The sequence below is a fragment of the Pseudomonas sp. TWR3-1-1 genome (assembly GCF_049896545.1).
Taxonomy (GTDB): Bacteria; Pseudomonadota; Gammaproteobacteria; order Pseudomonadales; family Pseudomonadaceae; genus Aquipseudomonas; species Aquipseudomonas weihenstephanensis.
Genome location: NZ_JAFCUO010000002.1, coordinates 590,731 through 648,401 on the forward strand (window position 1 = coordinate 590,731; position 57,671 = coordinate 648,401).

Genomic DNA, 57,671 nt, shown 5'->3' on the forward strand with positions numbered 1-57,671 from the left:
GCTCGACAAGGTCCGTGAAGAGTTATCCACCGTTCAGCGCGAAGCGGGGCAAGGTGCGTTGCTACGCGATGGCATGACGGTGGTTATTGCGGGGCGCCCAAATGCAGGCAAGTCGAGCCTGCTCAACGCATTGGCCGGACGTGAAGCGGCTATCGTGACTGAAATCGCAGGCACCACTCGCGACGTGTTGCGCGAACATATCCACATTGATGGCATGCCATTGCATGTGGTCGACACGGCAGGCTTGCGTGATACCGACGATCATGTCGAAAAAATTGGCGTGCAACGGGCGCTCAAGGCCATTGGTGAAGCTGACCGTGTGCTGTTGGTGGTGGATGCCACGGCACCGGAAGCACAAGACCCGTTTGCTCTGTGGCCAGAATTTCTGGAGCAGCGTCCTGACCCTGCGAAAGTGACCTTGATCCGTAACAAGGCCGACTTGAGCGGCGAAAATATAGCGCTGGAGGTCAGCGCAGATGGCCATGTCACGATCAGCCTGAGCGCCCGCTCCACCGCAGGCCTGGACTTGCTGCGTGAGCACCTAAAAGCCTGCATGGGCTATGAACAGACCTCTGAGAGCAGCTTCAGCGCACGGCGTCGCCATCTGGAGGCCTTGAGTCATGCCAGTGCAGCGCTTGAACACGGTCGCGCGCAATTGACCCTCGCGGGCGCAGGAGAGTTGTTGGCTGAAGATTTACGCCAGGCACAGCATTCACTGGGCGAAATTACCGGGGCCTTCAGTTCCGATGATTTGCTGGGGCGGATTTTCTCCAGCTTCTGTATCGGTAAGTAACGACGTACTGTAGCCGCTGAGAGGCGTAGCGAGGCTGCGAAAAGGACCGAAGGGCTTCAGATTGCCGGTGCTGCTTCGCACAACCCATCGCAGCCTTGTACCGTGTCAGCGGCTACAGAGATCAATCATCTTGCTACCGTGACCCACATTCCTACTGAGTGACTCCTCCCATACGCCATTGATGCCGCCGCGAAGCTTGCGGCCAGTGCTTGATTACCCTGCAACAGGGGCAGATCCGTGCATCTCTGGAGTAAATTTCCATCATCAGCCCGATGTTTTTTGACCTTAATCTGCATCTTCACCGACGGCATGCGGGCCTGCCATTCATCGCCTTGATTCCTTCCTGATCGACTAAACGCTTGATGAATCCTTCATTCAGGCGGCTTTCGCCTGCCTGTGTATTAGCCCATGCACTCTTTTTCTGTGGAATAAGCCCTGTGCATAACTTGCCTTCAGGTCAGTGGGTAAGTAGGCCTGAAAACTGAAGATAACCACCCCTGTGGATAAGCACCTGTTTTACCCACAGGCTTAAAGCACTTATTCACGGCCCTCATTGGCAGATGACCACAGACTTTTGAATCTCTGTACAGTACGTGGAATATGGCCTGTAGCAATCTATCCACAGAAATGTGCCTCAGTAGAAATAAACATAAAAACAAAGCTTTATAAATTTCTTCTCTATTTATTTATCTATCTTGCCCTTATCCACAGCTGGTTAAATTTTGTGCAAAGGGTTCTTTAAGAAGGGCGAAGTCCCTATACTTCGCGGTCTATCTAAAAAACCCCTAGTAACAGGCACGAGGTGCGTGGTGAATTTCCCTTCCCGTTTTGCAGTGATCGTCATCGGTGGCGGTCACGCCGGAACCGAGGCTGCACTTGCTTCAGCACGTATGGGCGTAAAAACCCTGCTGTTGACCCACAACGTGGAAACCCTCGGGCAAATGAGCTGCAATCCTGCGATTGGCGGGATTGGTAAAAGCCATCTGGTTAAAGAAATCGACGCCCTTGGCGGCGCGATGGCGATAGCCACCGATAAAGGCGGTATTCAGTTCCGTGTACTCAATGGCCGTAAAGGCCCCGCCGTACGCGCAACCCGTGCACAGGCTGACCGCATCCTCTACAAGGCGGCTGTACGCGAAATTCTGGAAAACCAGCCCAACCTGTGGATATTTCAACAAGCCGCTGATGACCTGATCGTCGAACAGGATCAAGTGCGAGGCGTAGTGACCCAAATGGGCCTGCGTTTCATGGCCGATGCCGTGGTTTTGACCACAGGCACGTTCCTCGGTGGACTTATCCACATCGGTATGCAGAACTATTCGGGCGGCCGGGCCGGTGATCCACCTTCGATCGCCTTGGCCCAGCGCCTGCGTGAGCTACCGCTGCGAGTTGGTCGCTTGAAAACCGGCACGCCCCCGCGTATCGACGGTCGCTCGGTGGATTTCTCGGTGATGACCGAGCAACCTGGCGATACCCCGATTCCCGTCATGTCGTTCATGGGCAACAAAGAACAGCACCCGGCGCAAGTCAGTTGCTGGATCACCCATACCAACGCACGCACCCACGAAATCATTGCCTCCAACCTGGACCGCTCGCCGATGTATTCGGGCGTGATTGAAGGGATTGGCCCACGCTACTGCCCATCGATTGAAGACAAGATTCATCGCTTTGCAGACAAAGAAAGCCATCAGGTCTTTATCGAACCGGAAGGCCTGACCACGCATGAGCTGTACCCGAACGGGATTTCAACTTCGCTGCCGTTCGACGTGCAAATCCAGATCGTGCAATCGATTCGCGGTATGGAAAACGCCCATATCGTGCGTCCTGGTTATGCCATCGAGTACGACTACTTCGATCCGCGAGATCTGAAGTACAGCCTCGAAACCAAAGTCATTGGCGGTTTGTTCTTTGCTGGGCAAATCAATGGCACCACCGGTTACGAAGAAGCGGGTGCCCAAGGTTTGCTGGCCGGCGCCAATGCGGCTTTGCTTTCACAAGGCAAAGAGAGCTGGTGCCCGCGTCGCGATGAAGCCTACATCGGGGTGTTGGTCGACGATTTGATTACCCTGGGTACTCAAGAACCGTATCGGATGTTCACCTCCCGCGCCGAATACCGGCTGATCCTTCGCGAAGACAACGCCGATATGCGTCTGACCGAAAAAGGTCGTGAACTGGGATTGGTCGATGACGCGCGTTGGGCGGCCTTCTGCACCAAGCGCGAAAGTATTGCGCTGGAAGAACAACGATTGAAAAGCACATGGGTGCGACCGGGTACGGAACAAGGCGATGCAATTGCTGCCAAATTCGGTACGCCATTGACCCATGAGTACAATTTGCTGAATTTGTTGACCCGCCCCGAAATCGACTACGCCGGTCTGGTTGAAGTGACCGGGCAAGGCGCTGAAGACCCGTTGGTCGCCGAGCAGGTTGAAATCAAGACCAAATATGCGGGTTATATCGATCGTCAGCAGGATGAAATTGCCCGTTTGCGGGCAAGCGAAAATACCAAACTGCCTGTGGATATCGATTACACGGTCATTTCCGGGCTGTCGAAAGAGATCCAGAGCAAGCTGGGCGCAACTCGCCCCGAGACCTTGGGCCAGGCATCGCGGATCCCCGGCGTCACGCCGGCGGCCATTTCCCTGTTGATGATTCATCTGAAAAAACGCGGCGCTGGCCGCACGTTGGAGCAAAACGCTTGAGTTCGCTGGTCACTGCACAACACGCCGAAGAGTTATCCACAGGTGCACGTCAACTGGGCGTCGAATTGACCGACATCCAGCACCAGCAATTGCTGGCTTATCTGGCCCTGTTGATTAAATGGAACAAGGCTTACAACCTCACGGCTGTGCGTAACCCGGACGAAATGGTGTCGCGTCATTTGCTCGACAGTCTCAGCGTCATGCCATTTATCGAAAACGGCCGCTGGCTGGATGTCGGCAGTGGTGGCGGCATGCCCGGCATCCCTCTGGCGATCCTGTTTCCCGAGTCGCAAGTGACCTGTCTGGACAGTAACGGTAAAAAAACCCGTTTTCTGACCCAGGTTAAACTCGAACTCAAACTGGACAACTTGCAAGTTATCCACAGCCGCGTTGAGGAATATCAACCGGCGTTGCCGTTCAACGGAATTGTGTCCAGAGCCTTCAGCAGCATGGAGAACTTCTCCAACTGGACGCGCCACTTGGGCGACAGCCAAACGCGCTGGTTGGCAATGAAGGGCGTTCATCCTGCTGATGAGCTGGTAGCATTGCCGACTGATTTTCGTCTCGATAGCGAACACGCCTTGACCGTTCCGGGTTGCCAAGGCCAACGCCATCTGCTGATACTGCGCCGCACGGCATGATTGGGAACGCACGCAAGAATGGCTAAGGTATTCGCAATAGCGAACCAAAAGGGTGGTGTGGGTAAGACCACCACCTGTATCAACCTCGCAGCATCGCTGGTCGCCACCAAGCGTCGGGTGCTGCTGATCGACCTCGATCCACAAGGCAACGCCACCATGGGTAGCGGTGTGGATAAACACGCGCTCGAGAACTCGGTGTACGACCTGTTGATCGGAGAATGCGACCTGGCTCAGGCCATGCACTACTCCGAACACGGTGGTTATCAGTTGCTGCCGGCTAACCGTGATCTCACGGCAGCGGAAGTCGTGCTGCTTGAAATGCAGATGAAAGAAAGCCGCCTGCGTACTGCGCTGGCGCCGGTTCGCGAGAGCTACGATTACATCCTGATCGATTGCCCGCCCTCACTGTCGATGCTGACTTTGAACGCGCTGGTTGCCGCCGATGGCGTCATCATTCCCATGCAGTGCGAATACTTTGCACTGGAAGGGTTGAGTGACCTTGTGGATAACATCAAACGCATTGCCGAGCTGCTAAACCCGAACCTGAAGATCGAAGGCCTGTTGCGGACCATGTACGATCCGCGCTTGAGCCTGATGAATGACGTTTCGGCGCAGCTCAAGGAGCACTTTGGCGGGCAGCTTTACGACACGGTGATTCCACGCAACATCCGTTTGGCCGAAGCGCCAAGTTATGGCATGCCGGCGCTGGCGTATGACAAAAATTCCCGTGGCGCGATTGCTTACCTGGCCCTCGCGGGCGAGTTGGTTCGTCGTCAACGTCGCAGCTCCCGCACCGTTCAGCCAACTTAAGGAAATCCCATGGCCGTCAAGAAACGAGGTCTCGGACGCGGACTGGATGCACTCCTGAGTGGCCCTACGGTCAGCTCACTGGAGGAGCAAGCGGTCAAGGTTGATCAAAGCGAACTGCAACATTTGCCCCTGGACCTGATCCAGCGTGGCAAATACCAGCCGCGCCGCGATATGGACCCGCAAGCCCTTGAAGAGCTTGCTAACTCCATCAAGTCCCAAGGGGTGATGCAGCCCATCGTGGTACGCCCGATTGCCGGCGAGCGCTTTGAAATCATCGCCGGTGAACGCCGTTGGCGCGCGAGCCAGCAAGCTGGCAAAGACACCATCCCGGCGATGGTGCGCGATGTGCCTGACGAAACCGCTATCGCAATGGCGCTGATCGAAAACATTCAGCGTGAAGACCTCAATCCGATTGAAGAAGCCATTGCCTTGCAGCGTTTGCAGCAAGAGTTCCAACTGACCCAACAGCAAGTGGCTGACGCCGTGGGCAAGTCCCGGGTGTCTGTGGCTAACCTGTTGCGATTGATTTCGTTGCCGGAAGTGATCAAAACCATGCTCTCCCACGGCGACCTGGAAATGGGTCACGCGCGAGCTTTGCTGGGTTTGCCGGAAAACCAGCAGGTTGAAGGGGCGCGACACGTTGTCGCACGAGGGCTGACCGTGCGTCAGACCGAAGCCCTGGTTCGCCAGTGGTTGAGTGGCAAACAAGACCCCGTAGAACCGGTTAAACCAGATCCGGATATCACGCGTCTCGAACAAAGACTGGCTGAACGGCTAGGCTCTGCGGTGCAAATCCGCCACGGAAAGAAGGGAAAAGGCCAATTAGTAATTGGTTACAATTCTCTGGATGAGCTTCAGGGTGTGCTTGCACACATCCGCTGAAACAATTCCTCGTGTAGCGCGCAGTCGGAAATCACTACCTGACAGTTGAATAGGGAATTAAGCGCCCCTATACTCTGCGCGCATTTTGTCGGCACAAATTATGCCAAGTTCTTACTTTTGGCAGCCGACCTTTGAGGAGCAGATGTGATGGAAACACGCACGCCAAACCGCTTGCCGTTCCATCGCTTGGCGGTTTTTCCGGTTTTACTGGCTCAATTTGTCGTTTTATTGCTGGCTGCTCTGGGGCTCTGGCAATGGCATGGAGTCGTCGCCGGTTATTCAGGACTTTGCGGAGGCCTGATTGCTTTGCTACCCAATGTGTACTTTGCTCACAGGGCTTTCCGGTTTTCCGGCGCTCGAGCAGCGCAAGCCATCGTCCGGTCGTTTTACGCTGGCGAGGCAGGCAAATTAATTTTGACGGCAGTGCTGTTCGCGCTGACGTTTGCAGGTGTGAAGCCATTGGCGCCATTAGCAGTATTTGGCGTCTTCGTGCTGACCCAACTGGTCAGCTGGTTCGCTCCCCTGCTAATGAGAACAACACTTTCGAGACCTTAGGGCGTTTGAGGCAACCATGGCAGAAACAACCGCTTCGGGCTATATCCAGCACCACTTACAGAACCTGACCTTCGGGCAGCTACCTGATGGCGGCTGGGGCTTTGCTCACACCGTTGCAGAAGCTAAAGAAATGGGCTTTTGGGCATTCCACGTCGATACACTCGGCTGGTCGCTGTTTGTCGGCCTGATCTTTATCCTCGTTTTCCGCATGGCGGCCAAGAAGGCAACTTCGGGTCAACCAGGCGCATTGCAGAACTTCGTTGAAGTGCTGGTGGAATTCGTTGATGGCAGCGTCAAAGACAGTTTCCACGGCCGCAGCGCAGTTATTGCTCCGCTGGCGCTGACGATTTTCGTCTGGGTGTTCCTGATGAACGCCATCGACTTGATCCCGGTTGACTGGATTCCTCAGTTGGCCATTCTGATCACTGGCGATGAACACTTCCCGTTCCGTGCCGTACCGACGACTGATCCTAACGCTACCCTGGGCATGGCCCTGTCGGTATTTGCGCTGATCATCTTCTACAGCATCAAAATCAAGGGCATCGGCGGCTTCATCGGCGAACTGACCCTGCACCCGTTTGGCAGCAAGAACATCTTCGTTCAAGCGCTGCTGATTCCGGTTAACTTCCTGCTCGAATTCGTGACGTTGATTGCCAAGCCTATCTCGCTGGCACTGCGTCTGTTCGGCAACATGTACGCTGGCGAACTGGTATTTATCCTGATCGCCGTAATGTTCGGCAGCGGCCTGCTTTGGCTTAGCGGTCTGGGCGTGGTGCTGCAATGGGCGTGGGCTGTATTCCACATCCTGATCATCACCTTGCAAGCGTTCATCTTCATGATGTTGACCATCGTTTACTTGTCGATGGCGCACGAAGAGAACCACTAAGGCCCGCCTCGGCGAGTCTGGTGCCCCTCCTGCTTCGGTGGGAGGGCGTCGCAAAATGATTTTGTTTTACCGCTTTAATCTAAAAACCTAAACCATACGACGTAAAAGTCGGGAGGAAAGATGGAAACTGTAGTTGGTCTAACCGCTATCGCTGTTGCACTGTTGATCGGCCTGGGCGCACTGGGTACCGCAATTGGTTTCGGCCTGTTGGGCGGCAAGTTCCTGGAAGGCGCAGCGCGTCAACCAGAAATGGTTCCAATGCTGCAAGTTAAAATGTTCATCGTTGCCGGTCTGCTCGACGCCGTAACCATGATCGGTGTTGGTATCGCACTGTTCTTCACCTTCGCTAATCCCTTCGTTGGTCAACTCGCTGGCTAATCACTCGAATTGTCGAGTTGATTAGAGTGATGGACAACGAACGAGCGAGGTGTTGGCGTGAACATTAATGCAACCCTGATTGGCCAGTCCGTTGCGTTCTTCATTTTTGTACTGTTTTGCATGAAGTTCGTGTGGCCTCCGGTCATCGCGGCATTGCAAGAACGTCAGAAGAAGATTGCGGCTGGACTGGACGCTGCTAACCGAGCAGCTCGCGACCTGGAGTTGGCCCAAGATAAAGCGGGTCAACAACTGCGCGAAGCTAAGGCTCAAGCAGCTGAAATCATTGAGCAAGCCAAGAAACGCGGTACTCAGATCGTAGACGAAGCCCGTGAACAGGCTCGCGTTGAAGCTGACCGTGTGAAGGCTCAGGCTCAGGCCGAGATCGAACAGGAACTGAACAGCGTCAAAGACGCCCTGCGTACCCAATTGGGTGGCTTGGCTGTTGAAGGCGCAGAGAAGATCCTGGGTGCCACAATCGATCAAAACGCGCACGCGGAGCTGGTTAATAAACTGGCTGCTGAAATTTAAGCGAGGGCGATCATGGCAGAATTGACCACGTTGGCCCGACCTTACGCTAAGGCAGCCTTCGAGCACGCCCAGGCCCACCAGCAACTGGCCTCTTGGTCAGCCATGCTCGGCCTGGCTGCAGCAGTGTCGCAAGACGACACTATGCAGCGCGTGCTCAAGGCCCCGCGACTGACGAGCGCAGAAAAGGCCGCCACATTTATTGATGTGTGCGGCGACAAGTTCACTGTAGAAGCACAGAACTTCATCCATGTCGTTGCCGAAAACGACCGTCTCCCGCTATTGCCGGAGATCGCCGCTCTGTTTGACCTGTACAAGGCCGAACAAGAGAAATCGGTAGACGTTGAAGTGACCAGTGCTTTTGCATTGAACCAAGAACAGCAAGACAAACTCGCCAAGGTTCTCAGTGCACGACTCAACCGGGAAGTGCGCCTGCAAGTTGCGGAGGATGCCAGCCTTATAGGTGGTGTCATCATCCGCGCCGGCGACCTGGTTATCGATGGCTCGGTTCGCGGGAAACTCGCAAGCCTTGCCGAAGCATTGAAATCTTGAGTTTGAAGGGGCAGCAGAGCAATGCAGCAACTCAATCCTTCCGAAATAAGTGAAATTATCAAGGGCCGCATCGAAAAACTCGATGTGACCTCTCAAGCCCGCAACGAAGGCACTGTCGTCAGCGTATCTGACGGCATTGTGCGGATTCACGGTCTGGCCGACGTAATGTACGGCGAAATGATCGAGTTTCCGGGCAGCGTCTTCGGTATGGCGCTTAACCTTGAGCAAGACTCTGTAGGTGCCGTAGTTTTGGGCGCTTACACGACTCTGGCTGAAGGCATGAGCGCCAAGTGCACCGGCCGTATCCTGGAAGTTCCTGTTGGTAAGGAACTGCTGGGTCGCGTTGTCGACGCACTGGGTAACCCAGTTGACGGCAAAGGTCCGCTGAACAACACCGAGACTGATGCAGTCGAGAAAGTTGCTCCAGGCGTGATCTGGCGTAAGTCGGTAGACCAGCCTGTACAGACTGGCTACAAGGCTGTCGATGCCATGATCCCTGTCGGCCGTGGCCAGCGTGAGCTGATCATCGGTGACCGTCAGATCGGTAAAACCGCTCTGGCGATCGACGCGATCATCAACCAGAAAGACAGCGGCATTTTCTGTGTATACGTAGCGATCGGTCAGAAGCAATCGACCATCGCCAACGTGGTTCGCAAGCTGGAAGAAAACGGCGCGCTGGCTAACACCATCGTCGTAGCTGCCAGTGCATCCGAATCCGCAGCGCTGCAGTTCCTGGCACCGTACTCCGGTTGCACCATGGGCGAATACTTCCGCGACCGCGGTGAAGACGCGCTGATCGTTTATGACGATCTGTCCAAGCAAGCAGTGGCTTACCGCCAGATTTCCCTGCTGCTGCGCCGTCCACCAGGCCGTGAAGCTTACCCAGGCGACGTGTTCTATCTCCACTCCCGTCTGTTGGAGCGCGCATCCCGCGTTTCCGAAGAGTACGTAGAGAAGTTCACCAACGGCGCAGTGACCGGCAAAACCGGTTCCCTGACCGCACTGCCGATCATCGAAACCCAGGCTGGCGACGTTTCTGCGTTCGTTCCGACCAACGTGATTTCCATCACTGACGGTCAGATCTTCCTGGAATCGGCCATGTTCAACTCCGGGATCCGTCCTGCTGTGAACGCCGGTGTTTCGGTATCCCGTGTGGGTGGTGCCGCTCAGACCAAGATCATCAAGAAGCTGTCCGGTGGTATCCGTACCGCTCTGGCTCAGTACCGTGAACTGGCGGCATTCGCCCAGTTCGCTTCTGACCTGGACGAAGCGACCCGCAAGCAACTTGAGCATGGTCAGCGCGTTACCGAGCTGATGAAGCAGAAGCAATACGCACCAATGTCGATCGCTGACATGGCGCTGTCGCTGTATGCCGCTGAGCGTGGGTTCCTGACTGACGTCGAAATCACCAAGGTCGGTAGCTTTGAACAAGCGCTGATTGCTTACTTCAACCGCGATCACGCCGAATTGATGGCGAAGATCAACGTTAAAGGTGACTTCAATGACGACATCGATGCTGGCATCAAAGCCGGTATCGAGAAGTTCAAGGCCACCCAAACCTGGTAAGCCGCAGCGGGAGCCGCAAGGCTCCCGCTTGCTAACCTGATAGGTGTTACATGGCAGGCGCAAAAGAGATTCGCAGTAAGATTGCGAGCATCAAAAGCACGCAAAAAATTACCAGCGCCATGGAAAAAGTGGCGGTTAGCAAAATGCGCAAGGCACAAATGCGCATGGCTGCTAGCCGTCCTTATGCGGAGCGCATCCGCCAGGTTATTGGGCATTTGGCCAACGCCAACCCGGAATACCGCCACCCATTCATGATCGACCGTGCTGTCAAGCGTGTGGGTTATGTGGTTGTGAGCAGTGACCGTGGTTTGTGCGGTGGTTTGAATACCAACCTGTTCAAGGCTTTGGTCAAGGACATGGCGGTAAACCGCGAAAACGGCGTCGAGATTGATCTGTGCGTGGTCGGCAGCAAAGGTGCGGCTTTTTTCCGTAACTTTGGCGGTAACGTCGTTGCTGCAATCAGCCATCTGGGTGAAGAACCGTCGATCAATGACTTGATCGGCAGCGTTAAGGTGATGCTGGATGCTTACCTGGAAGGCCGTATTGATCGCCTTTCTGTGGTATCCAACAAGTTCATCAACACCATGACGCAACAGCCTACTGTGGAACAACTGATTCCACTGGTGGCGACCCCGGATCAAGGACTCAAGCACCACTGGGACTATCTCTACGAACCAGATGCCAAAGAGCTGCTTGACGGCTTGATGGTGCGTTACGTGGAGTCGCAGGTGTACCAGGCGGTGGTCGAGAACAGTGCAGCTGAACAAGCTGCGCGGATGATCGCAATGAAGAACGCCACTGATAACGCCGGTGATTTGATCAGCGATTTGCAGCTGATCTACAACAAGGCGCGTCAGGCTGCGATCACCCAAGAGATCTCGGAAATCGTCGGCGGCGCTGCCGCGGTTTAACGGTTCAAATATTCAGAGGATCCAGCTATGAGTAGCGGACGTATCGTTCAAATCATCGGCGCCGTGATCGACGTGGAATTCCCACGCGAAAACGTACCGAGCATCTACAACGCGCTGAAAGTACAAAGCGCGGCCGGAACCACTCTGGAAGTTCAGCAGCAGCTGGGCGACGGCGTGGTTCGTACCATTGCGATGGGTTCCACCGAGGGCTTGAAGCGCGGTCTGGAAGTCACCGACACTGGCGCAGCCATCTCCGTTCCAGTCGGTAAAGCGACTCTGGGCCGGATCATGGACGTTCTGGGCAACCCGATCGACGAAGCTGGCCCGATTGACACCGAAGAGCGTTGGGGCATTCACCGTCCTGCACCGTCCTTCGCTGAGCAAGCTGGCGGCAACGACCTGCTGGAAACAGGCATCAAGGTTATCGACCTGATCTGCCCGTTTGCAAAAGGCGGTAAGGTGGGTCTGTTCGGTGGTGCCGGTGTAGGCAAAACCGTAAACATGATGGAACTGATCCGTAACATCGCCATGGAACACAGCGGTTACTCTGTGTTTGCTGGTGTGGGCGAGCGTACCCGTGAGGGTAACGACTTCTACCACGAGATGAAGGATTCCAGCGTACTGGACAAAGTGGCACTGGTTTACGGTCAGATGAACGAGCCGCCGGGTAACCGTCTGCGCGTAGCACTGACTGGCCTGACCATGGCCGAGAAGTTCCGTGACGAAGGTAACGACGTACTGTTGTTCGTTGACAACATCTACCGTTACACCTTGGCCGGTACTGAAGTATCCGCACTGCTGGGCCGTATGCCTTCGGCAGTAGGTTACCAGCCGACTCTGGCTGAAGAGATGGGTACTCTGCAAGAGCGCATCACTTCGACCAAAAACGGTTCGATCACTTCGATCCAAGCGGTATACGTACCTGCGGATGACTTGACTGACCCGTCGCCTGCGACCACGTTTGCCCACTTGGACGCCACTGTCGTTCTGTCCCGTGACATCGCTTCCCTGGGTATCTACCCAGCGGTAGATCCACTGGATTCGACTTCGCGCCAGCTGGACCCGAACGTAATCGGCCAGGAACACTACGACACCGCTCGCGGCGTTCAGTACGTGTTGCAGCGTTACAAAGAACTGAAGGACATCATTGCGATCCTGGGTATGGACGAGCTGTCGGAAACCGACAAGCAGTTGGTATCCCGCGCTCGTAAGATCCAGCGTTTCTTGTCTCAGCCGTTCTTCGTGGCTGAAGTCTTCACTGGCGCTTCGGGTAAATACGTTTCCCTGAAAGACACCATTGCTGGCTTCAAAGGCATCCTCAACGGTGACTACGACCACCTGCCAGAACAAGCGTTCTACATGGTCGGCGGCATCGAAGAAGCGATCGAGAAAGCCAAGAAACTGTAATCCCAGCGCCCGGTAACGGGCGCTAATTTAGGTTGAGGCAATCAGATGGCTATGACAGTCCATTGCGATATCGTCAGCGCGGAAGGAGAAATCTTTTCCGGTCTGGTTGAGATGGTGATTGCGAACGGCAGCCTGGGGGATCTTGGGATCGCTCTGGGTCACGCTCCGCTGATCACTGAACTCAAGCCAGGTCCGATCCGCCTGATCAAACAGGGTGGGGATGCCGAGGTGTTTTACATCTCCGGCGGTTACCTCGAGGTTCAGCCGAACATGGTTAAGGTACTTGCCGATACCGTGCAACGTGCTGCCGACCTGGATGAAGCCTCCGCTCAGGAAGCCGTTAAGGCTGCCGAGAAGGCCCTGAACGAAAAAGGCGCAGATTTCGATTACGGATCTGCTGCTGCACGACTGGCCGAGGCCGCAGCTCAGCTGCGCACCGTCCAGCAAATCCGCAAGAAGTTCGGCGGCTAAGGCTCCTGCTTCATTGTGTGATTGATTAAAAAGGGTAGCCTCGGCTACCCTTTTTCTTTTTCCGCGAAATACTTTTTGGTCGCAGCCGCTGACCACCCAGGATTGGTAGCCAGTCATGTCTCTCGATATCGTCATTCTCGCCGCAGGTCAGGGCACCCGCATGCGTTCGGCCTTGCCCAAGGTATTGCACCCGGTGGCCGGCAATTCCATGTTGGGCCATGTTATCCACAGCGCCCGCCAACTCAAGCCAACCGGTATTCACGTAGTGATCGGCCATGGGGCTGAACTAGTCCGCGAACGTCTGGCCGCAGAAGACTTGAATTTTGTGCTGCAAGACAAGCAGTTGGGCACCGGCCACGCCGTGGCTCAGGCACTGCCGTTTATAACGGCACAAAACGTGCTGATCCTGTACGGCGATGTCCCGTTGATCGAAGTTGAGACTCTGCAACGCCTGCTCAAGCAAGTCGGCCCCGAGCAACTGGGCCTGCTGACCGTCAACCTGGCAGACCCGACCGGTTATGGCCGTATCGTGCGTGATGCGAGCGGCAAGGTCAGTGCCATCGTTGAGCACAAGGACGCGAGCGAAGCTGAACGCACAATCTCGGAAGGCAATACCGGGATTCTTGCGTTGCCGGCCCATCGCTTAGCGGACTGGATGAGCCGCCTGTCGAACAACAATGCACAGGGCGAGTATTACCTGACCGATGTGATCGCGATGGCGGTGAACGATGGTTTGGTCGTGGCCACCGAACATGCGCTGGACCCGATGGAAGTACAGGGCGCCAACGACCGTAAGCAACTCAGTGAACTGGAACGTCACTATCAGTTGCGTGAAGGCCGCCGTCTGATGGCATTGGGTGTCACCTTGCGCGACCCGGCGCGCTTTGATGTGCGCGGCGAAGTCAGCGTCGGGCGTGATGTGCTGATCGACATTAACGTGATCCTCGAAGGTCGCGTAGTGATTGAAGACGACGTGGTGATTGGTCCTAATTGCGTGATCAAGGACAGCACCTTGCGCAAAGGTGTGGTGGTCAAAGCTAATAGTCATCTGGACGGTGCCATCATGGGCGAGGGCAGCGATGCAGGCCCATTCGCCCGATTACGACCAGGTAGCGTGCTTGATGCCCGTGCCCATGTGGGTAACTTTGTTGAGCTGAAAAATGCCCACCTCGGTGAAGACGCCAAGTGTGGCCATCTGACGTACCTGGGCGATGCTGAAGTGGGTGCGCGCACCAATATCGGCGCCGGGACCATTACCTGCAACTACGATGGCGCCAATAAGTGGAAGACAGTGTTGGGCGCAGATGTATTCATTGGTTCCAACAACTCACTGGTTGCACCTGTGGATATCTCTGACGGCGCTACCACGGCTGCCGGTTCGACCATTAATCAGCACGTGCCCGCTGAACAGCTTGCCGTTGGTCGTGCACGCCAGCGCAATATCGAAGGCTGGAAGCGCCCCGTTAAGCTACCCAAGGCTTGAGAGGGTGTTATCCACACGCTAAAAAAGCATTTTGTGGGTAAGTTTGATTGTTACATATTTGTTAAAAATCAATCTGTTAGCTAAAGCCCTTATCCATGCCTTGTGGATAAGGGCTTTTTAATAACCCGCAAACAGGGCTTACACCCCTGCAAATCCTTGTCATGAAAAGTTATGCACAACCGCGCGTATGGAGTTTTTTGTTGACGAAAATTTTGAGATCGGGTTTCATTGCTTTCGTTATCTTTCGAAACGAAACTTAGGTCGTTATGTCCAAGCGCAATACGCCTCAACGCAGACACAACATTCTTGCCCTGCTTACTGAGCAAGGTGAAGTCAGTGTGGATGAACTGGCCAAACGTTTCGAAACTTCAGAGGTTACGATTCGCAAGGACTTGGCAGCACTCGAAAGTAATGGCCTGCTGCTGCGTCGTTATGGCGGCGCTATTACCTTGCCCCAAGAGTTGGTGATAGACCCCACTCAACCGGTGTCTGCTTATAAGCAAGCGATCGCTCGTGCTGCTGTGGCACTGATCAAAGAACACGCACGCATCATCATCGACAGTGGCAGTACCACCGCGGCGATGATTCCTCAGTTAGGCCAGCAACCTGGCCTGGTGGTCATGACCAACTCGTTGCATGTCGCCAATGCCCTCACTGAACTTGAGCACGAGCCGGTGTTGTTGATGACGGGTGGCACCTGGGATCCGCATTCCGAATCTTTTCAGGGCCAAGTGGCGGAGCAAGTGCTGCGCTCTTACGATTTCGACCAACTGTTTATCGGCGCTGACGGGATCGACCTGCAACGCGGCACCACCACCTTCAATGAGTTGCTGGGGCTGAGCCGGGTTATGGCTGAAGTCGCGCGTGAAGTCATTGTCATGGTCGAGTCCGACAAAATCGGCCGCAAAATACCCAATCTGGAACTGCCCTGGAGCAGCGTCCATACCCTTATTACTGATGATCGCTTGCCCAAAGACGCTCGCGAACAGATTCAGGCCCGAGGCATAACCTTGTTATGCGCGGCACTTAGTTAGGAGAACGTTATGTGTGGAATTGTTGGCGCAGTCGCTGAACGAAATATCACGGCCATTCTGCTCGAAGGCCTGAAGCGTCTTGAATACCGTGGCTATGACAGCGCCGGTGTGGCTGTTTTTACAAACAACGGCACACTGGAGCGCATGCGCCGAAATGGCAAAGTCGCTGAGTTGGAACAAGCCCTGGCCGGTGAACCGCTGGTCGGACGCCTGGGTGTTGCCCACACGCGTTGGGCCACGCACGGTGCACCTTGCGAGCGCAATGCGCACCCGCACTTCTCGGGTTCGGACCTGGCTGTGGTGCATAACGGCATCATCGAAAACCATGAAGCCCTGCGCGAACAACTTAAAGGCTTGGGCTATGTGTTCACCTCGGACACCGACACTGAAGTCATTGCTCACCTGCTTAACCACAAGCTCAAAGACAACAACGATTTGACGGCCGCGCTCAAAGCCACCGTCAAAGAATTGCACGGTGCCTACGGTTTGGCTGTGATCAGCGCCAAGCAACCGGATCGTCTGGTAGCAGCGCGTAGCGGTAGCCCTTTGGTGATTGGCCTGGGTCTGGGCGAAAACTTCCTTGCTTCCGACCAATTGGCTCTGCGCCAAGTGACGGATCGCTTCATGTACCTGGAAGAAGGCGACATTGCTGAAATCCATCGTGACAGCGTGCAAATCTGGGATGTGACCGGCCAAAGCGTTCAGCGTGAAGCGGTGCAATACAGCGATGGTGCTGAAGCAGCCGACAAAGGCGAGTACCGTCACTACATGCTCAAAGAAATTCACGAGCAACCGGCTGTTGTGCAACGCACTCTGGAAAATCGTTTGGGGCAGGACCATGTGCTGGTTCAGGCTTTCGGCCCACAAGCGGCTGAACTGTTCGCCAAGGTGCGCAATGTTCAGATCGTTGCCTGCGGAACGAGCTACCACGCGGGGATGGTTGCGCGTTATTGGCTGGAATCGTTGGCCGGCATTCCGTGTCAGGTCGAAGTTGCCAGCGAGTTCCGTTATCGCAAAGTGGTGGTTCAGCCCGATACCTTGTTTGTTTCGATCTCGCAGTCCGGTGAAACGGCTGACACCCTGGCGGCATTGCGCAACGCCAAAGAGCTGGGTTTCCTTGGCAGCCTGGCTATTTGTAACGTCGGCATCAGTTCGCTGGTACGTGAGTCTGATCTGACCTTGCTTACCCAGGCAGGGCGTGAAATTGGTGTGGCATCCACCAAAGCCTTCACCACTCAATTAGTCGGTTTGTTGCTGCTGACCCTGTCATTAGGTCAGGTGCGTGGCACCCTGGAAGCGGGTGTCGAAGCCCAGTTGGTTGAAGAATTGCGTCGTCTGCCAGCTCGTTTGGGCGAAGCGCTGGCAATGGACACCACGGTTGAAAAAGTCGCGCAATTGTTCGCTGATAAACACCACACCTTGTTCCTCGGCCGTGGTGCTCAGTTCCCGGTAGCGATGGAAGGAGCGCTTAAGCTCAAAGAAATTTCGTACATCCATGCCGAAGCCTACCCGGCGGGTGAGTTGAAGCACGGTCCATTGGCGCTGGTAGACAGCGACATGCCGGTGGTCACGGTGGCCCCCAACAACGAGCTGCTGGAAAAACTGAAATCCAACCTGCAAGAAGTGCGCGCCCGTGGCGGAGAACTGATTGTGTTTGCAGATGAGCAAGCGGGCATGACCAATGGCGAAGGCACGCATGTGATCAACATGCCGCACATCCACGATGTATTGGCGCCCATCCTTTACACGCTGCCGCTGCAATTGTTGTCGTACTACGTGGCCGTATTGAAAGGCACCGACGTCGACCAACCGCGTAACCTGGCGAAGTCCGTGACAGTGGAATAAACATCACCGGATTGATAAAACGTTAACCTTTCGACCCGCCCATGCGGGTCGAATCGTTACTGGCCTGCGGGCAACGGCCATAAGGAAAAGGCATGTTTCATAGCAACGCATTAAAACAATTGGATATGCAGGACCTTTCCATCGTTTTGCTGCTGATTGAAAACAGGAGTGCAAAGCGGGTTTCGGAAATATTGAATGTGAGTCAGTCGAGTATCAGCTACAGCTTGAAGAAGCTGCGGCATTGCTTTGACGACACATTGTTTGAAATCACAGAAGGGGCGATGCAGCCAACAGCGCGCGTATTGGCGATGAAGCCGTACTTGCAAAGCATGGTGCAGTGCATCAATCAATGTGCGAAAGAAGGCGTTGCTCAGGCGCCCTCCGTGCGTCAGTGGAATATCACGGCGCCCGAGTATTTTGAAATCTTGATGTTGCCTGCGTTGTTGCAGCACATCCGTGAAGCCGGTCGCAATTGGTCATTGAGTGTGAGCCGCTTGGGTCAGGATCTGCCCATCAGTCAGTTGTTAGCCGGTGACACCGATGTCTGCTTCGGTTTCGGTCCTGGTTATCATCAGTTGCACCCTCTCTTGAGTTACCAAAGCCTGGGGGACGATTCTTTTGTGTGCCTGTCCAGCGTGCACAAGCACCAGGCCAAAACCACCTTGGACCTCAACGAATTCTGCGAGACACCTCAGGTATTTCCGACGCCGTGGTTGTCTGAAAAAAACATGGTGGATGACTGGCTGAGTAAACAGGGCCGCAGTCGCACAATCATGACGCGAGCCAATTCCTATCACGCCGGGGTCAATATTTTGCTTTCGGTGCCTGCGTTGATCGCCGTGCCCACGCACGTATTAAGCACGTTGAAAGTGCCGGACCAGATAAAAGTCTTAAAGCCACCGCCAGGTTTTCCGACCTTCACCCTGGACATGATCTGGTGCAAAGACAGAAACACCCAAAACGATTTCCATCAGTTGGAAGCGCTGGTGCAAAAAATCAAAAGGTGAATTTTGTTTTTTGAGACGGCTGAAGTACGCGCTACTGTAGGGTGAAGATGAACCTTACAGAGGAGCATCCCGATGCCAAATCCATTTAACTGGTAAAAGACCCGATTGAACGCCGTTGCTGGCGTGGCGTGAAGAAGGTCTATTTTGGCTATGCAAAGTCCTTCTTATCGCGCAAGGTGGCGTGCGGCCATGAATCGAAAAGGGAACATTCAATTCAGTACTGGGCCAATGTTACGTTCCTTTCATGGGGCTTTTACATGCTTAAGTTTTTTTCAAAACCCGCTCGCGCCAGTGCTTTTCTGCTCTCTTGCCTGGCGTCTTCCATTGCCTGTGCAGCCGACACCACATACCCGGATGCCGCTGCCAGTGACCCCGCCAAGATGGGATGGATGGTTGGTTCTCCGCCGCCGCCTGATCGAATTATTCGTTTTGCCGATGGCAGTTATTTCAAGTTTCCGGCCATGCGCTGGAGTGTTTCAAACTTCCGTCAATTGATGCCCACGACCAATGTGTCGCGTGGCTTGGGCGCCCCGGTGCCGCTGAATCGTGCATTACGTAAGGACATCGACGCGCTGACGTTTATCCCGACCGGTGCCAGTAAGCCCATGACGTGGGAGCAATCGCTGGCGGCCAATTACACGGATGGCATTGTGGTCTTGCATCGCGGCAAGGTGGTGTACGAACGCTATTTTGGTGTGTTGAATCCACAAAAGCAGCACGCAGCGATGTCGGTCACCAAGTCAGTGGTAGGCACGATGGGAGCGATGTTAGTGGCGGATGGCACGCTGGATGCCAATAAAAAAATCGTCGATTACATCCCCGAGTTAGCCAAGTCAGCGTTTGCCAATGCCACCTTGCGCCAAGTGCTCGACATGACCACCGGGCTCAAATTCAGCGAGGACTATGCAGATCCCAACGCTGAAGTCTGGCAACACGCAATGGCCGGTAATCCGCTGCCAAAACCTGCGGACTACACCGGACCGCAAACGTACATGGAGTACCTGCAAACCGTGCAGCCGTCAGGTGAGCACGGTAAAGCGTTCGCCTACAAAACCGTGAACAGCGATGTATTGGGCTGGGTGATTGCCCGTGTGACCGGGCGTAATGTTGCGCAGTTGTTGTCAGAAAGAATCTGGCAGCGTGTGGGCGCCGAACAAGATGCCTACTTCACCGTCGACTCCATCGGCACTCCGTTTGCGGGCGGTGGTTTGAATGCAGGGCTGCGGGATTTGGCGCGCTTTGGCGAGATGATTCGCAATGACGGCAAGTACTTGGGCCAGCAAATCGTCCCTAAAGCTGTGGTGGATGATATTCGAGCAGGCGGTGACAAACAGGCGTTTGCCCAAGCCGGTTATGACCAGCTCAAAGGCGGCAGTTACCGCAACATGTGGTGGGTGACGCATAACCCGGACGGAGCCTTTATGGCCCGCGGTGTATACGGTCAACGGATTTACATCGATCCGAAAGCTGAAATGGTGATCGTGCGGTTCGCCTCCAATCCGATTGCCAGCAACTCGGCCAATGATCCTGTGACCATTCCGGCCTTCGAAGCACTGGCCAAACAGTTGATCACTCACCCGCAGTAATCGTGCCTCGGCGCGATCTTTTCCAAAAATGAAGATTGCGCCGGGTCGACGAAAGTTTCACCACTTCTGTTATATCGCAACTACATATCTCAGAAGTGAGAGTGTCAATGCATGTCGATTTAGAGGTCGAGGAGGGTGGCCTTGAATCTCTTCCTCGTTTTCAACGCGCGAGTGCTCAGGCTTCTCAGCTGCATCGGTTGGGGGCTGGACTGGCGGGTTTAAGCCTCGTCGCCTGAGTCGGTGTGGCCTTGCGGTACAACTTAAAAAAGGTTTCATCCGCTCTAGCCCATACCTTCTAGCCCGTGAGGCTGACAGTTTGCGTTAATCGACTACCCTTATTTTTTGACGTCTGAAATGAGGGAGGATGACTGATGCTCGCGCAACTGCCACCAGCTTTACAGAATCTTAAAATTCCACTTCGCCTGAAGCTCTGGGATGGACATGAACTGGATCTGGGGCCAACCCCCAGCGTGACCATTGTGGTCAAGGATCCGAAGATCGTTTCTGAGTTCATGCATCCCAGTCTCGACTTGTTGGGCAGTGCGTTCGTCGAAGGTCGACTGGAACTGGCTGAAGGGTCAATCAGCGAAGTCGTACGCGTGTGCGATGAACTCAGCCAAGCGTTGCTCGACGAGGATGATGACAGCACACCCGCGCGCAACTACCACGACAAGGCAACGGACGCAGCGTCCATTTCCTACCATTACGACCTGTCTAACGCCTTCTATCAGTTATGGCTGGACCGCGAGATGGTCTATTCCTGCGGGTATTTTGAGACCGGTGAAGAGAGCCTGGATGAAGCTCAGCAAGCCAAGTTTCGCCACTTGTGCCGAAAACTTCGGCTCAAGCCAGGTGAGTACCTGCTGGATGTCGGCTGTGGCTGGGGCGGGTTGGCACGTTTTGCAGCACGCGAATTCGGGGTCAAGGTGTTTGGTATCACCCTGAGCAAAGAGCAACTCGCGTTGGCTCAAGAACGGGTCAAGGCAGAAGGTCTGCAAGACAAGGTCGATCTGCAACTGCTCGACTACCGTGACCTGCCACAAGATGGCCGCTTCGACAAAATTGTCAGCGTGGGGATGTTTGAGCACGTCGGCCACGCCAACCTGCGAGAGTACTGCCAAGTATTGTTCAACGCAGTGCGCGAAGGTGGTTTGGTGATGAACCACGGCATTACTGCCAAACACACCGACGGGCGCCAAGTGGGTCGCGGTGCGGGGGAGTTTATCGAGCGCTATGTGTTTCCTAACGGCGAATTACCGCACTTGTCGATGATCAGTGCACACATCAGCGAGGCTGGACTGGAAGTGGTCGATGTCGAGAGTTTGCGTTTGCATTACGCGCGCACGCTGGAGCATTGGAGTCAGCGCCTTGAACAAAACCTTGAGGCGGCTGCCAAGCAAGTGCCAGAGCAGACATTAAGGATTTGGCGTCTGTACCTTGCTGGCTGCGCATATGCGTTTGCGCGTGGCTGGATCAACATCCATCAGATCCTCGCCGCCAAACCATATGCCGACGGTTCGCTTGAGCTGCCATCGACGAGGGCCGATATTTATCGTTGAGCGGTCGAGATTTCGGTGATTGTCAAAGGGCCGTGTCACTCAGTGACACAGCCCTTTTTTATAGAACAGGCGAAACCAGGCGCGCCACACGCATGCCAAGTTGCTGCAAACGGTGCGTGGTTTTGATGTCGTCTTCGGTGATTTCACGCGCCAGGGCAAAGTCGTCCAGCAGCATATGTTCGACTTCGCGGGCAAACGCTTCGTCGACCGTCAGCAGCATCACTTCAAAGTTCAGGCGGAACGAGCGGTTGTCCATATTGGCGCTGCCGACTGCACTGATTTCGTTGTCGACCAGCACAACCTTCTGATGAATGAACCCTGGCTGGTAGCGGAACATTTTCACCCCGGCACGCACCGCCTCGAATGCATACAGGCTGGAGGCCGCATACACAATTTTATGGTCGGGCCGTGAGGGAATGAGGATGCGTACATCCACCCCGCGCAACACGGCAAGCCTCAATGCGGAAAAAACCGCTTCATCCGGCACGAAGTAAGGCGTTGTTATCCACACCCGTTCAGTGGCGGCATGGATGGCTTCAACAAAAAACAGTGAGCAAGTTTCGTACGGATCGGCTGGCCCGCTGGCTAGAAATTGGCACAGTACACCGCCTTCCGGGTAAGCCTGCGGCAGGATCAACGGCGGTAGTTTGCGCGCAGCCCAGAACCAGTCTTCGGCGAACGACTCTTGCAGGCACGCCACCACCGGCCCGCAGACCTCGACGTGGGTATCGCGCCACGGAGACAGAGGCGGTTTGGCTCCCAAGTATTCATCGCCAACGTTATGCCCGCCGACAAACCCTTTCACACCATCCACCACAACCACTTTGCGGTGGTTACGAAAGTTGACCTGAAAGCGACTGATCCAGCCGCCGCGGGTGGCAAATGCTTGCGCTTGAACGCCCCCCGCACGCAATGACTCGGCATAACTATTGGGCAAAGAATGACTGCCAATGCTGTCGTACAACACATACACCTGCACCCCTTGAGCCGCTTTTTCGAGCAGCAGGGCATGCAGTTTCATGCCAAGGTCGTCGTCATGAATGATAAAAAACTGCACCAGGACCACCTGTTCGGCGGTGCGGATGGCTTCAAAAATAGCGTTGAAGGTCGCTGTGCCATTAATCAGTAAGCTCACCTGATTGTTCGCCAGGCACGGCATGCGGCCTAACCTGGGCATCGCGCGCAAGGAGGTGTAGGCCTTTGAGTTACGTGCGGCAAGGGCTTCCTCGACCCAAGGTCGCCAGTCCAGATCTGCGATGGCTTCACGCATTTCCTGATTGGCCTGACGTCTGGCGCGGATGTAATCGTCGAAGGTGCTACGGCCAAAAATCAAATACGGGATGAGCGTGAAGTAGGGAATGAAGAACAACGACATGGCCCAGGCAATTGCACCTTGAGCGGTTCTCACGGTTAATACCGCGTGCACGGCGGCAATCAAACCCAAGGTGTGGATCAATAAAATCAGATAACCGAAAACGTGCGGGCCGAGATAATCCATGCGTATCCTTGCTCCTCAATGTGTGACGCTGCGTACTAAAAGACCACGTTGTGCAATGAATGTCCCTAAATGTTTGCTGATGCAACGCTTGCTGTTTTTCAACGTCTAACCCCCACATATGCGTAGGAGCTACTTGATGAATGTTCGTCTGCTTGGGCTGCTCATGGCCTGTGGTTTATCGATACCTGTGGCTCAAGCCCAAATGCTGCAACCGGGTCTTTGGGAGCTGACCACCAGCAATATGCAAGTCGATGGCCAACAGCTTCCTGACCTGCAAGTGATGTTGGGCCAATTGCAATCCATGTTGACCCCGGAGCAACAGGCGCAATTGGAAAATCAAGGGATCACCGTTGGGGGTAAAGGTGTGCGGGTATGCCTGACGCCTGAGCAGGTCAAATCAGATGCAATCCCGCTGACAGATCCGAAGTCCGGTTGTAATCAGCAGATCACTGAGCGTAGTGGAAATCAGTGGAAGTTTCGCTTTAGTTGCCCAAAAGTCCAAGGCGCAGGGGTTGCCACATTTGCCAGCGACAGAGAGTTTAGTTCCCAAGTAAACGGCACGTTCAACGCCACGGGTGTTCAGCAAAAAGGCAGCATGGATACCCGTGCGGTATGGCTGGGCCAAAACTGTGGAACCGTCAAACCTCGTACATGATTCAAGCTGTCCGCGCACTGGGCCCATCAGTGCGCGGAACGCCCTCTAGGCATTTCGCCAATTCCAGCGACTCTCAGCCACCGCATCGTGGCTGTGCAAACTCTCGGCATGCACCACCTTAAGGTTGAAGCCTTTTATCCCCGCTGTACTTTTCAGCACGACATTCAAGCGTCGCGCAGCATCCTCACAAAACATTAAATTTTGCCCATTGGCTAATGCGAAGGCTTGTTCGTCTGCGCGTTTTACGGCTGTTTGTACTGCTGTGCCCAGGGCTGTTTCTGCTTCATCAATGATGTTGTTGATCGGAAAACTTTGCAGCTCGCGACCGAGATGCAGCTGCAAGTGAGCCGTGCTTCTCTGGCTATGCGGGGTAGCCACAATGCCTTGAGTACTGCCAAGCCATGTCAACACTTCGGCGTGATGGAGTGGTTTGTTCGCGAAGTCATCGACAAATTGTTGTTGGATAAGTTGGCGTGCTAACGCGGCTGAACAAGGGCAAGTGGATGAATAGTCCACGTCGATTTTTAGTTCCACGTGGAACATTCCATTTTTCAGTGAAGCTTCGATGCTGACTGGATAGCTCTTCCATCCACTTAATGCGCTGACTAATGCGGGTCGTTTCAACAGCACCTGCGTGTGGATTCTTAGGTAGGCACAGATGGATAAATCGTCATGCGAGTCCAAAAACTGCTGCAAAATTTTCTTCAAAAGTAGCGGGTTCAGAGCCTGCGAATCTAAAACTTCGAGCGCTAAATATAAGCGCGACATATGGATGCCACGTGCCTCGCCGTCATCAAGGCTGACACCGGCATCGGCGGTTGCGGCTAAACGCTGACCATTTATCACAACAGGCAGCGCAATGCCGCACATGCCGACCCATTCCAGCGGAACAGTTTGTCGGGCGTTTTGTGAGGCAATGTCGGGGAGAGTAAGGGCGTTCATAAAAGATTCCATCCAGGGGGAAAAGGGTAGCGTTACAAGATAACAATTCTAATGCTTTGTATTGTTATAATGTATCATTCATGGCGATTTGATCATCGCCCCCACGAGCGGGCGCTTTGACCTGCCGACCCTGATGAGGAACTTCCATGCCTAATCGTCTACCCGTGACAGTGCTGTCTGGTTTTCTCGGTGCAGGAAAAAGCACCCTGCTCAATTACATTCTGCGTAACCGCGACAACTTGCGCGTCGCGGTCATCGTGAATGACATGAGTGAAATCAATATTGATGGTGCCCAGGTTCAGCGCGATGTGAGCCTGAACCGGGCAGAAGAAAAATTGGTCGAAATGAGCAATGGCTGCATTTGCTGCACCCTGCGTGAAGACTTGCTGGAAGAGGTCAGCAAACTGGCCAAGGAAGGTCGATTTGATTATTTATTGATCGAGTCCACAGGCATTTCTGAACCGCTGCCTGTCGCAGAAACCTTCACGTTTCGAGACGACGAGGGCCAAAGCCTGGCCGACATCGCGCGCCTCGATACGATGGTCACTGTCGTTGATGGCCTGAATTTTTTACACGATTACCAGGCCGCCGAAAGCCTTGGCACGCGCGGTGAGACATTGGGGGAGGAAGATGAGCGCTCGATCACTGATCTTTTAATCGAACAAATCGAGTTTGCCGACGTTATTTTGGTCAGCAAAATAGACCTCATCAGCCGTGTTGAGCGTCAGGAATTGATGGCCATTCTTCAACGACTGAATGCTCAGGCTGAAATCATTGCAATGGTCATGGGTGAAGTCCCGCTGAATAAAATTCTGGATACGGGGCGTTTTGATTTCGAGCGCGCAGCTCAAGCGCCGGGCTGGTTGCAAGAACTGCGCGGTGAACATGTGCCTGAAACCGAAGAATATGGCATTGCCTCGACGGCTTACTGGGCACGTCGACCTTTTCACCCGGAACGTTTTTTTAATTTTATTGATCGACCCTGGACGAACGGTAAATTGCTGCGCTCCAAGGGTTTTTTCTGGTTGGCCAGCAAGTACCAGGAAGCTGGCAGTTGGTCACAGGCGGGCGGTTTAATGCGCTATGGATATGCCGGGCGCTGGTGGCGATTTGTACCCCGTGATCAGTGGCCGCAAGAGGCAGATGCCAAGGCCGAAATCCTCAAAAAATGGCTGCCCGACACCGCTGACTGTCGTCAGGAATTGGTCTTTATTGGCCAACATATCGACTTCAATCAGCTCACACATGAACTCGATTCCTGCCTGTTGACTGATGAAGAGATGGCCTTGGGTGTAGAGGGCTGGCAGCAGATGAGCGACCCGTTTGGTGGCTGGTATGACGAGGTGGCCGCCTGATGAATGCCTTCGCTTGCAGCCCGAACATGACGATAAAACAGGTCTGTGGGGCCACTCCCCACATCCTCACGCGCGTACTGGATGAAGACGTCAATTTGGCCGTCTGGCAGCGCCACTTGCCTGTGCATATTGCTGATTTCAGCGATTTACTGCTGTCGTTGGATGAGCCTTTGGCGGATGCCTTGAGCCTGGAAATGAACGATGAAAACGCTCAGCCCAACCTTCATGGGCTTGCCCACAGGTTCAACGATTTGGAAGGCTATGAAAGCTTCATGGCGGATGTTGCCTGGTTGGTCAGCGCCTACGCTTGTTTGTTAGGCGCCAAACGCATTGGGCTGCGTCTCAGGGCCTTGGATAAGGCCATGTGCCCACGCTTTCACGTTGATCATGTGCCAGCCCGCCTGATCACCACCTACGCAGGGCAGGGCAGTCAGTGGCTCGCCGAGGGCGTGATGGCACGTCAGCAACTGGGCCAGGCGCAGGCAGAGCCGACTCAAGCAGCGTTGATTGAGCAACTGAACACGGGAGATGTGGCGCTGCTTAAAGGCGAAAAGTGGCAAGGCAACGAGGGTGCAGGGTTGATCCATCGTTCGCCTGCGCTGCAAGCCGGCGAACGACGGCTGATTTTGACCCTGGATTGGCTGGCCTGAGGCATATTGCAACCTTCAATCCCTACAGAAGCGTTTGATGATGCTGCACAACATCCCTACACATGTGATCGCCGGGCCGCTGGGCGCAGGCAAAACCAGTCTGATTCAGCACCTGATGGCCCAGAAACCTGTGCACGAACGTTGGGCGGTACTGGTGAATGAGTTCGGTCAAATAGGTCTGGATGCTGCTTTGATGGGCCAAAGCGGTGATGCAATCGCTATTACTGAAGTCGCGGGCGGCTGTGTCTGTTGTGTGAACGGTGCGCCTTTTCAGATTGGTTTGAGCCGTCTGTTACGTCAGGCAAAGCCTGATCGCTTATTCATTGAGCCTTCGGGTCTCGGGCATCCTGCACAAATCCTCAAGCAGCTCAGCGCTGCGCCCTGGTTAGGTGTTTTAGCCTTGCAGCCGTGCGTAATAGTGCTGGATGCCGAGGCGTTAGCCTTGGGTAAACCGGTGCCTGCAACCCAACAAGAAGCCTTGAAAATGGCCGGTTTAGTGGTCATGAATAAATCTAATAGTGTCCAAAATGAGCAACGTGAGCAGATTGCATGCAGCCTGCCAAAGCGCCCTGTTTTATGGACCGAGCAGGGCTACATCCCGCTAAATACGCTGCCTGTAGCCACTATGAGTGATATTCATGCTGTGGATAACTCATTGATTTATAAGGATTTTAATTCAGTACCAAGCGTTTTTTCTGACCCGCAGACCCCTTTCGTGATGACGCAACAGCAGCCTGAGGCGTGGAGTATTGGCTGGAAATGGCACGCCTCACTGCTATTTGACCTGGTGCTGCTCAATCATTGGCTTCAGGGGCTGAACTGGCTGCGCGCCAAGCTCGTTGTGCATGCGCCCTCAGGGTGGTTTTCAGTCAATTGCCTCGAAAACAGTCTCCAATCCTGGAAAGCCAGCGAGTGGCGCACCGATTCGCGCATTGAATTGATCTTCGAAAGCCCTCAGGACCTGAATTCACTCAAAAAAGGGCTGCAAGACTGCCTCATTCATCCCCTGTAGGCATTCACGGTTAACGCGGGCGCACTTGCTGAATGAGCTGTCGGCCCTGATCGATTTCGGGGCTGATTTTGGATTAATACGCCATTTTGTACTGGTAAAGTTGTCCTACAATTTTTGTTTTTGCCATCTGTTTTAACCTCCTTGAAGTGTCTATTTCAAAGGTTTCAGCGCTTTTGGCGGGGTTTTACGGGAAGTTATCCACAGGGGAACTAAAAAGGCGAGAAAGAGGCACTCAGGCAGGCAGCGCTCCTCGAGATTCATCATTGGGGCGGTTTGGTGTGCTCCTGGCGCCATTGGCTCAGCTCAATAATTTTTGCGCTGGGGATGTCGCGATGCTCAGGCTCAGGTTGTGCTTGAAACGGGTAGGGTGCCAGCTCGATCTTCGCGCTGTGGGCACCAAATTGAGTGATGGTGCCAGCATGGCGTTGATCGCCGGTGACGGTGAACTCAAAGTTATACACACGGGCCAAGCGTCGATTGCCCTTGGCGTCCGCAATGAATCCGATTTTCTTGAGGGCCACGTTTTCATCGAGCAATTCGATGTCGAGCTTGTTGCAGTGCTGTTTGACGCGCTCCAGCGCTCGCTCGCGCATACCGTGGTTGTGCCACAGCCAGGCAGCAGCAGTGGCCAGTAGCATCAGCACAAACATATTTCCAAGGGTCAGCATGACGTGGGCTCCAACAGAATAGGCTCAGCTTAACTGCGTCTTCAGCCTGTCGTACAGGTTGCTTTTCGTCGCATACTGCGTGGCTTGAATCCACCCGCAGTCTGGAATCCGGCATGAAACGTACGCCTCACTTACTTGCTATCCAATCCCACGTGGTTTTCGGCCATGCCGGCAACAGCGCAGCCGTATTTCCTATGCAGCGCGTGGGTGTAAATGTATGGCCCTTGAACACGGTTCAGTTCTCGAACCACACTCAGTATGGTCAGTGGACTGGCGAAGTGCTGGCCCCTGAGCAAATTCCTGCGCTGGTTGACGGTATTGCCGCGATTGGCGAACTGGGTAACTGCGATGCAGTGTTATCTGGCTATTTGGGGAGCGCGGCACAGGGTCGGGCCATCCTCAGCGGGGTCGCGCGCATTAAGGCGGTTAACCCCAATGCGCTTTACCTGTGCGACCCCGTTATGGGGCACCCGGAGAAAGGCTGCATCGTGCCGTACGAAGTCAGTGATTTTCTGCTGAATGAGGCGGCCGCAGTAGCGGATTTTCTGTGTCCTAACCAGCTGGAACTGGACAGCTTCTGTGGTCGCCATCCGCAATCGCTGTTCGATTGCCTGGCGATGGCGCGCAGCATGCTGGCACGCGGGCCCAAAGCGGTACTGGTCAAGCACCTGTCATACCCCGGCAAGCCTGAAGAAAGTTTTGAGATGTTGCTGGTGACGAATGACGGGAGCTGGCACCTGCGCCGCCCGTTATTAGCGTTTCCGCGCCAGCCTGTAGGCGTGGGTGACCTGACGTCCGGCTTATTCCTGGCACGGATACTGTTGGGAGACAGCCTGGTGGCCGCATTTGAATTTTCGGCATCGGCGGTGCATGAAGTGCTGCTCGAAACCCAGGCATGTGCCAGTTACGAGCTGCAATTGGTGCGTGCTCAAGACCGTATTGCTCACCCGCGTGTGCGCTTTGAGGCTACGCCGATCAACCTGTAATCCTTGCCCTAGGGGCATCGTCGCGCCCTGTAGGCGCTGCCGAGGCACGAGGCTGCTCGGGCGCGAAGCGGTCGTAAACCGGATGAGTGCGGTGTGTCTGAGGCACTGCGTTGAATGGTTTACCACGGCTGCGCCGCTGGACGCAGCCTCGCACTCCTCGTCAGCGACAGGTTTTATCTGCGCGATGCTGGACCGGTGGCAAAAGGCCTAGACCGTTTCGTCTTTCAATTCCCGATAGCGTTTTTCCAGCTCCTGGCGGATCTGGCGACGCTGTTTGCCTTGAATAAAGCGGCGTTTGTCTTCGCTGTTAACGGGTTGCAAAGGCGGAACAGTCGCCGGTTTGCGGTCGTCGTCCACTGCCACCATCGTGAAAAAACAGCTGTTGGTGTGGCGCACCGAGCGCTCACGAATGTTTTCAGTGACGACTTTGATCCCCACTTCCATCGACGTGTTGCCGGTGTAATTGACCGAGGCCAGAAAGGTCACCAGCTCGCCGACATGAATCGGCTCACGAAAAATAACCTGGTCCACGGACAAAGTGACCACATAACGCCCGGCATAGCGGCTGGCGCACGCGTAGGCGACTTCGTCGAGGTATTTGAGCAGGGTTCCGCCGTGAACATTGCCAGAAAAATTGGCCATGTCCGGGGTCATCAAGACCGTCATCGACAGTTGGGCGTTTCCGGGTTCCATAGCAGCAGGCTCGCGGTAGTGTTGCAGCAGTGAAATGGGTATCTCTGTGGATACTTTTCGATTTTTTGAAACAGACAGGAACGGGACGCTACCGTTTGGGCTGTCGTCACGCTCTGGCGTACATGTTTCCATATATTGCGCCGCCTTTCTGCGTTAAGTCCCGGTGTTAACCTGCCAAAGCCCGTTTAGCGGGTATTTCCTACACTTAAAACAGTCGATACATACTGCGAGACTCGCTGTGTCTGTCGTTCTGTTGTCGGGCAGCACCCACACAAGGAGGCGACACGCCATGCATGCCATCAGCTTTATTCAGGATCTGGCAGTCATCATGTTGGTCGCAGGTGTGGTGACTATTCTTTTTCACCGTTTTAAACAGCCCGTGGTGCTGGGTTACATCGTGGCGGGTTTTATTATTGGCCCGCACACGCCGCCATTCGGTCTGATTCATGACGAAGAAACCATCAAAACCCTGGCTGAGCTGGGGGTTATTTTTTTGATGTTCTGCCTGGGGCTGGAGTTCAGCCTGCGCAAGTTATTCAAAGTGGGTGCCACGGCCTTTATTGCGGCGTTCATGGAAATCACCCTGATGATCTGGATCGGCTATGAAATTGGCCGCTGGTTCGACTGGAACACGATGGATTCGCTGTTTTTGGGCGCCATTTTGGCCATTTCATCGACCACCATCATCGTTAAAGCGCTCAATGACCTGAAAATGAAAAACGAGCGCTTTGCGCAGCTGATTTTCGGTGTGCTGATCGTTGAAGACATTCTGGGCATCGGCATTATTGCGTTGCTGTCGAGCATTGCCGTCAGCGGCAGCGTCAGCCCGGAAGAAGTGTTCTCCACCGTTGGCAAGCTGTCGTTGTTCATGATTGTGGCGCTGGTCATCGGTATCTTGCTGGTGCCACGCGTTTTGGCCTATGTGGCCAAATTTGAAAGCAATGAAATGCTGCTGATTACCGTGCTCGGGCTGTGTTTTGGTTTTTGCCTGCTGGTGGTCAAGCTGGAATACAGCATGGTCCTGGGCGCTTTTTTAATCGGCGCGATCATGGCTGAATCACGGCAACTGCTGAATATCGAAAGGCTGATCGAGCCTGTGCGCGATTTGTTCAGCGCGATCTTTTTTGTCGCCATCGGTTTGATGCTCGATCCCGCCATCTTGTGGGAATACGCCTTACCCATTGTCGTCATCACCTGTGCAGTGGTACTGGGCAAGATGCTGTCCTGTGGGTTAGGTGCTTTTATCGCCGGTAATGATGGACGCACCTCTCTGAGAGTCGGGATGGGCCTCTCTCAGATCGGAGAGTTTTCGTTCATCATCGCGGCACTGGGCATGACCTTGCAGGTCACCAGCAGCTTCCTGTACCCCGTGGCGGTTGCTGTGTCTGTGCTGACGACCTTGATGACGCCTTACTTGATTCGTGCCGCAGATCCGCTTTCGCTCAAGCTGGCGCAGGTCATGCCAAACCGGGTGTCGCGGGTTTTTGCTCTGTATGGCGAGTGGTTGAGGAGCATCCAGCCACAGGGCGAGGGTGCTTTATTGGCGGCGATGATCAGAAAAATCCTGCTACAGGTGGGCGTCAATCTGGCGTTGGTTATCGCGATTTTCTTTGCGGGCGGGTATTTCGCCCCCCGCATTGCAGATTATTTACAGGGCTGGGTGATGAAATCGAGCTGGCAAAACGGCTTGATTTGGGGCGCTGCCTTACTGTTGTCGTTACCGTTCCTGATCGCGGCATATCGCAAGCTCAAGGCGCTGTCGATGCTCTTGGCGGAGATGGGGGTTAAACCCGAAATGGCGGGGCGTCACACGCAACGCGTGCGCCGGGTGATCGCTGAGGTGATTCCGATCTTGTCGCTACTGGTGATTTTTTTATTGCTGTCGGCATTGTCTGCCAGCATCTTGCCGACCAATGAATTGCTGATTGTGATTGCGGTCGTGGCGGCGGGAGTGGCGGCAGTGTTGTGGCGCTGGTTTGTGCGCATCCACACGCGCATGCAAGTTGCGCTGTTGGAGACGCTGGACAATCACAAGGAGACAGGGCACTAGCGGCACTGTCCTGAGTTTTTGTAGGAGCGAGCAAGCTCGCTCCTACAAAAGAAAATCAGCTTTCCAGCCAGACATCCCGTGCCCAGTGCCAGACCGATTCCCAGGTTTCTTCGGTCACCAACTCTTCTTCTGCGGACCACAGCACCACGGTGCCATCTTCCTCCACGCAGTAATAGTCGTCGCCGTCCTGACAAATCGGGATCAGCTCACGTGGGACGCCAGCATCCCATGCAGTGGCTGCGACATCTGGCAGGTAGGTATGGGATTGTGGGTCGGTCACGGTGACCGGTTCCAGGCTGCCATACACCACGTCGCTGACGGTCAGCAGAAACTCTTTGAACACAAAGGGGATGTCGATGAACAGTTGTTCTTCGATTTCCACCAGTTGATCGTCATCAGGCAGTTCCAGAGGAACAGGCACAGGTTCGTTCTTTTCACGCAGTTCTTCGATGATCTCTTCCACGACCTCAATCCTCATACTCTATGGCGCGGTTTATATGACGCGCTTTATACAGTAGCTCGTTATAAGTGCAATCGTGAAATGCAAAGCCCCGGACAAGTCCGGGGCTTTGGGTGTTGCGTGTGGAGCGCAGGGATCAGCCGTTCTGACGGATACCGGCTACAAGCCAAGGTTGGTTTTCGCCTTGAGCGCGTTCCATGTTCCAGCTCTCGCTGAAGGTTTCGCCTTGGTCAAAACGCGACGTTTTCGAGAGGCCGCTGAAAGTCAGGGTCGCGATGGTTTTGTCGGCGCGATCATCCAGGCCGTCCAGCTGAACGGTCAGGTTATCGATGTAGGTTGAGTTGAAGCCATCACCCAGATCCGCGCGCTCACGCTTGAGGAAATCGAGCATTTGCGGGGTAACGAACTCGGCGATTTTATCCATTTCGTTGGCATCCCAGTGCTGTTGCAGGGATTGGAAATGGTTACGCGCGGCTTCCAGAAAGCTCTGCTCGTTGAACCACGCCGGGGCGTTGATCACCGGGCGTGCTGGCGCCGCTGAAGCACCGCCGCCGAAGATTGATGTTGGCGCAGGCTTGGCGTCGAATACTTCGCGCTGCATGGGTGCGTGACCCGCTGGTGCCATGTCAGCCTGTTGCTTGCGGCGACGAGCGGCGATAAAGCGGAAAATCACGAACGCGATGACAGCCATGATCAGGATGTCGAAGATTTGCATGCCCTGGAAGCCACCGCCCATGAACATGGACGCGAGCAGGCCGCCAGCAGCGATGCCGGCCAGAGGGCCGAGCCAGCGAGAAGCACCACCGGCTTTTGCGGCTGCGCCGGCGGCAGCAGGGGCTGCGGCAGGAGAGGCAGGAGCGGCTTGGCGAGTTTGGTGGCTTGGGGCCGAACCAAAGCTTTTACCGCCGCCGAAGCGCTTGGCGTTTGCGTCGAGGCTCATCGTCAAGCCGATGCACAACGCCATGGCGATGCTAAGAAAACGTTTCATAAAGGGAATTCCCATTTGTGGATGACACGCGCGCCATGTTGCACAGGTGAGGTGTGACTGGCTAGCAGTGAAATGTTTCGGGCTTTTGCCTAAATGTGAGTAGGACGGTTCCCGATATCGTGTAGTTCACCTTGGGGTCGTCGAAAAGCCAGCCCGTATCGCCGCCGTGAAAACGGATAACAGCAGAGGGAGAGGCCACGCTTCAGGATGAAGACTGGCCCGGGCCTGGAGGCTCGCCCTCAGTGCTGCAACGTTGGCTGACAACAAGGCCCGGATTGTCCAGAAAGAACAAAGTCTGAGCCTATGTTGCCTACCTTATCGTCCGATGCCTGTCGGGTTGCTGTCAGACCGCCTCAAGTTTGGCGTAGCCCATCATCAGCCACTTGCTGCCTTCGTCGAAGTTAACCTGCACCCGCGCCTGCGCGCCGGCACCTTCGAAGTTGAGGATCACGCCTTCACCGAATACCGCATGCTTGACCATCTGTCCCAGTTTGAATTCGGTTTCCGGGATCTCCGAACCGCCAAACAGGGTGCTCGTGTTTTGCTGTTGACCGCCGCCGAAAGGGCGACTAACGCTGTTGGACAAGCGCACTTCTTGAATCAGCCCTTTTGGCACTTCACGTACGAAGCGCGAAACCTTGTTGTAGGTTTCGCTGCCGTAAAGGCGTCGGGTTTCAGCATAGGTCATGACCAGGTTTTGCATGGCGCGGGTGATGCCCACGTAGGCAAGGCGGCGTTCTTCTTCAAGACGCCCCGGCTCTTCCAGGCTCATCTTGTGCGGGAACAGACCTTCTTCCATCCCCACCAAAAACACATACGGGAACTCCAGACCTTTGGCGCTGTGCAGCGTCATCAGCTGGATACCGTCTTCATGCTCTTCGGCTTGCGTGTCACCGGCTTCCAGCGATGCATGACCCAGGAACGCGGCCAGCGGCGTCAGCTCCTCGTCCTCTTCGGTGTTCTCGAAGTTACGGGCGGCGCTGACCAGTTCCTCAAGGTTTTCTACCCGGGCCTGGCCTTTTTCGCCTTTTTCTGCCTGATGGTAAGCAATCAGTCCGCTTTGCTCGATCACGGTTTGAGTCATCAGATGCAGCGGCATCTCCATGACTTTTGCTGCGAGGTTCTCGATCAGTTCAACAAAACCTGTGATGGCGCCCGACGCGCGGCCAGGCAGCGCTTTGTTGGCAATCAACTGGCGCATCGATTCCCACATCGACACGTCGCTGTGGCGTGCGTGTTCACGAATCGCTTCGACTGTTTTTTCGCCAATACCGCGAGCCGGGACGTTAATCACCCGCTCTAGCGCAGCATCATTCCCACGGCCTTCGAGAAGGCGCATGTAGGCCATCGCGTTTTTGATTTCAGCCCGTTCGAAGAAGCGCTGGCCCCCATAAATACGGTACGGAATGCGCTCGCGCAGCAGCGCCTCTTCGAGTACCCGCGATTGGGCGTTGGAGCGGTACAAAATAGCGATGTCTTTATGAGCAAGGCCGGTTTTAAGCGCACTCTCAATGGTTTCGACCACGTAGCGGGCTTCGTCGTGCTCGTTGAAGGCGGCATACAAATTGATTGCTTCGCCGTCGCCGCCATCGGTCCACAGCTCTTTACCCATGCGCCCGGTGTTGTTGGCGATCAGGGCGTTGGCGGCTTTGAGAATGCCGGCAGTGGAGCGGTAGTTCTGCTCCAGACGAATAGTTTCGGCGTCCGGGAAGTCCGTGGAGTACTGGTAAATGTTTTCAATTTTCGCGCCGCGCCAGCCGTAGATGGATTGGTCGTCGTCGCCGACCACCATCAGGCTGTCGCCACCCTGGGCCAGCAATCGCAGCCAGGCATATTGAACGGCGTTGGTGTCCTGAAACTCGTCGACCAAAATGTGCCGGAAGCGTTTTTGGTAATGCGCGAGCAAGCCCGGGTTATCGCGCCACAGGTCCAGCGCGCGTAACAGCAACTCAGAGAAGTCGATCACGCCTGCGCGCTGGCAGGCGGCCTCATAGGCTTCGTAAATGCTGCGCATGGTGGCCAGGAACAAATCGCCACTGGCCTGGATGTGTTGTGGACGCAGACCTTCGTCTTTTTGACCGTTGATAAACCACTGCGCCTGACGCACTGGCCAGCGTTGTTCGTCTAGCCCCAGTTCACGAATCACACGCTTGACCAAGCGTTGCTGATCATCGCTGTCCAGAATCTGGAAGGTCTGGCTCAACCCGGCTTCTTGCCAATGGGCACGCAGCAGGCGGTGCGCCAGCCCGTGGAAGGTGCCAACCCACATACCGGCCGGGTTGATACCCATCAGCTGCTCGATGCGGTGACGCATCTCGGCAGCGGCCTTGTTGGTGAATGTCACCGACAGTACGGAGTGGGGGGACGCGTTTTCGACCTGGATCAACCAGGCGATACGGTGCACCAGCACACGGGTTTTGCCGGAACCTGCGCCGGCCAGAACCAACTGACGCCCGACACTGGCCGTGACGGCCTGACGTTGGGCATCGTTGAGGGAATTTAACAAGAGAGAGAGATCATCGCGCATCGGCGCATTCTAGGGTGCTGGCTCAAACCGGGCAAACTTCTATCCTGTTCGGGCTGGCCGTCTGTCGCAGCGCTGCGGTGAGTGTTTTAAAAGAACTGCAGGTGCGCACTTCAATTACAGGGTCTTGTTTCGTCTGTTTAATGACGTGTCTCAGTTTGGTCACGGGCCTGGCTTGTGTATGCTCGGGCAACATTTTTTGGCTCATCCACTGATAAGAATATTGCCGATGATTCAGAGTTTTAGCGCGTCGGGTGTGGCGTTGGGCACCGGGCTCGGTTTTTTTTTGGCGCTGCTGGGCGTTGTCGGCTGGCGAGCCAGTCAGCGCCGCCAAGGACGGCGCTTGGCACCTCCTGTATGGCCTGAAGTGTTGCAGCAGGCTCAGGGGCACAACGTGCAGCGCACTGCACCGGCGTCGTGCGAGGTTGAGCAACGGCGTTTGGCCGCCACCGTGTTTGAAGCGGCCAGCGAAGGCATTGTGATCCTCGACCCCGATTACCGGATGTTGGCGGCCAATCAGGCGTTTTGTCGCATCAGTGGTTACGCCGTCGAAGAGCTGGTCGGGCGGCGTGTGAACGAACTGGCATGCAGTCGTGATGCCCGCCGTCACTTTCCAATGATCCAGCCGGTGCTGGATGAGCACGACCATTGGCAGGGCGAGTTGGTCGAAACGCGCAAAAGCGGTGAGCTTTACCCGCAATGGCTGCAACTTAAAGTCGTGCGTAATGATGACGGGCGTATCAGCCACATCGTGGCCTTTGTCAGCGACCTGTCAGCGCGGCGTATTTCTGAAGCCCGGGTGCGCCATCTGACGCATTTTGATGAACTCACAGGGCTGGCCAATCGCCTGTTGTTCAAAGAGCGGCTGGAAGAAGCCAATCAGCGTGTGCGCCAAGGTGCCCGCAACCTTGCGCTGCTCTACATCAACCTTGATCGTTTCAAGCTGCTCAATGACAGCCTGAGTCCCGAACTGGCTGACCAAGTGCTGCATAAAGTCGCTCGACGCCTGACCAAAGCACTGCCGGAGGCAGACACCATTGCGCGGCTCTCTGGTGATGAATTCGCTGTGTTGTTCGATGCGTACGGTAGCCTGACGAGTCTGGCGCGTGTGGCGACCCGGCTGTTGGCCAAAATCAGCCGGCCATTGGTGATTGACGGGCATGAACTGGTCATCAGCGCATCAATGGGCATCAGCTTGTTGCCTGAAAGCGCACGGGACATCGCCACGCTGGTCAGCCAGTCCAACAAGGCCATGCAGCAAGCCAAACACTTGGGCGGCGGCACGTTTCAGTTTTTCAGTCATAGCCTGCAAGACAGTACCCTTGAACGCTTGCAGCTGGAAAACCAACTGCGCAAGGCAATTGCCGATCAGCAACTCAAAGTCTTCTACCAACCCAAGCTGTGCCTGACCACAGGGCGTTTGCACGCGGCGGAGGCGTTGGTGCGCTGGGATCATCCACAACTGGGCAGCGTGCCCCCGAGTGATTTTATTGGTTTGGCCGAAGAGACCGGCCTGATTGGTGCCATTGGCGAGTTTGTACTGCGCCAGGCGTGTCATCAGGCGTGTGAGTGGCAACGCGAAGGGCTGGCGCCGATACGGGTATCGGTCAATTTGTCAGTGCATCAATTGCGTCAGGGCAAGTTGGTCAGTTTGGTGCGTCAAGTGCTGGAAGAGAGCGGGCTGGCGCCTCATTGCCTGGAGCTGGAACTCACTGAAAGCCAGTTGCTGGACAGTGTTGATTCCATTGTTGCGACTTTCCAGCAACTCCACGAGTTGGGGGTAAAACTGGCGATTGATGACTTTGGCACGGGGTATTCGTCCCTCAGTTACCTCAAACGGTTTGCTGTGGATTACGTAAAAATCGATCAAACATTTATTCGCGGTGTCGGCCGCTCGGTCGAGGATGAGGCGATTACCAAAGCGATTATCGCGATGGCCCACAGCCTGGATTTAAAGGTTGTAGCCGAAGGCGTGGAAGACGACGTGCAGTTGGCGTTTCTCAAGGCGCAGCAGTGCGACGAGGTGCAGGGATATTTGATCAGTCGCCCCATTAATCCTTCAGCTTTAGGTGATTTATTACGCAGCAATGTAGTCTTTTTGTAGTGCTAAAAAGGGCTACATAGAGCTTTGGTAGCCTGTATTGGGGGTAAAACGCAGGTGTACGCGACGTATTGGTTGGGCAGAAATCGAATTCTTGTAGTATAACTACAAGATTGCTACATCTCTGGTACCTCACCTTTTCAGACCGAGTCCTGCCCTTTGAACTTGCTGCAACATATCGCCCAGTCACGCCACTTGTTACGTAAATCGGAACTCAAGGTCGCCGATCACGTGCTGCTTGATCCTGCGGCTGTAATGCACAGTTCCATGGCCGACCTTGCCCATAACGTCGGTATCAGTGAGCCCACCATCGTGCGCTTTTGCCGGGCGATTGGGTGTTCCGGGTTTCAAGACCTGAAACTCAAGCTGGCGCAAAGCCTGGCGGCGGGTGCCAGTTTTGGTCAGTTCGCCATCCATGAAGACGACTCTGTCGCTGACTACAGCCTCAAAATTTTCGACACCACGCTGCACACCCTGATGGACGTGCGTGAAAAGCTCGACCCTGTGGCGTTGCAGCGTGCCGTGACCGCCATGTCTCAGGCTCAGCGTGTCGAGTTTTATGGCTTTGGTGCCTCGGGTGCCGTGGCGGCCGATGCGCAGCACAAGTTTTTCCGTTTGTTGCTAACGGCAGCGGCCTATTCCGACCCGCACATGCAGGCGATGTCGGCCGTGACCTTGAAGCCCACCGACGTGGCCATCTGCATCTCGCAGTCGGGTCGCTCCAAAGACTTGCTGATTACCGCCAATTTGGTGCGTGAAAGCGGCGCAACATTGATCACGTTATGCCCCAGCCAAACGCCATTGGCAGAGTTGGCCACCGTGAACCTGGCCATCGATGTTCACGAAGACACCGAAATCTATACGCCATTGACCTCGCGCATCGCCCACCTGGTGGTGATCGACGTGCTGGCAATGGGCGTGGCAATGGCCCGTGGCCCGAGCCTGGTCAACCACCTCAAGAGCGTCAAGCGCAGCCTGCGCAGTTTGCGCCTGTCGCCAAAATCGCTGAAAAACCACGACGATTAACCCCGCCTAAATACCTCGCAGGCGGCGATTTTTTGATCGTAAACAATCGCAGCCTTCGCCAGCGCCTACAGAGGTCGTACCCGGTTCATTCTTTTGTCATTGGGGCTTCGCTCAATTGTCACAAACAAAGTCCATCGTAAAGCTCCCGTACACGCCTTGGGAGACTCGAAATGGCCCAGCCTTACGAAGAACGCAACAGCGCCGTCAAAACCCGTCGTCAACAGGAAGACCAGCGCCGCATGGCCTTCCGGCGCGCGATTGAAGACCATACGGACCAGCGCTTATTGCGCCTTGAAACGGCCGACTACCCCGACCTCGGCGCCATCAATTACTGGCAGGCGCCACCGGTAAATGGCCGTCGAAGCGCTCAACCAGCGCGCTGATTTGCTGACGCTCGCTGCGAATAAAGCCTACGAACGCATGCGCCACCGGTGACAGGCGTTTGGCTTTTGCCTGCACCACGCACCAACTGCGATACAGCGGCAATTCTTCGACCGGCAGCTCACGCAGCAAGCCGGTCGCCAGCTCCAGGCTGACAGCGTGGCGCGTCAACAGCGCCACGCCCAACCCCGCCACCGCACATTCACGCTGAGCATCGGTCGACGCCACCTCCAGCGTCTGTTTGAAGTGCACGCGTTTATCTTTGAAATATTCTTCGCACGCCCTGCGCGTGCCAGACCCTTGCTCGCGCATCAGCAGCGTGAAGGGTTCCAGCTCTTGAAGTTGTAAGGTTTCGCGCTGGCCCAAGGGGTGATCGGGCGGCGCAACAGCAATGATCGGGTTATTCAAAAACGGCAAAAATTCCAGACCCATGTCCAGCGGCACCATCGACATGATCACCAGATCGTCGCGGTTGTCTGAAAGTCTGCGCACCGCTTGTGCCCGATTGACCACCGTGAGTTGCAAATTGACTTCGGGGTGCAGGCGCTTGAACGCCGCAAAAAGATGCGGCACAAAATATTTCGCACTCGACTCCACGGCCAATTTCAGCTGCCCTTGTAGCGAACCGAGCAGGTCGGACAGCTGCATATCAAGGTTTTCCAGTCGGTCAAAAATATCGCGACTGGCCCGCTGAAGCGCTTCAGCGGCCTCGGTCATGTACAGCTTTTTGCCGACGTAATCGAATAAAGGCTGCCCAACCAGTTCTTCAAGCTGGCGAATTTGTAGACTTACGGCGGGTTGCGTCAGCGACATTTCTTCTGCTGCACGGCTGTAAGAGCGTAAATCACACACTTCATTGAATACCTGAAGCTGCCTAAAAGTGATACGCATCAATGACTTACGCATTTTTATAAAATTATCCGAAGCGACAAGTGATCTGACTATAAGTTGTTACTTATGCACGACCCAAGAATTATTGATTTTTGTTTATCAATGCGTGGGTCTAGTGTGACGACACAACGGTTCAGACACATTTGGACACGTGCCGACTTGGTCTAGCAGGTCGTTTGTTTCATGGGCTTTAGGGAAAATCCAAGTGATAAAAAAGATCCTGATCGCCAACCGCGGAGAAATTGCCGTCCGAATCGTGCGTGCCTGCGCCGAGATGGGCATTCGCTCTGTAGCGGTCTATTCCGATGCTGACCGGCATGCCTTGCACGTCAAGCGCGCCGACGAAGCACACAGCATTGGCGAAGACCCGCTCGCCGGTTATCTGAACCCACGCAAACTGGTCAACCTGGCGGTAGAAACCGGCTGCGATGCCTTGCACCCCGGTTACGGTTTCCTGTCAGAAAATGCCGAATTGGCTGACATCTGCGCCGAGCGCGGTATCAAATTCATCGGCCCGGCTGCCGAAGTCATTCGGCGCATGGGCGATAAAACTGAAGCCCGCCGCAGCATGATCAAAGCCGGTGTGCCGGTCACGCCGGGTACTGAGGGCAACGTGGCGGATATTCACGAGGCGTTGCTTGAAGGTGAGCGCATCGGCTACCCGGTCATGCTCAAAGCCACCTCGGGCGGCGGCGGCCGCGGGATTCGTCGCTGCAACAGCCGCGAAGAGCTGGAGCAAGCGTTTCCGCGGGTGATCTCCGAAGCCACCAAAGCCTTTGGCTCGGCTGAAGTGTTTCTCGAAAAATGCATCGTTAATCCCAAGCACATCGAAGCGCAAATTCTCGGTGACAGCTTTGGCAACGTCGTCCATCTGTTCGAGCGCGACTGCTCGATTCAGCGCCGCAACCAAAAGCTCATCGAAATTGCCCCCAGCCCTCAGTTGACCCCGGAGCAGCGCGCCTACATCGGCGACCTGTCCGTGCGCGCCGCCAAGGCCGTGGGCTACGAGAATGCGGGCACCGTGGAGTTTCTGCTCGCTGAAGGCGAGGTGTACTTCATGGAGATGAACACGCGGGTGCAGGTGGAGCACACCATCACCGAAGAAATCACCGGCATCGACATCGTTCGCGAGCAAATCCGTATCGCTTCCGGTTTACCGCTGTCGATCAAGCAAGAAGACATTCAGCACCGCGGCTTTGCCCTGCAATTTCGGATCAACGCCGAAGACCCGAAAAACAACTTTCTGCCCAGCTTCGGCAAGATCACCCGTTACTACGCCCCCGGCGGCCCCGGCGTGCGCACCGACACGGCGATCTACACCGGCTACACCATCCCGCCGTATTACGACTCCATGTGTCTGAAACTGGTGGTGTGGGCGCTGACGTGGGAAGAGGCGATGGACCGTGGTTTGCGCGCCCTCGACGACATGCGTCTGCAAGGGGTCAAAACCACCGCCGCCTACTACCAGGAAATCCTGCGTAACCCGGAATTTCGCAGTGGCCAGTTCAACACCAGCTTCGTAGAAAGCCATCCTGAACTGACCAACTACTCGATCAAGCGCAAACCCGAAGAGCTGGCACTGGCCATTGCTGCCGCCATCGCTGCCCACGCAGGCCTGTGAGGAAAAGAATAATGAGCAAAAAGATTTTTGTAACCGACACCATCCTGCGTGACGCCCACCAGTCGCTGCTGGCCACCCGCATGCGCACCGAAGACATGCTGCCCATCTGCGACAAGCTCGACAAAGTGGGCTATTGGTCGCTGGAAGTCTGGGGCGGCGCGACCTTTGACGCCTGCGTGCGCTTCCTTAAAGAAGATCCGTGGGAGCGCCTGCGTCAGTTGCGTGCGGCCTTGCCCACTACCCGCCTGCAAATGTTGTTGCGTGGCCAGAACCTGCTCGGCTACCGCCACTACAGCGACGACGTGGTCAAAGCCTTCGTCGCCAAGGCGGCGGTCAATGGCATCGACGTGTTCCGCATCTTCGACGCCATGAACGACGTGCGTAACCTGCGCGTCGCCATCGAGGCGGTCAAAGCGGCCGGCAAGCACGCTCAGGGCACCATCGCCTACACCACCAGCCCGGTGCACACCACCGAAGCGTTTGTGGCGCAGGCCAAACAAATGGAGGCGATGGGTTGCGACTCGGTGGCAATCAAAGACATGGCTGGCCTGCTGACCCCGTTCGCCACCGGCGATCTGGTCAAAGCGCTGAAGGCTGAAATCAGCCTGCCGATCTTTATCCACTCTCACGACACTGCTGGTCTGGCTGCCATGTGCCAGCTCAAAGCGATCGAAAACGGCGCAGACCACATCGACACCGCGATCTCCAGCTTTGCGTGGGGCACCAGCCACCCAGGCACCGAGTCGATGGTGGCCGCCCTTAAAGGCAGCGAGTACGACACCGGCCTCGACCTGGCACTGTTGCAGGAAATCGGTTTGTACTTTTACGCCGTGCGTAAGAAGTACCACCAGTTTGAAAGCGAATTCACCGCCGTCGACACTCGCGTGCAAGTTAACCAAGTACCGGGCGGCATGATTTCCAACCTGGCCAACCAGCTCAAAGAGCAGGGCGCGCTGAACCGCATGAGCGAAGTGCTGGCCGAAATCCCGCGTGTGCGCGAAGACCTCGGCTACCCGCCGCTGGTTACGCCGACCTCGCAAATCGTAGGCACTCAGGCGTTCTTCAACGTACTGGCGGGCGAGCGCTACAAAACCATCACCAACGAAGTGAAGCTCTATCTGCAAGGCGGCTACGGCAAGGCGCCGGGCGTGGTGAATGAAAAACTGCGTCGTCAGGCCATCGGCAACGAAGAACTGATCGACGTCCGTCCGGCTGACCTGCTCAAGCCCGAAATGGTCAAGCTGCGCGGTGAGATTGGTGCATTGGCCACGTCCGAAGAAGATGTGCTGACCTACGCCATGTTCCCGGACATCGGGCGTAAATTCCTTGAAGAGCGTGCTGCGGGCACGCTCGTGCCTGAAGTGCTGTTGCCGATCCCGGAAGCGGGCGGTGTCAGCAAAGCGGGCGGCGAGGGTGTACCGACTGAATTTGTAATCGACGTGCACGGCGAGAGCTACCGCGTAGACATCACTGGTGTAGGCGTTAAAGCTGAAGGCAAACGTCACTTCTACCTGTCAATTGACGGCATGCCCGAAGAAGTGGTGTTCGAGCCGCTCAATGAGTTTGTCGGTGGCGCCTCCAGCAAGCGCAAGCAAGCCAGCGAACCTGGTCACGTCAGCACCGCCATGCCGGGCAACATCGTCGACGTACTGGTGGCCGTGGGCGACACCGTCAAAGCCGGCCAATCGGTACTCATCACCGAAGCCATGAAAATGGAAACCGAAGTGCAGGCCGCGATTGCGGGCAAAGTGGTAACCATCCATGTGATCAAAGGCGATCGCGTCAACCCGGGCGAAATCCTGATCGAAATCGAAGCCTGATGCGCCGTTGATCCAAACGCTTTAAACCTCGGGGGAGCATGTGCTCCCCTTTTTTTTTGCGTGCAATTTTCAATCTGCACGTTAATGCAGATATCACTCAAGGTAAGTTCTTTATTCTGTATTTAAATGCAGGTTGAGGCAGGATAAAGATCCGCAAGTGCACTATATTGCAGTCATTACAGGCTTTTTCGAGTTTTATGTGCATTAAATTGCAGGTGAGAAAATGTTTCAGCTGACCTTACAGCTCTACAGTGCTGGCCAATGGCAAGACGCGATGACCTTGGTTTTTCCTGAGCCGGAGAAAGGGCTCGATGGGGCGTGCCGTTTTGGTTACAAGCAGGATTATCTGCTGCAAAACCTGGAGTCCGTCGACAGCCCCTTCATAGCGTCAGTCAGTGCTCGTGTACCTCTGGGGTGGGATGCGCAGCACTTGAGAAAAGCGCCAGCTTTCTTGCATGACATTGCGCCAGCCGGGGCCGCAAAAAAAATTCTGATCAAGCAAATAGGGCGGGAAAAACCCGATGCGCTGAGCATTGACCTGTTTCTGCTTAGTCGCAGTACGCCCGCCCCAATAGGTCATTTGCGGATAAAAGAATCGTTTGAGCGGCTCGATACCTCTCCACCGATGGGCTTCGCTCGCCAAGACGTGATTGATCGGGACAACACCTTTCTTGAATACGCTCACGAACAAGGGGCCGCGATTGGCGGCGCATCAGGGGCGGGTGGCGAAGCGCCAAAGCTGTTGATGGTGCAGAGTGCGCAGGGACTTTTATACCCGGATGCCACGTTGGGAGACGCAGAAGTCACGCAGCACTGGTTTATCAAGTTTGCGCGCAACCAGGGCCTTAACCAGGACTGCGATATTTTGCGCAGTGAATTCATGTACTACAAAGCCCTCCAGGCGTTGGGTATTGAAACGGTTCCTGCTCAAGGGTTGGCATTGGAAGAGGGGCGCAAGCCAAGCCTGTGGATGCAGCGTTTTGATCGTAAGGTGACAGCCCAAACCGTCGAGAGGTTTGCCGTAGAGTCGGTTTACTCCTTGGCTCAAGTCACTGAACCGGGCAGTGACATGAATCATGTGGAAGTGCTTGCTTTGCTGACGACACTTTGGAAGCAGGCGGGTCAGCAAGCGCAGATACCAGACTTGGTGGCAGAGTATTTACGGCGCGATTTGCTGAATAAAATCTTGGGTAATAGCGATAACCATGGACGCAATATTGCGATTATTCGAGAGGTTGATTCGCTTCGCCTGGCACCCATTTACGATTTAGCGCCAATGGTGATGGACGACGCAGGCATTACACGCACAACCAAGTGGTCCCGAGATGTAGAGCGCGCGGGGCAGATCAATTGGCGTGCGGCTTGTGACTCGCTGGATGGGATTGTTGAGCCTGACAGCGCGTTTGAGCGCTTATGTGCTGATGCCGAGTCATTGCGCGCCTTGCCTGACGTGCTTCATGCGCTGGGGTTGCCGCGCGTGACGATGGACCACCCGCAAATTGCGCTCAAGCATCTTGATCATCATTTGCGCGAATGGGGTTTGAAATGACGATTTCGATTGATGCGCGAAGCCTGAGAATCGAGGCCATTGAGGCTGATTTGGCTCAGGGGAAAATTACCTTGGGCGCCGCCGTTAAGCGGCTGCGGGTAGAAGTCACACAATTGCAGCAAACCCAATTTGCCCGAATGTGCAAAATTTCGGTGCGCACGTTGATTCAAATCGAACACGACGAAGGCAATCCCACGCTCAAGTCCCTGAATGCCGTGTTCAAACCCTTTGGTCTGCAAATGGGTGTGGTTCGGCTGTCTCGCAATTTCTAGCTGCGCCTAAGCTCCAAAAACGCCCAACAGTCCTTGCTGGGCGTACTGATCATTTTTTATACAGCAGATGCCCTGCATTCTTCCAGAGACTTGATTTGGCCGCTTTTTGGCTGGTTATCCAGTGCCAGCCATTTTTCGAAGCCTGCCGCAACAGGTGACCATTGCGTACTGATTATGCTGTACCACGTAGTATCCCTATTCTTGCCTTTTACCATCATATGCTGGCGAAATACGCCTTCGAATGTGTACCCCAATCGTACCGCTGTACGTTTGGAGCGGGCGTTGTCATTGTTGCATTTCCATTCCAGGCGACGATTGCCCAGTGCAAAGGCTTCTTTGGCTAGCAAGTAGACGGCTTCGGTGCTTTTGGGCGAGCGTTGCATCGGTGCACCAAATGCCACATGGCCAATTTCGATACGCCCGTGTTCCGGCACGATGCACATCAGGCTAAGCAGGCCCTGTGCCTGATCGTTGGCACTGTCGATTACGGCATAGAAATGCGGGTCGGCACTGGCGGCATTTTTTTCAAGCCAGGCATCAAAGGCACTGCGTTCCGGGAAAGGGCCGTAAGGCAAGTAATCCCACAGCTTGGGATCGCTCTCGGGTCCCTGTAAGGCTAGCCATAAATCGTCGCCATGCCGGGCTGGATCGAGTTTTTCCAGACGTATATATAGCCCTTCAAGTGTTCGGTTATCCGGGATTGTGGCCGGTTGCCAGTGTTGTAGAGATTCGGACATGGCGTGCTCCTTATTTATGACAAGGCTTTACGAAATTGGATGAAGCCAGGGCGATCCGCAATACGTTCATACAACCGAATGGCCGTGGCATTGGTTTCTTGGGTCAACCAATGCACTTTGGCGCATTCCAGGGTGCGAGCCTGCGCATAGACGTGTTCGATCAATTGGCGACCGACCCCGGTGCCACGCAAGTGCGGGCTTACGTACAAGTCTTGCAGGTAGCACGAGTTGCCAATGCTCCAGTTAGAGCGATGAATAACGGTCTGCACCATGCCTACCGCCTCATCGTCTTGCCAGGCAAGGGCCAGATGAGTCGGTTCGGCCGGGTCCATGAAACGTTGCCAGGTGGATTGGCTGACGTCGGCGGGCAGCTCGGTTTTGTAAAACGTAAGGTACGCCTGCCAGAGTGGCATCCACACATCGTGGTCGGCGGCAGTGGCGGGTTTGATCTGGATGTTGGCGGTCATGAAGCTATTCCTTAGCGATTCAAGAGGTCTGGACTTCGCACCGACAGAGAATGTTCTTGGCGAATGCCTGCATCCTAGGCAGGCTATTGGCCCGTTGTAAGAGCCATTAACGACCCATTTCGTAGGTCCAATGCATGCCTGATTCAGCCTTGCCTATCGCTTTCAACCCTGCGGGTATCGAGCTTGATCCTAAAAAAGGATTGAGCCGTCAGTTGTATCAGGCGTTACGCGAGCGGGTACTGGACGGTCGATTGAGTGGTGGCGCGCGTTTGCCGGCCAGCCGTGACTTAGCGGCAGCGCTCGGTATTTCGCGCAATAGCGTGGTGCGCGCCTACGATCAGCTGTACGCCGAAGGCTTTAGAGAAGGCCGGATTGGAAATGGCACCTACGTCGTGCAATTACCCCAAAAAGCGCAGGCGCCGAAAAAGTTGTCCACCAACTTGTCCACAGGGTTTTCAACAGGGTTACCCACAGGTTTATCCACAAAATCGCCTTTTTTACCTGTAATTACGTCCAGTAAAGTTATCCACAGCACAGCGCTGCACAAGGTCTCAAGACACTCTCTGGACCTGCCTCCCAGCGGGCCGCCGCGCGCTTTTCGGGTGGGCATTCCGGCTTTTGATTTGTTCCCGTTTGAGGTCTGGAGCAAGCTGCAAGCCGCTTTTTGGCGTAAGCCGGATTTGCAGCAACTGTGTTACGGCGACCCGGCCGGGGATGAGCGTCTGCGCGGGCTCATTGCCGCGTATTTACGTACATCGCGGGGTTTATCCTGCTCTGCTGAACAAATTTTGATCACCTGCGGCGCGCAGCAAGGAATTAGCCTTTGTGCACAGTTGCTGGTGGAGCTGGGTGAGGGCGTGGCGGTGGAAAACCCCGGCTACCACGCGGCAGCCCAAGCGTTCGCAATTGCGGGTGCTCAAGTGCTGGGGGTGCCGGTCGATCAGGAAGGCATGAAGTGTGACGCGTTAGCAGGCCTGCCGACTTGCCGATTGGCCTACGTGACACCGTCCCATCAGTACCCGTCGGGGGTGACCATGAGCCTGGCGCGACGCCTTGAGTTGCTGGCGTGGGCTGAGCGCACGCAAGGCTGGATTGTCGAAGATGATTACGATGGCGAATACCGTTACAGCGGCGCGCCGTTGTCGCCATTGGCCGCGCTGGACCGTACCGGGCGCGTCATTTACGTCGGCACGTTTGGCAAGGTCGCCTTTCCGGCGTTACGCCTCGGTTATCTGGTATTACCCCACGCTCTGATTGAACCCTTCGCCCAGCGTCGCTCGCTGGACATGCGCCATTCGGAGGTCAGCACCCAGGCGGTCATGGCCGAGTTTATGGCCGCAGGGCATTTTCAGCGTCACATCCGGCGCATGCGGCGCGCCGCGTTGAGTCGGCGTAATACCTTGCTGGCGCATTGGCCAAAGGGAGTTGAGGGCGTAGGAGAATTACCGGACATCGTGGCAGGTTTGCACGTCACCGTGCCGGTCAGCAGCCTTGAGCGCGAGCATATATTGCTGACGCAGGCCCATCAGGCACAGGTAGAAATCAACGGTTTGAGCCGCTATTGGCTGCGCGACTCGGTCGAGCCTGTGGATAACCGTGCCGGTTTGGTGCTGGGGTTTGCGGGTGTGCCCGAGGCGGATATCCGCGCGGCGTTAGCGCGGTTGAGCAAGGTCTGGAGATGAGCAACGCGCAGTCGCATTCGCAGGCTGCGAAGGGTTGCTTAGCAACCCGTTTATCGAAAGTACCGCTGACCTTTTTCCGCCTGGGCCGTGACTACGGAGCAGGGATTACGTGCCCGATTTTATTTTGGTCCACGCCCGTGTGCGCGCTCGCTCGGCGTCACGCGGCAGCGGTGTGAGGGTGTAAAGCGTTTCCATCGCCGCTTCGGTGGGGTACAGGTTCGGGTTATTGCGAATGCTTGGGGCCACCCGCTCTGTGGCGTCTTTGTTGGGGTTGGGGTAGCCGACAAAGTCACTGATCGGCGCAATCACTTTGGGTTGCAGCAAGTAGTTGATGAAGGTGTAGGCGTCTTCGGTATTTTTCGCCCCTTTAGGGATCGCCAGCATGTCGAACCAGATCGGCGCGCCTTCTTTGGGTAAGCGCATGTCGACCGTCACACCATTTTTAGCCTCTTTGGCGCGGTTAGCCGCCTGCGAAAAACTGCCCGAATAACCGACGGCCACACAAATGTCGCCATTGGCGATGTCGGCCATGTATTTGGAGGAGTGGAAGTAGGTCACGTATGGGCGAATTTTCAGCAGCAGGGCTTCAGCCTTGGCGTAGTCCTTGGGGTTGTTGCTGTTGGGCGGTAGCCCCAAATGTTGCAGCGCCAGCGGCAATATTTCTGAGGGCGAGTCCAGCAACGCCACGCCGCATTGTTTGAGTTTGCTGATGTTCTCTTCTTTGAAAATCAGGTCCCAACTGTCGACGGGGGCGTTCTCGCCCAGCGCGGCCTTGACCTTGTCCGGGTTGAACCCGATCAGAATCGTGCCGTACATATACGGCACGGCGAATTGATTGCCGGGGTCGTTGGCTTCAATCAACTTCATCAGTTTGGGATCAAGGTGGTTCCAGTTCGGGAGTTTGCTGCGGTCCAGCGGCTGGAACACCCCCGCTTCGATCTGCTTGGCCAGAAACACATTGGACGGCACCACCACGTCATACCCCGAGTTTCCCGTGAGCAGCTTGGCTTCCAGCGCTTCGTTGGTGTCGAAAATGTCGTAGATGAGTTTGACCTGGGTGTCCTTTTTGAAATCCACCAGGGTTTGCGGGGTGATGTAGTCGAACCAGTTGTACACGCGCAAGGTGCGGTCTTCGGCGTGTACGGCGGTGCTGAGCAGCGCGGTGGCGCAGAGCACCGGGGTAAAGAAACGCGTAAGGGTATTCATTGTTGTTATGTCCTCATTGAGCGCTCAGGAAGCCTTCAAGCACGTTGACGGCGTTGACGCCGATCTCTTCTACCGCGTAACCGCCTTCCATCACAAACAGCGTCGGCTTGCCCAGGCGCGCAATGCGTTCGCCCATGCGCACGTAGTCCGGGCTGTCGAGTTTGAACTGGGAAATCGGGTCATTTTTAAAGGTGTCGACGCCCAGTGAAATCACCAGCACATCGGCGTTATACCGCTCTACCTCAAGGCATGCCTGCTCCAGTGCGGCGCTCCAGCGGTCCCAGGCGGAACCTGCGGCCAGCGGGTAGTTGAAGTTGAAGCCTTCTCCCGGCCCTTCACCGCGCTCGTCTTCGTAACCCAGAAAGAACGGAAACTCGGCCTCTGGGTGGCCATGAATTGAGGTGAACAACACATCGTTGCGCGCGTAGAAAATCGACTGCGTGCCATTACCGTGGTGGTAGTCCACGTCGAGAATGGCCACCTTGCGCCGGCCTTGATCGAGGAAGGCTTGAGCCGCGATGGCAGCATTGTTGAGGTAGCAATAACCGCCCATTAAATCGCTGGCAGCGTGATGGCCCGGTGGGCGACATAGGGCGAAAGCGCTGTGAGCGCCGCGCTGAATTTCTGCTTGTGCTGTCAGTGCCACTTGCGCCGCGCTGTAGGCCGCTTGCCATGTGCCCGCCGTAATCGGCGCGCCACCGTCAAAGCTGTAGTAACCCAACTGGCCGTGCAGGCTGGTCGGGATGATCGGACGTAAGGTGCGAGCGGGCCACGTGTAGGGCAACAGGTCGCCGTCGCGGCCATGTTCGGCCCAGCGCGCCCACGCCCCCTGGAAGAAATCCAGATACGCCGCCGTGTGAATGCGTTCGATGGGGTCGCGGCCAAAGTCGCGGGGGGCTTGTACCGGACCCAGCTCACGGGTTTTAACCCGCTGCAGGATGTGGTCGGCGCGCGAGGGCATTTCGAAGCAGGGCATGAGTTGCCCGTCCATCAGCTCACAACGGCCGTGATGCAGGTGGTGATCGTCTGAATAGATCGTCAGCATTTTCTTATTCTCCGCAGGCGTAATCGGTGATCTACAGTCTTGCGGGGTCGCGGGGTTCAGAGAACGGCAGGAGCGGCCAAAAGGGGATTGATATGGCCAAAATGATTGACCGAAATTCGCCCCTGAGCGGATCAACGTGCTCCACGTCGCAGGGGTCGAAGGCGACGCTCGGCGGCGCAAACATCGTAAAAAGCAGGGTGTTCAAGCGCGAAACTGGCTCGGTGATACGCCGCTCCAGCGCACGAAGGCGTGGCGAAAGCTCGCGGTTTCGCTGAACCCCAGGGTGTCGGCAATCCGGTAAATCGGCCATTCGGTTTCATTGAGCAGCAACTTGGCGCGCTCAAAGCGCAGGTCGTCGAGCAGCATTTGATAGCTGCACCCCATGTCATGCAGGTGCCGGCGCAAGGTGCGGGGCGAGCAGTTCATTTGTTGCGCCAGGCCCTCAAGCCCCGGCGCAGCATGCAGTTGCGCTGCCAGCAGTTGGCGGATGCGGTCCAGCCAGGACTGGCGCCCCGTGAACTCAAGGTTTTGTTTGCGGCAGCGCTCCGCCATTGCCTGATGGGTCACGGCATCGGCCAGGGGCAGCGGCATATCAAGCCAATGCAGGGCAAAGCCGAAGGCGTTGTCGGGGGCTTGGAAGGCGTGCGGGCAATCGAAGTTGTCCGCGTAGCGGGCGTGATAGTCCGGCGCGGGGTGAGCGAAGCGTGCGCCTAAAAGAGGCAATGGGCGGCCGAGCAGGTCTTCGCAAATCACCTTGAGCGAGGCCAGGCACAACTCGGTGTTGAACACCGCCAGTTGCGGGTTTTCGCGATAGCCCGCAGCGCAGAACCACACCGCGCCGTCTTCGAGACTCAGGCTCAGCTCAAAAAGTGTTCCCAGCAGCGCCGGGTAGCGTAAGGCCAGGCGCAAAGCGTCACCTAAGGTGGCACTGGTGAGCAGGGCGTAACCCAGCATGCCGTAGGACGAAACATGCATGCGCCGGCCCAGCTCCAGGCCGATTTCCCGGCGGATGGCCACGGCGTTGGCGCACACGCGCATTTCCTGATTGGTGGTGATGCGCGTGTCGGCACGGCTCAAGTCCGCGGCACGTATACCGCTGCCTGCCAGCAGCGCTTCGCTGGGCAGGCCTTCGGCCTTGAAGGTGCTGAGCACCAGCGACACCGCGTTCAGGGTGGTGAGATGGGAATGCAGCATGCTCGCTTCCAGCGTGAAGGTGCTGTAAGCGAGCAAGTTGTGTGCCGAGGTGGGGAAGGGTCGCTGCGACGGGAGAATGACGCAGGTCGGTTAAACCAACTCCCCGCACACATCCAGCTCAACCAAACGGCGCACTTCGGCCAGTAGCAAATCGGCGCCCAGCAACGCGTGCAGCTTGCCGAACACCGCTTCGCGGGTCATGCCGCCCCCTGACAACACCCCCGCGTCACGCAAGCGACTGCCCGCTTCGTACACGTCCAGCTCCACGCCGCCTTCGTGGCATTGCGTAATGGCGACGATCACGATGCCGTTTTCCTGCGCCCGTTGCAGGCTGGCCAGGAACGCGGGGTCATCGCTGGGACCGGTGCCGCTGCCGAAACATTCCAGCACCAAGGCTTCGATGCCACTGTTGAGCAGCGCATCGAGCTGCGCTGCGCCGATGCCCGGCACCAGCGGCAGCACGCCCACGTTGGCAAGGTGCTTGGGCCGGTTGTAGAGCAGCTCGCTCGGCACGTAGTCGGCCGCTGTCCCACCGCCATTGCGCAGGAGTGACACAAACGGGTTGCGCCCGAAGCTGCGCACTTTGGCGCAACGGGTCGGTGCCATCAGCGTGCCGTGGAAGTACAACTGCACACCGTTGGGCTGACCTTGAGCAAGGGCTGCCAATGCGCCGCTGACGTTCTCCCAGGCATCGCTGTGGGGCACGCCCGCAGGCAACATGGAGCCGGTGAACAGTACAGGGGCTGGCAAGCCAATCAATTGAAAGCACATCGCCGCAGCGCTGTAGGCCAGTGTGTCAGTACCATGCAGGACCAATACCGAATCGCAGTCTTGCTGATCAATGGCTTCGATAATCGCCGCACTCAGGCGCAGCCAGTAGGCGGGCGTCATGTTGGCGCTGTCGATCAGCGGGCTCATTTCGCGAAAGCACCACTGCACCACGTTCAGGTCAGGTTGGCTGGCGAGGTACTCGCCCATGCGCGCTTCAAACCCCGAGGCGGGCGCAAGGCCATTGGCACTGGCTTGCATGCCGATAGTGCCGCCGGTGTAGAGCACCATGACCCGTTTGGCAGCGTTGGAGGTGGCAACAGTCATTGATAAGTCCCCATAAGCAAAAACGCGGCGGTTCTGTTCAGAACCGCCGCGTCAGTGTCAGCGTTTTGTGTCTTCGACCTTGGCGGCCGGTGTCGGCGGCCAGGCCTTCACGTCCAGATCCAGGTCCGAGAATTTACTGGAATCGAACACCGGTGTCTTGATCCCCGCACGACGTTGGTCGTCGTAGTCCTTGAGCACGCGCATGCAGATTTTGAACAGCATGGCCAAGGCAATCAGGTTCACGAACGCCAGCAGGGTCATGGTGATGTCGGCAAAAGCGAACACGGTTTGCAGGTTTTCAATCGAGCCCCACACGATCAGCACCAATACCAGCGCGCGATAACCGATGAGCGCTTTGCGGTTTTCACCGATCAAAAAGCGCAGGTTATTTTCGCCCAGGTAGTAGTTGTAGAGCATCGAGGTGAACACGAACAACGCCAGCGCCACGCTGATGAACACGCGGCCCCACTCGCCCACCACGGCGGCCAGGGAGTTTTGGGTCAGGGCAATGCCGTCGCCTTCAAAGCCTGGAGTGTAAAAGCCGGACAGCAGAATCAGCAGCGCCGTACAGGTGCAGATGACGAAAGTGTCTAGGAACACGCTGAATGCCTGAACCACGCCCTGAGCAACCGGGTGTTCCACATCCGCCACGGCGGCCACGTTCGGTGCGCTGCCCAAACCGGCTTCGTTGGCGAACACGCCGCGTTTAACGCCCATCACGATTGCGCTGCCGATCAGGCCGCCAAACACCGGGTCCATGCCGAAGGCGCTTTTCACGATGTGGCCGAGCATGGCCGGGACTTGGTCAAATTGCAGCACGATCACGTACACCGTGACGGCGATGTAGGCCAGGGTTTTGACCGGCACCAACAAGTCGGCGACCGAGGCGATGCGTTTGATACCGCCGATAAACACCAGCCCCAACAGCACGGCAATGGCCACACCGGAGTAGTTCACGTCAAAACCGAAGGCGTCTTGCAGCGAGTGCGTCACCGCGTGGGCTTGCAGGCCCATGAAGGCGAAGCCAAAGGTGACCAGCAGCAACACGGCCATCAGCTTGCCCATCCAGGCTTTGCCCAGACCGTGCTTCATATAGAAGGAGGGGCCGCCACGCAGCTGGCCTTCGGCGTCGCGGCGCTTGTACAACTGGCCAAGGGTGCATTCGATGAGGCTGCTGGACATGCCGACCAGTGCGGTCACCCACATCCAGAACACGGCACCGGGGCCACCCAGGGTTACGGCAATGCCGACGCCGGCAATGTTGCCCGCACCCACACGGCCCGCCAGGCTGAGCATCAGGGCTTGAAAGGAGCTGAGTTGGCCAGCGCTGCTGCGCAGGCTGTCTTTGAACACCGCAAACATGTGCAGGAAGTAACGAAACTGAACGAAACGCGAGCGGATCGTGAAGTAGCCACCGAGCCCGACCATGAGCACGATTAGCACTTTCCCTGAGAGGAAGTCATTGATGACTTCAAGCATGGATTATTCCTCGCTGTTTTTATCTGATGGCAAAACGGCCAGATCGAAATATCGCGTTACACCCGTGTGTGCAGGGCATAAACGTAGGCGATCAAGGCGACCCTGGCCATGTTGCTGCTTGGTTTACGATGCTGTTTGCGCAGTGCCGCTGGCCGCTGTAGCGGGGCCGATGCATGGCAAGAGGGCGGGCACTATACCTAGGCGTAGTGGAAGCGTCTGCATAAGCCATTGATTTTTCATATACATGCCGTCTGAAAATTCACTTTTTAGGGCGCTGTCATTCCTGTACGCGCGCGTGATCGCGATGGATGCGCCGCGGACGCCGCCTTCGGCAACCGTTACGTAAGTAACGCCAAATCGCAGGCAAAAAAAAGGGCCCGCAGATACATCTGCAAGCCCTCAAAAGGTGAGAGGTGTCTAGTCCCTCGACCTGGTGAGCGTGTTACAGCATCAGGCCTTTAAAGGCACCAGACGCGGAGCAATCATGTTTTCCGGGCGCAGGATGTCGTCGAGCATGGCGTCGTCGAGCAAGCCTTCTTCGCGCACCAGTTCCAGCACGCCGCGGCCGCTTTCAAGGGCGATACGGGCGATGCGGGTGGCGTTTTCATAGCCGATGTACGGGTTCAGTGCCGTCACCAGACCAATCGAGTGTTCGACCAGCTCGCGGCAGCGCGCTTCGTTGGCGGTGATGCCGACGATGCAGTGTTCGCGCAGCATGTCCATTGCACGTTGCAGCAGGCGGATCGAGTCGAAGATCTTGAAGGCGATCAGCGGTTCCATCACGTTCAGTTGCAGTTGGCCACCTTCGGCCGCAATGGTCAGTGCCAAGTCGTTACCGATGATCTGGAACGCCACCTGGTTAACGGCTTCCGGGATAACCGGGTTGACCTTGCCAGGCATGATCGAGCTGCCTGGCTGACGCGCTGGCAGGTTGATTTCGTTGATGCCGGTACGTGGGCCGCTGGACAGCAGGCGCAGGTCGTTACAAATCTTCGACAGTTTGACCGCAGTACGCTTGAGCATGCCGGAGAACAGTACGAAGGCACCCATGTCGGACGTGGCTTCGATCAAGTCGGCCGCAGGCACCAGCGGGTGACCGCTGATGGTCGCCAGGCGGTTGACGGCCAGCAGTTGATAGCGCGGGTCGGCGTTGATGCCGGTCCCAATCGCCGTGCCGCCCAGGTTCACTTCGGTCAGCAACTCTGGCGCCAGTGTTTTAAGGCGAGCCAGGTCTTCACCCAAGGTGGTGGCGAAGGCGCGGAACTCTTGACCCAAGGTCATCGGTACGGCGTCTTGCAATTGGGTGCGGCCCATCTTCAATACATGGTTGAACTCAACGCCCTTGGCAGCGAACGCCTGAATCAGGCTGTCGAGGCTGGCCAGCAGCGCGTCGTGACCCAGCAACAAGCCCAGGCGGATGGCCGTCGGGTAGGCGTCGTTGGTGGACTGCGCCATGTTGACGTCGTTGTTAGGGTGCAGGTACTGGTACTCGCCTTTCTGGTGGCCCATGGCCTCCAGTGCGATGTTGGCGATCACTTCGTTGGCATTCATGTTGGTTGAAGTGCCAGCGCCGCCCTGGATCATGTCCACCACGAACTCTTCGTGGAAATCGCCGCGCACCAAACGGGCACAGGCTTCGCTGATCGCCGCGTGCTTGGGTGCACTGAGGTGGCCCAGTTCGCGGTTAGCATCTGCCGCGGCTTGCTTGACCATGGCCAGGGCCACAACCAACTTTGGGTAATGCGAAATCGGAACGCCGGAGAGACGGAAGTTATTCACCGCTCGCAGGGTCTGGATGCCGTAATACGCTTGAGCGGGTACTTCGAGTACGCCAAGCAGGTCTTTTTCAGTGCGGAAAGATGCAGCGGAGGACATGATAGAAATCATCTCGATAAGGACCCGGTATAGGCCGGAACGCTGCGAATCCTAGGCTTGCGGTCTATTTTGGGCCAATGCCTTTAAACACTATCCTATGCATAAACGGCATAATGGCGACGTGACGCGACAGGCGCGTCGGACGTGTGACCCAAATTGGTGCGCCTCTGGGAGGCTCGATGAATCTCGAAAGTAAATGGCTCGAAGACTTCAGTGCTCTTGCCGCCACGCGCAGTTTTTCTCAGGCGGCGGAGCGTCGTTTTGTGACGCAGCCGGCCTTCAGTCGACGTATTCGCAGCCTTGAATCCGCGCTGGGGCTGACGTTGGTGAATCGTTCCCGCACCCCGGTGGAGTTGACTGCGGCCGGTCAGCTGTTTTTGGTCACGGCACGCACCGTGGTTGAGCAACTGGGCGAGGTGTTGCGTCACCTGCACCACCTCGAAGGCGGGCAGGGCGAGGTCATGCAAGTGGCGGCAGCGCACTCCCTGGCGCTGGGTTTTTTCCCGCGCTGGATCGCTCAATTGCGCAATGAAGGGCTGAACATCGCGACGCGTCTGGTTGCGACTAACGTCGGAGACGCGGTGCATGCATTGCGCGAAGGCGGCTGCGATTTGATGCTGGCTTTTTACGATCCTGACGCCGCTTTGCAAATGGACCCGGAAATTTTCCCGTCTTTGCACCTGGGCAATACCGAAATGTTGCCCGTGTGTGCGGCGGATGCAGACGGCAAGCCGTTGTTTGACCTGGAAGGCGATGTAAGCGTGCCGTTGCTGGCGTATAGCGCGGGCGCGTTTCTGGGGCGGTCAGTCAATTTGTTGCTGCGCCAACGCAGCCTGCGTTTCACCACTATTTATGAGACCGCTATGGCGGACAGCCTCAAGAGCATGGCGCTCGAAGGATTGGGCATTGCGTGGGTGCCGCATTTAAGTGTGCGGGCCGAACTGGCGCGCGGTGAATTGGTGGTGTGTGGCGGGCCTCAATGGCACGTACCGTTGGAGATTCGCCTGTATCGCTGCGCCTTGGTGCGTAAGGCCAATGTGCGGTTGCTGTGGCGCAAGCTGGAAAGTGGTACGCAGCCTGAGTGAGGGTGACCTGGCTTTGGCCAAACGGCGCAAAGCCAGGTGGCGGGCGTTATTCAAGTTTGCCTAGAAAGCTT

General features: G+C 56.0%; 51 protein-coding genes and 1 pseudogene (2 of these 52 only partly in view). 35 read left to right on the top strand and 17 right to left on the bottom strand.

Going from position 1 to position 57,671, the window contains the following annotated elements; all coding sequences use genetic code 11:
* From mnmE to cfaB, 20 genes are all read left to right on the top strand, one after another.
* A protein-coding gene (mnmE, locus tag ACP7A4_RS08265; protein WP_059766082.1) for a tRNA uridine-5-carboxymethylaminomethyl(34) synthesis GTPase MnmE crosses the window boundary here: on the top strand, positions 1-793 show its 3' portion. The gene continues 575 nt to the left of window position 1, outside the view; only the last 793 of its 1,368 coding nucleotides appear in the window; the start codon falls outside the window, past its left edge; its stop codon occupies positions 791-793.
* Positions 794-1,602: 809 nt separating this feature from the next.
* Positions 1,603-3,495: a tRNA uridine-5-carboxymethylaminomethyl(34) synthesis enzyme MnmG gene (mnmG, locus tag ACP7A4_RS08270; protein WP_048402128.1), complete on the top strand. Its 1,893-nt coding sequence runs from the start codon at positions 1,603-1,605 to the stop codon at positions 3,493-3,495.
* Positions 3,492-4,136 (top strand): 16S rRNA (guanine(527)-N(7))-methyltransferase RsmG, encoded by a 645-nt coding sequence (rsmG, locus tag ACP7A4_RS08275; protein ID WP_048402129.1) that lies wholly within the window; start codon positions 3,492-3,494, stop codon positions 4,134-4,136. Before mnmG ends, rsmG begins: the two co-directional genes overlap by 4 nt.
* Positions 4,137-4,154: 18 nt before the next feature.
* Complete coding sequence (locus ACP7A4_RS08280; RefSeq protein ID WP_048363768.1) at positions 4,155-4,946, top strand: ParA family protein; 792 nt, start codon at positions 4,155-4,157, stop codon at positions 4,944-4,946.
* Between the two features lie 9 nt (positions 4,947-4,955).
* Positions 4,956-5,828, top strand: coding sequence for a ParB/RepB/Spo0J family partition protein (locus tag ACP7A4_RS08285; protein WP_048363767.1), 873 nt, complete (start codon positions 4,956-4,958; stop codon positions 5,826-5,828).
* A gap of 147 nt (positions 5,829-5,975) precedes the next feature.
* A complete protein-coding gene (locus ACP7A4_RS08290) occupies positions 5,976-6,383 on the top strand; it encodes a F0F1 ATP synthase subunit I (protein ID WP_003437994.1) in 408 nt (135 codons plus the stop codon).
* Between the two features lie 16 nt (positions 6,384-6,399).
* Entirely contained in the window at positions 6,400-7,269 is an 870-nt protein-coding gene (gene atpB, locus ACP7A4_RS08295) for a F0F1 ATP synthase subunit A (protein ID WP_047279004.1), read from the top strand.
* 120 nt (positions 7,270-7,389) lie between these two features.
* On the top strand, positions 7,390-7,647 hold the full coding sequence (gene atpE, locus ACP7A4_RS08300) for a F0F1 ATP synthase subunit C (protein ID WP_002555987.1): 258 nt from the start codon (positions 7,390-7,392) through the stop codon (positions 7,645-7,647).
* Between the two features lie 57 nt (positions 7,648-7,704).
* Positions 7,705-8,175, top strand: coding sequence for a F0F1 ATP synthase subunit B (locus tag ACP7A4_RS08305; protein ID WP_047279006.1), 471 nt, complete (start codon positions 7,705-7,707; stop codon positions 8,173-8,175).
* A 12-nt stretch (positions 8,176-8,187) separates the two neighbouring features.
* The gene (locus tag ACP7A4_RS08310; RefSeq protein ID WP_059766085.1) at positions 8,188-8,724 is read left to right on the top strand and encodes a F0F1 ATP synthase subunit delta; all 537 of its coding nucleotides are present in this window, start codon (positions 8,188-8,190) and stop codon (positions 8,722-8,724) included.
* A gap of 21 nt (positions 8,725-8,745) precedes the next feature.
* Positions 8,746-10,290 carry a F0F1 ATP synthase subunit alpha gene (gene atpA / locus ACP7A4_RS08315; protein WP_048363764.1) on the top strand — a complete coding sequence of 515 codons (1,545 nt, stop codon included), beginning with the start codon at positions 8,746-8,748 and terminating at the stop codon, positions 10,288-10,290.
* 50 nt (positions 10,291-10,340) lie between these two features.
* Positions 10,341-11,201: a F0F1 ATP synthase subunit gamma gene (atpG, locus tag ACP7A4_RS08320; protein ID WP_059766087.1), complete on the top strand. Its 861-nt coding sequence runs from the start codon at positions 10,341-10,343 to the stop codon at positions 11,199-11,201.
* Positions 11,202-11,228: 27 nt separating this feature from the next.
* On the top strand, positions 11,229-12,608 hold the full coding sequence (atpD, locus tag ACP7A4_RS08325) for a F0F1 ATP synthase subunit beta (protein WP_019828667.1): 1,380 nt from the start codon (positions 11,229-11,231) through the stop codon (positions 12,606-12,608).
* A 45-nt stretch (positions 12,609-12,653) separates the two neighbouring features.
* Complete coding sequence (locus ACP7A4_RS08330) at positions 12,654-13,079, top strand: F0F1 ATP synthase subunit epsilon (RefSeq protein WP_203302119.1); 426 nt, start codon at positions 12,654-12,656, stop codon at positions 13,077-13,079.
* Positions 13,080-13,194: 115 nt separating this feature from the next.
* A complete protein-coding gene (glmU, locus tag ACP7A4_RS08335) occupies positions 13,195-14,562 on the top strand; it encodes a bifunctional UDP-N-acetylglucosamine diphosphorylase/glucosamine-1-phosphate N-acetyltransferase GlmU (RefSeq protein ID WP_059766091.1) in 1,368 nt (455 codons plus the stop codon).
* 266 nt (positions 14,563-14,828) lie between these two features.
* Positions 14,829-15,596 (top strand): DeoR/GlpR family DNA-binding transcription regulator, encoded by a 768-nt coding sequence (locus tag ACP7A4_RS08340; protein WP_059766094.1) that lies wholly within the window; start codon positions 14,829-14,831, stop codon positions 15,594-15,596.
* Positions 15,597-15,605: 9 nt separating this feature from the next.
* Positions 15,606-17,441, top strand: coding sequence for a glutamine--fructose-6-phosphate transaminase (isomerizing) (gene glmS, locus ACP7A4_RS08345; RefSeq protein WP_426246337.1), 1,836 nt, complete (start codon positions 15,606-15,608; stop codon positions 17,439-17,441).
* A gap of 92 nt (positions 17,442-17,533) precedes the next feature.
* Positions 17,534-18,448, top strand: coding sequence for a LysR substrate-binding domain-containing protein (locus tag ACP7A4_RS08350; RefSeq protein ID WP_426246339.1), 915 nt, complete (start codon positions 17,534-17,536; stop codon positions 18,446-18,448).
* Positions 18,449-18,705: 257 nt separating this feature from the next.
* Complete coding sequence (locus ACP7A4_RS08355; protein ID WP_426246341.1) at positions 18,706-20,034, top strand: serine hydrolase domain-containing protein; 1,329 nt, start codon at positions 18,706-18,708, stop codon at positions 20,032-20,034.
* A 371-nt stretch (positions 20,035-20,405) separates the two neighbouring features.
* Entirely contained in the window at positions 20,406-21,593 is a 1,188-nt protein-coding gene (cfaB, locus tag ACP7A4_RS08360) for a C17 cyclopropane fatty acid synthase CfaB (RefSeq protein WP_059766104.1), read from the top strand.
* 58 nt (positions 21,594-21,651) lie between these two features.
* Here the strand turns inward: cfaB and cls are convergent, their stop codons facing one another.
* The gene (gene cls / locus ACP7A4_RS08365; protein ID WP_203302122.1) at positions 21,652-23,091 is read right to left on the bottom strand and encodes a cardiolipin synthase; all 1,440 of its coding nucleotides are present in this window, start codon (positions 23,089-23,091) and stop codon (positions 21,652-21,654) included.
* 136 nt (positions 23,092-23,227) lie between these two features.
* Between cls and ACP7A4_RS08370 the strand changes: the two genes are divergently transcribed.
* A complete protein-coding gene (locus ACP7A4_RS08370) occupies positions 23,228-23,746 on the top strand; it encodes a DUF3617 domain-containing protein (RefSeq protein ID WP_203302123.1) in 519 nt (172 codons plus the stop codon).
* Positions 23,747-23,791: 45 nt separating this feature from the next.
* On the opposite strand, the gene folE2 is transcribed toward ACP7A4_RS08370, so the two are convergent.
* Positions 23,792-24,688, bottom strand: coding sequence for a GTP cyclohydrolase FolE2 (folE2, locus tag ACP7A4_RS08375; RefSeq protein WP_059766110.1), 897 nt, complete (start codon positions 24,686-24,688; stop codon positions 23,792-23,794).
* Between the two features lie 146 nt (positions 24,689-24,834).
* Here folE2 and zigA point away from each other — a divergent pair, with 146 nt between their 5' ends.
* Genes zigA through ACP7A4_RS08390 form a run of 3 tightly spaced genes read left to right on the top strand, consistent with a single transcriptional unit; the run spans position 24,835 to position 27,705 of the window.
* Entirely contained in the window at positions 24,835-26,043 is a 1,209-nt protein-coding gene (gene zigA / locus ACP7A4_RS08380) for a zinc metallochaperone GTPase ZigA (protein ID WP_426246345.1), read from the top strand.
* Positions 26,043-26,693, top strand: a complete 651-nt coding sequence (locus tag ACP7A4_RS08385) for a DUF1826 domain-containing protein (RefSeq protein ID WP_426246347.1) — start codon at positions 26,043-26,045, stop codon at positions 26,691-26,693. Before zigA ends, ACP7A4_RS08385 begins: the two co-directional genes overlap by 1 nt.
* 40 nt (positions 26,694-26,733) lie before the next feature.
* Complete coding sequence (locus ACP7A4_RS08390; protein ID WP_426246403.1) at positions 26,734-27,705, top strand: CobW family GTP-binding protein; 972 nt, start codon at positions 26,734-26,736, stop codon at positions 27,703-27,705.
* Positions 27,706-27,965: 260 nt separating this feature from the next.
* Here the strand turns inward: ACP7A4_RS08390 and ACP7A4_RS08395 are convergent, their stop codons facing one another.
* Positions 27,966-28,373: a DUF3301 domain-containing protein gene (locus ACP7A4_RS08395; protein ID WP_059766117.1), complete on the bottom strand. Its 408-nt coding sequence runs from the start codon at positions 28,371-28,373 to the stop codon at positions 27,966-27,968.
* 113 nt (positions 28,374-28,486) lie between these two features.
* Between ACP7A4_RS08395 and pdxY the strand changes: the two genes are divergently transcribed.
* Positions 28,487-29,359 (top strand): pyridoxal kinase PdxY, encoded by an 873-nt coding sequence (gene pdxY / locus ACP7A4_RS08400; RefSeq protein ID WP_426246349.1) that lies wholly within the window; start codon positions 28,487-28,489, stop codon positions 29,357-29,359.
* Between the two features lie 207 nt (positions 29,360-29,566).
* Here the strand turns inward: pdxY and ACP7A4_RS08405 are convergent, their stop codons facing one another.
* Complete coding sequence (locus tag ACP7A4_RS08405; RefSeq protein WP_059766119.1) at positions 29,567-30,052, bottom strand: acyl-CoA thioesterase; 486 nt, start codon at positions 30,050-30,052, stop codon at positions 29,567-29,569.
* Between the two features lie 289 nt (positions 30,053-30,341).
* Here ACP7A4_RS08405 and ACP7A4_RS08410 point away from each other — a divergent pair, with 289 nt between their 5' ends.
* Complete coding sequence (locus tag ACP7A4_RS08410) at positions 30,342-32,102, top strand: cation:proton antiporter (protein ID WP_059766122.1); 1,761 nt, start codon at positions 30,342-30,344, stop codon at positions 32,100-32,102.
* A gap of 55 nt (positions 32,103-32,157) precedes the next feature.
* Here the strand turns inward: ACP7A4_RS08410 and ACP7A4_RS08415 are convergent, their stop codons facing one another.
* The 3 genes from ACP7A4_RS08415 to uvrD all read right to left on the bottom strand — a co-directional run bounded on the left by ACP7A4_RS08415 (position 32,158) and on the right by uvrD (position 36,077).
* A complete protein-coding gene (locus ACP7A4_RS08415; RefSeq protein ID WP_048402655.1) occupies positions 32,158-32,565 on the bottom strand; it encodes an SMI1/KNR4 family protein in 408 nt (135 codons plus the stop codon).
* A 133-nt stretch (positions 32,566-32,698) separates the two neighbouring features.
* The gene (locus ACP7A4_RS08420; protein ID WP_048363745.1) at positions 32,699-33,550 is read right to left on the bottom strand and encodes a Tim44 domain-containing protein; all 852 of its coding nucleotides are present in this window, start codon (positions 33,548-33,550) and stop codon (positions 32,699-32,701) included.
* Between the two features lie 343 nt (positions 33,551-33,893).
* Positions 33,894-36,077 (bottom strand): DNA helicase II, encoded by a 2,184-nt coding sequence (gene uvrD, locus ACP7A4_RS08425; protein ID WP_426246353.1) that lies wholly within the window; start codon positions 36,075-36,077, stop codon positions 33,894-33,896.
* A gap of 424 nt (positions 36,078-36,501) precedes the next feature.
* Between uvrD and ACP7A4_RS08430 the strand changes: the two are divergent.
* The 3 genes and pseudogenes from ACP7A4_RS08430 to ACP7A4_RS08440 form a co-directional block, all read left to right on the top strand.
* A pseudogene (locus ACP7A4_RS08430) lies at positions 36,502-38,178 on the top strand (putative bifunctional diguanylate cyclase/phosphodiesterase); the annotation flags it as partial.
* 156 nt (positions 38,179-38,334) lie between these two features.
* Positions 38,335-39,201 (top strand): transcriptional regulator HexR, encoded by an 867-nt coding sequence (hexR, locus tag ACP7A4_RS08435; RefSeq protein ID WP_048363743.1) that lies wholly within the window; start codon positions 38,335-38,337, stop codon positions 39,199-39,201.
* A 170-nt stretch (positions 39,202-39,371) separates the two neighbouring features.
* Positions 39,372-39,584, top strand: a complete 213-nt coding sequence (locus ACP7A4_RS08440; protein WP_059766127.1) for a PA3496 family putative envelope integrity protein — start codon at positions 39,372-39,374, stop codon at positions 39,582-39,584.
* On the opposite strand, the gene ACP7A4_RS08445 is transcribed toward ACP7A4_RS08440, so the two are convergent.
* A complete protein-coding gene (locus tag ACP7A4_RS08445; protein ID WP_426246356.1) occupies positions 39,526-40,488 on the bottom strand; it encodes a LysR family transcriptional regulator in 963 nt (320 codons plus the stop codon). The two genes, ACP7A4_RS08440 and ACP7A4_RS08445, sit on opposite strands and share 59 nt — an antisense overlap.
* A gap of 190 nt (positions 40,489-40,678) precedes the next feature.
* Between ACP7A4_RS08445 and ACP7A4_RS08450 the strand changes: the two genes are divergently transcribed.
* The 4 genes from ACP7A4_RS08450 to ACP7A4_RS08465 all read left to right on the top strand — a co-directional run bounded on the left by ACP7A4_RS08450 (position 40,679) and on the right by ACP7A4_RS08465 (position 45,735).
* On the top strand, positions 40,679-42,094 hold the full coding sequence (locus ACP7A4_RS08450) for an acetyl-CoA carboxylase biotin carboxylase subunit (RefSeq protein ID WP_019412168.1): 1,416 nt from the start codon (positions 40,679-40,681) through the stop codon (positions 42,092-42,094).
* Between the two features lie 11 nt (positions 42,095-42,105).
* Positions 42,106-43,914 carry a sodium-extruding oxaloacetate decarboxylase subunit alpha gene (gene oadA / locus ACP7A4_RS08455; RefSeq protein ID WP_203302131.1) on the top strand — a complete coding sequence of 603 codons (1,809 nt, stop codon included), beginning with the start codon at positions 42,106-42,108 and terminating at the stop codon, positions 43,912-43,914.
* A 223-nt stretch (positions 43,915-44,137) separates the two neighbouring features.
* Complete coding sequence (locus ACP7A4_RS08460) at positions 44,138-45,463, top strand: type II toxin-antitoxin system HipA family toxin (RefSeq protein WP_426246359.1); 1,326 nt, start codon at positions 44,138-44,140, stop codon at positions 45,461-45,463.
* On the top strand, positions 45,460-45,735 hold the full coding sequence (locus ACP7A4_RS08465; protein ID WP_059766135.1) for a helix-turn-helix domain-containing protein: 276 nt from the start codon (positions 45,460-45,462) through the stop codon (positions 45,733-45,735). Before ACP7A4_RS08460 ends, ACP7A4_RS08465 begins: the two co-directional genes overlap by 4 nt.
* Positions 45,736-45,791: 56 nt before the next feature.
* On the opposite strand, the gene ACP7A4_RS08470 is transcribed toward ACP7A4_RS08465, so the two are convergent.
* On the bottom strand, positions 45,792-46,472 hold the full coding sequence (locus ACP7A4_RS08470; RefSeq protein ID WP_426246361.1) for a GNAT family N-acetyltransferase: 681 nt from the start codon (positions 46,470-46,472) through the stop codon (positions 45,792-45,794).
* A 14-nt stretch (positions 46,473-46,486) separates the two neighbouring features.
* Positions 46,487-46,939, bottom strand: coding sequence for a GNAT family N-acetyltransferase (locus ACP7A4_RS08475; protein ID WP_426246363.1), 453 nt, complete (start codon positions 46,937-46,939; stop codon positions 46,487-46,489).
* A 134-nt stretch (positions 46,940-47,073) separates the two neighbouring features.
* Here ACP7A4_RS08475 and ACP7A4_RS08480 point away from each other — a divergent pair, with 134 nt between their 5' ends.
* Entirely contained in the window at positions 47,074-48,621 is a 1,548-nt protein-coding gene (locus ACP7A4_RS08480) for a PLP-dependent aminotransferase family protein (RefSeq protein ID WP_426246365.1), read from the top strand.
* 105 nt (positions 48,622-48,726) lie between these two features.
* On the opposite strand, the gene ACP7A4_RS08485 is transcribed toward ACP7A4_RS08480, so the two are convergent.
* The 6 genes from ACP7A4_RS08485 to aspA form a co-directional block, all read right to left on the bottom strand.
* Positions 48,727-49,827, bottom strand: a complete 1,101-nt coding sequence (locus tag ACP7A4_RS08485; protein WP_059766144.1) for a polyamine ABC transporter substrate-binding protein — start codon at positions 49,825-49,827, stop codon at positions 48,727-48,729.
* Positions 49,828-49,840: 13 nt separating this feature from the next.
* On the bottom strand, positions 49,841-50,872 hold the full coding sequence (locus ACP7A4_RS08490) for a histone deacetylase family protein (RefSeq protein ID WP_426246368.1): 1,032 nt from the start codon (positions 50,870-50,872) through the stop codon (positions 49,841-49,843).
* Positions 50,873-51,073: 201 nt separating this feature from the next.
* Complete coding sequence (locus ACP7A4_RS08495) at positions 51,074-52,066, bottom strand: AraC family transcriptional regulator (RefSeq protein ID WP_203302135.1); 993 nt, start codon at positions 52,064-52,066, stop codon at positions 51,074-51,076.
* Between the two features lie 90 nt (positions 52,067-52,156).
* Positions 52,157-53,161: an asparaginase gene (locus tag ACP7A4_RS08500; protein WP_426246370.1), complete on the bottom strand. Its 1,005-nt coding sequence runs from the start codon at positions 53,159-53,161 to the stop codon at positions 52,157-52,159.
* A gap of 57 nt (positions 53,162-53,218) precedes the next feature.
* Positions 53,219-54,640 (bottom strand): alanine/glycine:cation symporter family protein, encoded by a 1,422-nt coding sequence (locus ACP7A4_RS08505; RefSeq protein WP_048363731.1) that lies wholly within the window; start codon positions 54,638-54,640, stop codon positions 53,219-53,221.
* A gap of 450 nt (positions 54,641-55,090) precedes the next feature.
* Entirely contained in the window at positions 55,091-56,515 is a 1,425-nt protein-coding gene (aspA, locus tag ACP7A4_RS08510; RefSeq protein WP_048363729.1) for an aspartate ammonia-lyase, read from the bottom strand.
* Between the two features lie 179 nt (positions 56,516-56,694).
* Between aspA and ACP7A4_RS08515 the strand changes: the two genes are divergently transcribed.
* Entirely contained in the window at positions 56,695-57,600 is a 906-nt protein-coding gene (locus tag ACP7A4_RS08515) for a LysR substrate-binding domain-containing protein (RefSeq protein ID WP_048363728.1), read from the top strand.
* A gap of 46 nt (positions 57,601-57,646) precedes the next feature.
* Here ACP7A4_RS08515 and ACP7A4_RS08520 read toward each other — a convergent pair whose 3' ends face one another.
* Positions 57,647-57,671, bottom strand: the final stretch of a protein-coding gene (locus tag ACP7A4_RS08520; protein WP_059766154.1) for a M12 family metallo-peptidase. 545 nt of this gene lie beyond the right edge of the window; only the last 25 of its 570 coding nucleotides appear in the window; its start codon lies off the right edge, out of view; it ends in the stop codon at positions 57,647-57,649.

Bases quoted from the DNA above. Each gene is read 5' to 3' on its own strand.
- atpA (WP_048363764.1), top strand. From the start codon at position 8,746: ATGCAGCAACTCAATCCTTCCGAAATAAGTGAAATTATCAAGGGCCGC.
- glmU (WP_059766091.1), top strand. From the start codon at position 13,195: ATGTCTCTCGATATCGTCATTCTCGCCGCAGGTCAGGGCACCCGCATG.
- pdxY (WP_426246349.1), top strand. From the start codon at position 28,487: ATGAAACGTACGCCTCACTTACTTGCTATCCAATCCCACGTGGTTTTC.
- aspA (WP_048363729.1), bottom strand. From the start codon at position 56,515: ATGTCCTCCGCTGCATCTTTCCGCACTGAAAAAGACCTGCTTGGCGTA.
- ACP7A4_RS08285 (WP_048363767.1), top strand. From the start codon at position 4,956: ATGGCCGTCAAGAAACGAGGTCTCGGACGCGGACTGGATGCACTCCTG.
- atpD (WP_019828667.1), top strand. From the start codon at position 11,229: ATGAGTAGCGGACGTATCGTTCAAATCATCGGCGCCGTGATCGACGTG.
- ACP7A4_RS08480 (WP_426246365.1), top strand. From the start codon at position 47,074: ATGCCTGATTCAGCCTTGCCTATCGCTTTCAACCCTGCGGGTATCGAG.
- ACP7A4_RS08500 (WP_426246370.1), bottom strand. From the start codon at position 53,161: ATGACTGTTGCCACCTCCAACGCTGCCAAACGGGTCATGGTGCTCTAC.
- ACP7A4_RS08340 (WP_059766094.1), top strand. From the start codon at position 14,829: ATGTCCAAGCGCAATACGCCTCAACGCAGACACAACATTCTTGCCCTG.
- ACP7A4_RS08460 (WP_426246359.1), top strand. From the start codon at position 44,138: ATGTTTCAGCTGACCTTACAGCTCTACAGTGCTGGCCAATGGCAAGAC.
- ACP7A4_RS08310 (WP_059766085.1), top strand. From the start codon at position 8,188: ATGGCAGAATTGACCACGTTGGCCCGACCTTACGCTAAGGCAGCCTTC.
- atpG (WP_059766087.1), top strand. From the start codon at position 10,341: ATGGCAGGCGCAAAAGAGATTCGCAGTAAGATTGCGAGCATCAAAAGC.
- ACP7A4_RS08505 (WP_048363731.1), bottom strand. From the start codon at position 54,640: ATGCTTGAAGTCATCAATGACTTCCTCTCAGGGAAAGTGCTAATCGTG.
- atpB (WP_047279004.1), top strand. From the start codon at position 6,400: ATGGCAGAAACAACCGCTTCGGGCTATATCCAGCACCACTTACAGAAC.
- ACP7A4_RS08395 (WP_059766117.1), bottom strand. From the start codon at position 28,373: ATGCTGACCCTTGGAAATATGTTTGTGCTGATGCTACTGGCCACTGCT.
- ACP7A4_RS08410 (WP_059766122.1), top strand. From the start codon at position 30,342: ATGCATGCCATCAGCTTTATTCAGGATCTGGCAGTCATCATGTTGGTC.
- glmS (WP_426246337.1), top strand. From the start codon at position 15,606: ATGTGTGGAATTGTTGGCGCAGTCGCTGAACGAAATATCACGGCCATT.
- ACP7A4_RS08350 (WP_426246339.1), top strand. From the start codon at position 17,534: ATGTTTCATAGCAACGCATTAAAACAATTGGATATGCAGGACCTTTCC.
- ACP7A4_RS08470 (WP_426246361.1), bottom strand. From the start codon at position 46,472: ATGTCCGAATCTCTACAACACTGGCAACCGGCCACAATCCCGGATAAC.
- oadA (WP_203302131.1), top strand. From the start codon at position 42,106: ATGAGCAAAAAGATTTTTGTAACCGACACCATCCTGCGTGACGCCCAC.
- ACP7A4_RS08405 (WP_059766119.1), bottom strand. From the start codon at position 30,052: ATGGAACCCGGAAACGCCCAACTGTCGATGACGGTCTTGATGACCCCG.
- ACP7A4_RS08420 (WP_048363745.1), bottom strand. From the start codon at position 33,550: ATGAAACGTTTTCTTAGCATCGCCATGGCGTTGTGCATCGGCTTGACG.
- uvrD (WP_426246353.1), bottom strand. From the start codon at position 36,077: ATGCGCGATGATCTCTCTCTCTTGTTAAATTCCCTCAACGATGCCCAA.
- zigA (WP_426246345.1), top strand. From the start codon at position 24,835: ATGCCTAATCGTCTACCCGTGACAGTGCTGTCTGGTTTTCTCGGTGCA.
- ACP7A4_RS08290 (WP_003437994.1), top strand. From the start codon at position 5,976: ATGGAAACACGCACGCCAAACCGCTTGCCGTTCCATCGCTTGGCGGTT.
- ACP7A4_RS08280 (WP_048363768.1), top strand. From the start codon at position 4,155: ATGGCTAAGGTATTCGCAATAGCGAACCAAAAGGGTGGTGTGGGTAAG.
- cls (WP_203302122.1), bottom strand. From the start codon at position 23,091: ATGGATTATCTCGGCCCGCACGTTTTCGGTTATCTGATTTTATTGATC.
- ACP7A4_RS08515 (WP_048363728.1), top strand. From the start codon at position 56,695: ATGAATCTCGAAAGTAAATGGCTCGAAGACTTCAGTGCTCTTGCCGCC.
- cfaB (WP_059766104.1), top strand. From the start codon at position 20,406: ATGCTCGCGCAACTGCCACCAGCTTTACAGAATCTTAAAATTCCACTT.
- ACP7A4_RS08385 (WP_426246347.1), top strand. From the start codon at position 26,043: ATGAATGCCTTCGCTTGCAGCCCGAACATGACGATAAAACAGGTCTGT.
- ACP7A4_RS08465 (WP_059766135.1), top strand. From the start codon at position 45,460: ATGACGATTTCGATTGATGCGCGAAGCCTGAGAATCGAGGCCATTGAG.
- ACP7A4_RS08485 (WP_059766144.1), bottom strand. From the start codon at position 49,827: ATGAATACCCTTACGCGTTTCTTTACCCCGGTGCTCTGCGCCACCGCG.
- ACP7A4_RS08390 (WP_426246403.1), top strand. From the start codon at position 26,734: ATGCTGCACAACATCCCTACACATGTGATCGCCGGGCCGCTGGGCGCA.
- atpE (WP_002555987.1), top strand. From the start codon at position 7,390: ATGGAAACTGTAGTTGGTCTAACCGCTATCGCTGTTGCACTGTTGATC.
- ACP7A4_RS08445 (WP_426246356.1), bottom strand. From the start codon at position 40,488: ATGCGTAAGTCATTGATGCGTATCACTTTTAGGCAGCTTCAGGTATTC.
- ACP7A4_RS08495 (WP_203302135.1), bottom strand. From the start codon at position 52,066: ATGCTGCATTCCCATCTCACCACCCTGAACGCGGTGTCGCTGGTGCTC.
- ACP7A4_RS08330 (WP_203302119.1), top strand. From the start codon at position 12,654: ATGGCTATGACAGTCCATTGCGATATCGTCAGCGCGGAAGGAGAAATC.
- ACP7A4_RS08475 (WP_426246363.1), bottom strand. From the start codon at position 46,939: ATGACCGCCAACATCCAGATCAAACCCGCCACTGCCGCCGACCACGAT.
- folE2 (WP_059766110.1), bottom strand. From the start codon at position 24,688: ATGAACGCCCTTACTCTCCCCGACATTGCCTCACAAAACGCCCGACAA.
- ACP7A4_RS08355 (WP_426246341.1), top strand. From the start codon at position 18,706: ATGCTTAAGTTTTTTTCAAAACCCGCTCGCGCCAGTGCTTTTCTGCTC.
- ACP7A4_RS08370 (WP_203302123.1), top strand. From the start codon at position 23,228: ATGAATGTTCGTCTGCTTGGGCTGCTCATGGCCTGTGGTTTATCGATA.
- ACP7A4_RS08490 (WP_426246368.1), bottom strand. From the start codon at position 50,872: ATGCTGACGATCTATTCAGACGATCACCACCTGCATCACGGCCGTTGT.
- ACP7A4_RS08440 (WP_059766127.1), top strand. From the start codon at position 39,372: ATGGCCCAGCCTTACGAAGAACGCAACAGCGCCGTCAAAACCCGTCGT.